This is a genomic window from Klebsiella sp. K5-306 (assembly GCF_051835185.1).
Classification (GTDB): Bacteria; Pseudomonadota; Gammaproteobacteria; order Enterobacterales; family Enterobacteriaceae; genus Klebsiella; species Klebsiella oxytoca.
Window position 1 is genome coordinate 1 of sequence record NZ_JAIFJY010000022.1, and the last position, 56,295, is coordinate 56,295.

Annotated in this window: 65 protein-coding genes and 3 pseudogenes (1 of these 68 only partly in view); 4 read left to right on the plus strand and 64 right to left on the minus strand. The window is 52.6% G+C overall.

Annotation, left to right across the window (positions count from 1 at the left end):
• The 51 genes and pseudogenes from K2184_RS24955 to traM form a co-directional block, all read right to left on the minus strand.
• Positions 1-125: pseudogene (locus K2184_RS24955) on the minus strand (IS6 family transposase); the annotation flags it as partial.
• Between the two features lie 87 nt (positions 126-212).
• On the minus strand, positions 213-1,226 hold the full coding sequence (gene repA / locus K2184_RS24960) for a plasmid replication initiator RepA (RefSeq protein ID WP_015065551.1): 1,014 nt from the start codon (positions 1,224-1,226) through the stop codon (positions 213-215).
• Positions 1,219-1,770 carry a plasmid replication initiator RepA gene (repA, locus tag K2184_RS24965; protein WP_022631532.1) on the minus strand — a complete coding sequence of 184 codons (552 nt, stop codon included), beginning with the start codon at positions 1,768-1,770 and terminating at the stop codon, positions 1,219-1,221. The genes repA (K2184_RS24960) and repA (K2184_RS24965) overlap by 8 nt, the downstream gene beginning before the upstream one ends.
• Complete coding sequence (gene tap / locus K2184_RS24970) at positions 1,763-1,840, minus strand: RepA leader peptide Tap (protein WP_014386216.1); 78 nt, start codon at positions 1,838-1,840, stop codon at positions 1,763-1,765. Before tap ends, repA (K2184_RS24965) begins: the two co-directional genes overlap by 8 nt.
• 211 nt (positions 1,841-2,051) lie before the next feature.
• Entirely contained in the window at positions 2,052-2,321 is a 270-nt protein-coding gene (locus K2184_RS24975; protein ID WP_022631531.1) for a replication regulatory protein RepA, read from the minus strand.
• Between the two features lie 135 nt (positions 2,322-2,456).
• The gene (locus K2184_RS24980) at positions 2,457-3,008 is read right to left on the minus strand and encodes a phospholipase D family protein (RefSeq protein WP_015065550.1); all 552 of its coding nucleotides are present in this window, start codon (positions 3,006-3,008) and stop codon (positions 2,457-2,459) included.
• Positions 3,009-3,111: 103 nt separating this feature from the next.
• Complete coding sequence (locus K2184_RS24985; RefSeq protein ID WP_015065549.1) at positions 3,112-3,420, minus strand: hypothetical protein; 309 nt, start codon at positions 3,418-3,420, stop codon at positions 3,112-3,114.
• Complete coding sequence (locus K2184_RS24990; RefSeq protein ID WP_022631529.1) at positions 3,417-4,067, minus strand: DUF2726 domain-containing protein; 651 nt, start codon at positions 4,065-4,067, stop codon at positions 3,417-3,419. Before K2184_RS24990 ends, K2184_RS24985 begins: the two co-directional genes overlap by 4 nt.
• 55 nt (positions 4,068-4,122) lie before the next feature.
• Positions 4,123-4,767 (minus strand): hypothetical protein, encoded by a 645-nt coding sequence (locus K2184_RS24995; protein ID WP_015065546.1) that lies wholly within the window; start codon positions 4,765-4,767, stop codon positions 4,123-4,125.
• Positions 4,768-4,816: 49 nt separating this feature from the next.
• Positions 4,817-5,419, minus strand: coding sequence for a PIN domain-containing protein (locus K2184_RS25000; RefSeq protein ID WP_015065545.1), 603 nt, complete (start codon positions 5,417-5,419; stop codon positions 4,817-4,819).
• Between the two features lie 160 nt (positions 5,420-5,579).
• Positions 5,580-6,173 carry a fertility inhibition protein FinO gene (locus K2184_RS25005; RefSeq protein WP_015065544.1) on the minus strand — a complete coding sequence of 198 codons (594 nt, stop codon included), beginning with the start codon at positions 6,171-6,173 and terminating at the stop codon, positions 5,580-5,582.
• Between the two features lie 155 nt (positions 6,174-6,328).
• Positions 6,329-7,054 carry a type-F conjugative transfer system pilin acetylase TraX gene (traX, locus tag K2184_RS25010; RefSeq protein WP_015065543.1) on the minus strand — a complete coding sequence of 242 codons (726 nt, stop codon included), beginning with the start codon at positions 7,052-7,054 and terminating at the stop codon, positions 6,329-6,331.
• Positions 7,055-7,133: 79 nt separating this feature from the next.
• Positions 7,134-12,392, minus strand: coding sequence for a conjugative transfer relaxase/helicase TraI (traI, locus tag K2184_RS25015; RefSeq protein WP_015065542.1), 5,259 nt, complete (start codon positions 12,390-12,392; stop codon positions 7,134-7,136).
• On the minus strand, positions 12,392-14,704 hold the full coding sequence (traD, locus tag K2184_RS25020; RefSeq protein WP_015065541.1) for a type IV conjugative transfer system coupling protein TraD: 2,313 nt from the start codon (positions 14,702-14,704) through the stop codon (positions 12,392-12,394). Before traD ends, traI begins: the two co-directional genes overlap by 1 nt.
• Before the next feature lie 128 nt (positions 14,705-14,832).
• The gene (locus tag K2184_RS25025; protein WP_015065540.1) at positions 14,833-15,522 is read right to left on the minus strand and encodes a hypothetical protein; all 690 of its coding nucleotides are present in this window, start codon (positions 15,520-15,522) and stop codon (positions 14,833-14,835) included.
• Between the two features lie 191 nt (positions 15,523-15,713).
• Positions 15,714-16,445: a conjugal transfer complement resistance protein TraT gene (traT, locus tag K2184_RS25030; RefSeq protein WP_032329926.1), complete on the minus strand. Its 732-nt coding sequence runs from the start codon at positions 16,443-16,445 to the stop codon at positions 15,714-15,716.
• Between the two features lie 308 nt (positions 16,446-16,753).
• The gene (locus tag K2184_RS25035) at positions 16,754-17,278 is read right to left on the minus strand and encodes a hypothetical protein (protein WP_015065538.1); all 525 of its coding nucleotides are present in this window, start codon (positions 17,276-17,278) and stop codon (positions 16,754-16,756) included.
• 10 nt (positions 17,279-17,288) lie between these two features.
• Positions 17,289-20,132 carry a conjugal transfer mating-pair stabilization protein TraG gene (gene traG, locus K2184_RS25040; protein WP_023157999.1) on the minus strand — a complete coding sequence of 948 codons (2,844 nt, stop codon included), beginning with the start codon at positions 20,130-20,132 and terminating at the stop codon, positions 17,289-17,291.
• Positions 20,132-21,511: a conjugal transfer pilus assembly protein TraH gene (traH, locus tag K2184_RS25045; protein WP_023158000.1), complete on the minus strand. Its 1,380-nt coding sequence runs from the start codon at positions 21,509-21,511 to the stop codon at positions 20,132-20,134. The genes traG and traH overlap by 1 nt, the downstream gene beginning before the upstream one ends.
• Complete coding sequence (trbF, locus tag K2184_RS25050; protein ID WP_023158001.1) at positions 21,489-21,932, minus strand: F-type conjugal transfer protein TrbF; 444 nt, start codon at positions 21,930-21,932, stop codon at positions 21,489-21,491. Before trbF ends, traH begins: the two co-directional genes overlap by 23 nt.
• A 45-nt stretch (positions 21,933-21,977) precedes the next feature.
• Positions 21,978-22,535 carry a type-F conjugative transfer system pilin assembly thiol-disulfide isomerase TrbB gene (gene trbB / locus K2184_RS25055; RefSeq protein WP_023158002.1) on the minus strand — a complete coding sequence of 186 codons (558 nt, stop codon included), beginning with the start codon at positions 22,533-22,535 and terminating at the stop codon, positions 21,978-21,980.
• Entirely contained in the window at positions 22,507-22,746 is a 240-nt protein-coding gene (gene traQ, locus K2184_RS25060) for a type-F conjugative transfer system pilin chaperone TraQ (protein ID WP_023158003.1), read from the minus strand. The genes trbB and traQ overlap by 29 nt, the downstream gene beginning before the upstream one ends.
• Positions 22,747-22,756: 10 nt before the next feature.
• Positions 22,757-23,509: a type-F conjugative transfer system pilin assembly protein TraF gene (traF, locus tag K2184_RS25065; protein WP_015065535.1), complete on the minus strand. Its 753-nt coding sequence runs from the start codon at positions 23,507-23,509 to the stop codon at positions 22,757-22,759.
• Between the two features lie 20 nt (positions 23,510-23,529).
• Positions 23,530-23,856: a hypothetical protein gene (locus tag K2184_RS25070; RefSeq protein ID WP_015065534.1), complete on the minus strand. Its 327-nt coding sequence runs from the start codon at positions 23,854-23,856 to the stop codon at positions 23,530-23,532.
• A 12-nt stretch (positions 23,857-23,868) separates the two neighbouring features.
• A complete protein-coding gene (locus tag K2184_RS25075) occupies positions 23,869-24,117 on the minus strand; it encodes a hypothetical protein (RefSeq protein WP_004152675.1) in 249 nt (82 codons plus the stop codon).
• Positions 24,095-24,349 (minus strand): conjugal transfer protein TrbE, encoded by a 255-nt coding sequence (locus tag K2184_RS25080; RefSeq protein ID WP_015065558.1) that lies wholly within the window; start codon positions 24,347-24,349, stop codon positions 24,095-24,097. Before K2184_RS25080 ends, K2184_RS25075 begins: the two co-directional genes overlap by 23 nt.
• A gap of 31 nt (positions 24,350-24,380) precedes the next feature.
• Positions 24,381-26,336, minus strand: coding sequence for a type-F conjugative transfer system mating-pair stabilization protein TraN (gene traN / locus K2184_RS25085; protein WP_015065533.1), 1,956 nt, complete (start codon positions 26,334-26,336; stop codon positions 24,381-24,383).
• Positions 26,337-26,394: 58 nt separating this feature from the next.
• Complete coding sequence (trbC, locus tag K2184_RS25090) at positions 26,395-27,042, minus strand: type-F conjugative transfer system pilin assembly protein TrbC (RefSeq protein WP_015632510.1); 648 nt, start codon at positions 27,040-27,042, stop codon at positions 26,395-26,397.
• Between the two features lie 78 nt (positions 27,043-27,120).
• A complete protein-coding gene (locus K2184_RS25095; protein WP_162866177.1) occupies positions 27,121-27,297 on the minus strand; it encodes a hypothetical protein in 177 nt (58 codons plus the stop codon).
• A gap of 20 nt (positions 27,298-27,317) precedes the next feature.
• Positions 27,318-28,307: a conjugal transfer pilus assembly protein TraU gene (gene traU / locus K2184_RS25100; RefSeq protein WP_015632509.1), complete on the minus strand. Its 990-nt coding sequence runs from the start codon at positions 28,305-28,307 to the stop codon at positions 27,318-27,320.
• Positions 28,304-28,705 carry a hypothetical protein gene (locus K2184_RS25105; RefSeq protein ID WP_023158005.1) on the minus strand — a complete coding sequence of 134 codons (402 nt, stop codon included), beginning with the start codon at positions 28,703-28,705 and terminating at the stop codon, positions 28,304-28,306. Before K2184_RS25105 ends, traU begins: the two co-directional genes overlap by 4 nt.
• Before the next feature lie 34 nt (positions 28,706-28,739).
• Positions 28,740-29,375 carry a type-F conjugative transfer system protein TraW gene (gene traW / locus K2184_RS25110; protein WP_023158006.1) on the minus strand — a complete coding sequence of 212 codons (636 nt, stop codon included), beginning with the start codon at positions 29,373-29,375 and terminating at the stop codon, positions 28,740-28,742.
• Positions 29,375-29,764: a type-F conjugative transfer system protein TrbI gene (gene trbI, locus K2184_RS25115; protein ID WP_004167468.1), complete on the minus strand. Its 390-nt coding sequence runs from the start codon at positions 29,762-29,764 to the stop codon at positions 29,375-29,377. Before trbI ends, traW begins: the two co-directional genes overlap by 1 nt.
• Entirely contained in the window at positions 29,764-32,403 is a 2,640-nt protein-coding gene (gene traC / locus K2184_RS25120) for a type IV secretion system protein TraC (RefSeq protein WP_023158007.1), read from the minus strand. Before traC ends, trbI begins: the two co-directional genes overlap by 1 nt.
• Positions 32,404-32,474: 71 nt before the next feature.
• Positions 32,475-32,873, minus strand: a complete 399-nt coding sequence (locus tag K2184_RS25125) for a hypothetical protein (RefSeq protein WP_023158008.1) — start codon at positions 32,871-32,873, stop codon at positions 32,475-32,477.
• Between the two features lie 7 nt (positions 32,874-32,880).
• A complete protein-coding gene (locus K2184_RS25130; RefSeq protein WP_023158009.1) occupies positions 32,881-33,270 on the minus strand; it encodes a hypothetical protein in 390 nt (129 codons plus the stop codon).
• Positions 33,271-33,312: 42 nt separating this feature from the next.
• Complete coding sequence (locus K2184_RS25135; protein ID WP_016831042.1) at positions 33,313-33,717, minus strand: hypothetical protein; 405 nt, start codon at positions 33,715-33,717, stop codon at positions 33,313-33,315.
• Between the two features lie 66 nt (positions 33,718-33,783).
• Entirely contained in the window at positions 33,784-34,095 is a 312-nt protein-coding gene (locus K2184_RS25140) for a hypothetical protein (RefSeq protein ID WP_014386200.1), read from the minus strand.
• A complete protein-coding gene (locus K2184_RS25145) occupies positions 34,096-34,314 on the minus strand; it encodes a hypothetical protein (RefSeq protein WP_014386199.1) in 219 nt (72 codons plus the stop codon).
• Between the two features lie 23 nt (positions 34,315-34,337).
• Positions 34,338-34,627 (minus strand): annotated as a pseudogene (locus K2184_RS25150) (hypothetical protein).
• A 4-nt stretch (positions 34,628-34,631) separates the two neighbouring features.
• Complete coding sequence (locus K2184_RS25155) at positions 34,632-35,042, minus strand: hypothetical protein (protein WP_016831039.1); 411 nt, start codon at positions 35,040-35,042, stop codon at positions 34,632-34,634.
• A gap of 131 nt (positions 35,043-35,173) precedes the next feature.
• On the minus strand, positions 35,174-35,758 hold the full coding sequence (traV, locus tag K2184_RS25160; RefSeq protein ID WP_014386196.1) for a type IV conjugative transfer system lipoprotein TraV: 585 nt from the start codon (positions 35,756-35,758) through the stop codon (positions 35,174-35,176).
• Between the two features lie 22 nt (positions 35,759-35,780).
• Positions 35,781-36,377, minus strand: a pseudogene (gene traP, locus K2184_RS25165) (conjugal transfer pilus-stabilizing protein TraP).
• Positions 36,370-37,794 carry an F-type conjugal transfer pilus assembly protein TraB gene (gene traB, locus K2184_RS25170; protein ID WP_023158013.1) on the minus strand — a complete coding sequence of 475 codons (1,425 nt, stop codon included), beginning with the start codon at positions 37,792-37,794 and terminating at the stop codon, positions 36,370-36,372. Before traB ends, traP begins: the two are co-directional and overlap by 8 nt.
• Entirely contained in the window at positions 37,794-38,534 is a 741-nt protein-coding gene (gene traK, locus K2184_RS25175; RefSeq protein ID WP_014386193.1) for a type-F conjugative transfer system secretin TraK, read from the minus strand. The genes traB and traK overlap by 1 nt, the downstream gene beginning before the upstream one ends.
• Entirely contained in the window at positions 38,521-39,087 is a 567-nt protein-coding gene (gene traE, locus K2184_RS25180) for a type IV conjugative transfer system protein TraE (protein ID WP_016831035.1), read from the minus strand. Before traE ends, traK begins: the two co-directional genes overlap by 14 nt.
• A 19-nt stretch (positions 39,088-39,106) precedes the next feature.
• A complete protein-coding gene (gene traL, locus K2184_RS25185) occupies positions 39,107-39,412 on the minus strand; it encodes a type IV conjugative transfer system protein TraL (RefSeq protein WP_004144424.1) in 306 nt (101 codons plus the stop codon).
• 13 nt (positions 39,413-39,425) lie between these two features.
• Positions 39,426-39,794, minus strand: coding sequence for a type IV conjugative transfer system pilin TraA (gene traA, locus K2184_RS25190; RefSeq protein WP_004194426.1), 369 nt, complete (start codon positions 39,792-39,794; stop codon positions 39,426-39,428).
• A 61-nt stretch (positions 39,795-39,855) separates the two neighbouring features.
• The gene (locus K2184_RS25195; RefSeq protein ID WP_004144426.1) at positions 39,856-40,026 is read right to left on the minus strand and encodes a TraY domain-containing protein; all 171 of its coding nucleotides are present in this window, start codon (positions 40,024-40,026) and stop codon (positions 39,856-39,858) included.
• 168 nt (positions 40,027-40,194) lie between these two features.
• The gene (locus tag K2184_RS25200) at positions 40,195-40,914 is read right to left on the minus strand and encodes a conjugal transfer protein TrbJ (protein ID WP_016831034.1); all 720 of its coding nucleotides are present in this window, start codon (positions 40,912-40,914) and stop codon (positions 40,195-40,197) included.
• 199 nt (positions 40,915-41,113) lie between these two features.
• Positions 41,114-41,530: a conjugal transfer relaxosome DNA-binding protein TraM gene (traM, locus tag K2184_RS25205; RefSeq protein ID WP_072145360.1), complete on the minus strand. Its 417-nt coding sequence runs from the start codon at positions 41,528-41,530 to the stop codon at positions 41,114-41,116.
• A gap of 390 nt (positions 41,531-41,920) precedes the next feature.
• Here traM and K2184_RS25210 point away from each other — a divergent pair, with 390 nt between their 5' ends.
• On the plus strand, positions 41,921-42,406 hold the full coding sequence (locus K2184_RS25210) for a transglycosylase SLT domain-containing protein (protein ID WP_004178063.1): 486 nt from the start codon (positions 41,921-41,923) through the stop codon (positions 42,404-42,406).
• Positions 42,407-42,438: 32 nt separating this feature from the next.
• Here the strand turns inward: K2184_RS25210 and K2184_RS25215 are convergent, their stop codons facing one another.
• The 11 genes from K2184_RS25215 to ltrA all read right to left on the minus strand — a co-directional run bounded on the left by K2184_RS25215 (position 42,439) and on the right by ltrA (position 51,507).
• Positions 42,439-42,768 (minus strand): DUF5983 family protein, encoded by a 330-nt coding sequence (locus K2184_RS25215; RefSeq protein ID WP_011977736.1) that lies wholly within the window; start codon positions 42,766-42,768, stop codon positions 42,439-42,441.
• A 32-nt stretch (positions 42,769-42,800) separates the two neighbouring features.
• Complete coding sequence (locus tag K2184_RS25220; protein WP_004182076.1) at positions 42,801-43,622, minus strand: DUF932 domain-containing protein; 822 nt, start codon at positions 43,620-43,622, stop codon at positions 42,801-42,803.
• An 827-nt stretch (positions 43,623-44,449) separates the two neighbouring features.
• Complete coding sequence (locus tag K2184_RS25225; protein WP_004182054.1) at positions 44,450-45,013, minus strand: methyltransferase; 564 nt, start codon at positions 45,011-45,013, stop codon at positions 44,450-44,452.
• A 47-nt stretch (positions 45,014-45,060) separates the two neighbouring features.
• Complete coding sequence (locus K2184_RS25230; protein WP_004182052.1) at positions 45,061-46,416, minus strand: DUF3560 domain-containing protein; 1,356 nt, start codon at positions 46,414-46,416, stop codon at positions 45,061-45,063.
• Positions 46,417-46,467: 51 nt separating this feature from the next.
• Complete coding sequence (locus K2184_RS25235) at positions 46,468-46,698, minus strand: hypothetical protein (protein WP_001568051.1); 231 nt, start codon at positions 46,696-46,698, stop codon at positions 46,468-46,470.
• 91 nt (positions 46,699-46,789) lie between these two features.
• Positions 46,790-47,017 carry a hypothetical protein gene (locus K2184_RS25240; RefSeq protein ID WP_004182050.1) on the minus strand — a complete coding sequence of 76 codons (228 nt, stop codon included), beginning with the start codon at positions 47,015-47,017 and terminating at the stop codon, positions 46,790-46,792.
• 726 nt (positions 47,018-47,743) lie between these two features.
• Complete coding sequence (locus K2184_RS25245) at positions 47,744-48,061, minus strand: hypothetical protein (RefSeq protein ID WP_004118473.1); 318 nt, start codon at positions 48,059-48,061, stop codon at positions 47,744-47,746.
• Positions 48,062-48,095: 34 nt separating this feature from the next.
• Positions 48,096-48,350 carry a DNA polymerase III subunit theta gene (locus K2184_RS25250; RefSeq protein ID WP_023157779.1) on the minus strand — a complete coding sequence of 85 codons (255 nt, stop codon included), beginning with the start codon at positions 48,348-48,350 and terminating at the stop codon, positions 48,096-48,098.
• 236 nt (positions 48,351-48,586) lie between these two features.
• A complete protein-coding gene (locus K2184_RS25255; protein ID WP_004118478.1) occupies positions 48,587-49,012 on the minus strand; it encodes an antirestriction protein in 426 nt (141 codons plus the stop codon).
• A 519-nt stretch (positions 49,013-49,531) separates the two neighbouring features.
• The gene (locus tag K2184_RS25260; protein ID WP_004118481.1) at positions 49,532-49,762 is read right to left on the minus strand and encodes a hypothetical protein; all 231 of its coding nucleotides are present in this window, start codon (positions 49,760-49,762) and stop codon (positions 49,532-49,534) included.
• 233 nt (positions 49,763-49,995) lie between these two features.
• Complete coding sequence (gene ltrA / locus K2184_RS25265; protein WP_160553108.1) at positions 49,996-51,507, minus strand: group II intron reverse transcriptase/maturase; 1,512 nt, start codon at positions 51,505-51,507, stop codon at positions 49,996-49,998.
• Positions 51,508-51,908: 401 nt separating this feature from the next.
• Between ltrA and umuD the strand changes: the two genes are divergently transcribed.
• The 3 genes from umuD (at position 51,909) to K2184_RS25280 (ending at position 53,935) form a co-directional block, all read left to right on the plus strand.
• Complete coding sequence (gene umuD / locus K2184_RS25270) at positions 51,909-52,334, plus strand: translesion error-prone DNA polymerase V autoproteolytic subunit (protein WP_004182047.1); 426 nt, start codon at positions 51,909-51,911, stop codon at positions 52,332-52,334.
• Entirely contained in the window at positions 52,334-53,605 is a 1,272-nt protein-coding gene (locus K2184_RS25275; protein WP_023157784.1) for a Y-family DNA polymerase, read from the plus strand. The genes umuD and K2184_RS25275 overlap by 1 nt, the downstream gene beginning before the upstream one ends.
• Before the next feature lie 78 nt (positions 53,606-53,683).
• On the plus strand, positions 53,684-53,935 hold the full coding sequence (locus K2184_RS25280) for a type II toxin-antitoxin system Phd/YefM family antitoxin (RefSeq protein WP_004182043.1): 252 nt from the start codon (positions 53,684-53,686) through the stop codon (positions 53,933-53,935).
• A gap of 244 nt (positions 53,936-54,179) precedes the next feature.
• On the opposite strand, the gene K2184_RS25285 is transcribed toward K2184_RS25280, so the two are convergent.
• Both K2184_RS25285 and K2184_RS25290 read right to left on the minus strand, forming a co-directional pair.
• Positions 54,180-56,132: a DUF262 domain-containing protein gene (locus tag K2184_RS25285; RefSeq protein WP_000037308.1), complete on the minus strand. Its 1,953-nt coding sequence runs from the start codon at positions 56,130-56,132 to the stop codon at positions 54,180-54,182.
• A protein-coding gene (locus K2184_RS25290) for a DUF262 domain-containing protein (protein ID WP_004182042.1) crosses the window boundary here: on the minus strand, positions 56,129-56,295 show its 3' portion. It continues 1,114 nt past the right edge of the window; only the last 167 of its 1,281 coding nucleotides appear in the window; the start codon falls outside the window, past its right edge; it ends in the stop codon at positions 56,129-56,131. Before K2184_RS25290 ends, K2184_RS25285 begins: the two co-directional genes overlap by 4 nt.

The window sequence follows — 56,295 nt, forward strand, 5'->3', positions numbered from 1 at the left end:
ACATTCACTCCGCGTTCAGCCAGCATCTCCTGCAGCTCACGGTAACTGATGCCGTATTTGCAGTACCAGCGTACGGCCCACAGAATGATGTCACGCTGAAAATGCCGGCCTTTGAATGGGTTCATGTACAGCTCCATCAGCAAAAGGGGATGATAAGTTTATCACCACCGACTATTTGCAACAGTGCCGAAAAAATAGCTAAATGATATCCGTCAGGACGGCGGAGCCAGGGCCAGCTCCAGCTGATACAGGTTCTGAATGGCCAGCTGCTGCAGCCGCTCCGTTGTACACCAGTAAGCCTCGTCTGCCGGCATTGTCTTCAGGATATGAAGCGACATTTCGTGAATCTGGCGCTCACGAGAATATCTGGCCAGGCGGTTAGCTCGTTTACGTTCGGCGCCACGCTGCCGACGGAACCTCAGTGCATCGAGAGTTTTTTGACGGTACCAGCGCTCACGTGCTGCACACGGGGAGATCTCCTCATCTTCACGCAGAATCCCCTCCTCGATAAGACGACGACGCTCTTCGCTTTGCCGGAGCTTTTTTTGTTGTTCCGCATCAAGTTTTTCCAGATCCACTCCCAGCATCTGAAACCCTAACGCGGTGATATAGACGTATTTAGGAAGCCAGGTACGGGATTCCCTGTCCCAGCTATTTTCTTCAGATACAGCCAGGACACCAAAACGAACCTGTTCGTCAATCAACCGGGACAGACGTGAGACTGTTACCTCTGTTTCCGGAATAACTTTTCCATGACTGTCTTTCTGGCTGAGTTCTTTTGCCAGACGAGAAATACACATACCGACCGTCAGCTTGCCGGCATCACAGAAGCTGATCAGCACTGGCCAGATAGCATCCAGCAGACGTTGCTTTTCCGGCCGGAAGCCATACCGGCGGCCAGCCCGACGACGTTCCCTGACGTACAGCGGATGAAGCGATACGTGCATACGCAGTCGCACCTCACCAGTGGTGCGATCTTTTTGAACAAGACGGTTATAGGCGTGCCCCAGCTGGCCACCCAGTTTTTTGTAATGCTCCGGTCGAAACCAGGTCGGGTTTTCACATTTGGGTTTTGTGGAGTGCTCGCCGCGCCGGCGACGGGTAGATTTCTTCTCCGGGGAAACCAGAAAAGATGCCACATGGCCGTCCTCTACCCCCTGCCAGAAACGGATCTGTTCATCCATATCCAGCTGACTCCAGTGTTGCGGATTGTGCGCATTACTCATCTGCACTCTCCCTGCCGCTGTTTTTGGCGGCCAGACACTTCAGTCTGGCTTCGCTCAGAGAGAGTGGAAATACGCCAAGAAATTCGAACAGCTTAGGGGTGAAAAAAATCTCAGCAGTTGAATAGCAATCCGATGAGCAGGCAACAAATTCAAAATCTTTTTCCAGCGATTCCAGTGCCCTGATTGCTCGTGTAATGGACACTTCGCCAGAAAGAGATTTAGTTGCAAGTCCGCACTCCAGGGCAATCTCCCTGAGTGAGCGCAGAACTTTATTTGACAGGGGATCGTAATAAAAACACATCGCCATGAGCAACGCATTCATCGCTCTGCGGCGCAAAAATGGGGGTTTACGTTTTCGTATTCCGTCCCTACGCGACATCGCTGATGCGATATCGAAACTGAAGCTTTCAGTGAAACCATTGGCTTTTACCATAAGTTTCAGCGAGAAAGGCCAGGGAGTGTAGTCCTGGGGAACCGTGAAAACAGGTTCAGGATTGTTTACCTGAACATACTTGCATGAGCTTTGTTGGTTATGATCAGTCACCGCTTCCTGCGCTTATGTTGCACAGAAGGAGCGAATGACACAGAAACTGAGCTTGAAGTTTTCTGAGCATGTACATATACTCCCTGCATAGAGCAACAGCTTCTATGCAGTTTATGAGGGCCCCGTTAATCTTTTCCTTCCGCCAAGATTGAAGAAGATTATCGGGGTTTTTACTTTCTGGTTCCGGGTAAACATCCACAAAACCAGCTCCCTGCCACCTTATGGTGTGGCCAGCCAAGAATTCTAAACGTTCAGTAATCTAGCACTCATAGCAGGCATGATCAAGAATGTGACGTCGTTACGTCGATTCCTAGTTTCGCAGATTCCCTTTCAATCAGCCTCTCAATCATTGCTGCCTGAGTAATTCCTTCATTCTCACACATGATTTGAAGCTGGTTTTTAAGCTTGTCCCGCACAAATACTCTCACCTCTTTGTGCGTCGCTTTTTTTCGGGCAACAGCTTTCTGCTGACGTTCTGCCGCAGAAACAGGGTTGCCCTTCCTATAGGGACGTTTAGATGAGGAAGTAACTCCGTTAACGACCTGTGACATCTCTGCCTCCTCAAGCATATAACTGAATACTTGAACAAAGATACTACACGTCGCTGGATGCAGCGAGAGTTACGTTATTTTTTGTTATATAACCTGCCCTTGTTGGCGCAATGAGCAGGCTATTGAGCGAGGAGGTTAATACGAGGAACTCCAGTCTTTTCCCATCTCCCACCGAGTTTGCCAGTGCTGGAGATAGCGTTGAGCAACGACTGGTTCATCCCACACGACTAGCACGTTCTCTGAATTGAACCGATCAGCGGCTCGAGTGTAGTTAAAAGACCCCACTTCAACATTACGGCCGTCAGCAATAATGACTTTATCGTGCATGATTTTGTACTGCGACACTGTGCGAACCGGGATACCGGCATTGACCAGAAGATTCATGGCCGCCAGACTCGCCTTGTTTTGCCTGCCTGTATTGGCTTTCCAGTCCAGAACCACTTTCACATCGAGACCACGCTGTTTTGCCCTGACAAGCGCGCCGGCGACTTCGGGTGAGGTGAAGGAATAGCCCATCAGCCGGATTTCCTGCTGTGCAGAATTAATAGTCTTCAGGACCAGCTGCAGAGCCGTTCCTTCCGGCGAATACCCCGTCTCGATGCTGGCGGCATACACGGCCGGAACTGGTGCAAACAAAGACAGGCTGATAAGCCCGGACAGACAACATCTGCGGAGCGTACGGTTCATTTTTTTCACAGTATTTCCTTAACGGGTGTTTAAGAAACGCCGGGAGCGGGGAAACTGGCTTTTCCCCGTTCCCGAGGTTGGACAACGACGCGATGCGGAGGCGTCAGGATTTTGTGGTATGACGAAACCAGTAGCAGACGGGTCCGTCGCCGGTATCGTGGACAGATCCCAGAAACCAGCCATCATCATCCGGTGGCTCCGGTATCCAGCCACGGGCATTCGGGGCTTCATCCGTAAATCCGGCAGCGAAAGCTTCAGGCGCTTCATCGCGCATTGTTATCACAAAGCACTGGAGTTTATGGGTTCTGAGCCAGTAACTTAATTCTGCGGAAGTTTCACAGCCACTTCGTACCAGCGCAGGATGTGTCCAGTACCCCTGTTCATCACGTTTCACTTCGGCGGCGATAATCATTTTTCATTCTCCTTGCGTTCAGTATGCTCTGTCGTTGAATTCATACCGGTTATGGATTTTTCGGCTGCATCGGCTCCGCGGTATTTCAGAAACTCTCCGACCTTTCTTACCAGACTCTCCGAATCCCGATCGCGTAGTAGTGGAATGCCGGCCTGCCTCAGAACCTCTTCCAGCAGAATATCGCGCCGGATACGGTGTTTTTTCTGGTGTGAGGCATCATCCAGTTCAACTGCGCCGATGATAGCGAAGGTATGGATGTCAACGATGACCACATCGCAGTGCCACTGTGATGCCATCCGGAAGAGTTGCCACCAGGTCCGGGATCGTGGCCGGATATGGGGAGAGAGTGTGGCAATATCTGCCACCCGGACCTGAGGACACAACAGCCAGCGTGTTCGGCTGGTATGCCTCAGCAATGCCCGGAAAAAATGTTGTTCCCGTGGCGTCATCAGTGTGTCATTACCCACCCAGACCCGCTGGCGACACAACCGTTGCTCAGCCTCTGAGGGGCGAATACCCAGGGCTTTCAGTGACCTCAGAACCGGGGAAGTCTTCGTTACTGCGCGTCCTTTCAGAAGCAGCACCAGAAATCCCAGCAAACTCAGCACAACAACGGTACTGCCCGCCATCATTAATATCTTTGCCATGTATTTTATTCCCTGATGTTCCTTTCTTTCCCGATGCGTTTTCCTGTCGTCTTCCTCATCTTTCTGTCCCTCTTCTGATAAGGCAGAACTCTGCCGGCAGCCTGTCGAGCAACGCGCGGCGAAATACATTCGGCAGTCCTCTCCCGGCTACAACATCAGCAATCAGAACTGATATGACGCTAATCTGCAGGAAGTGGCACAGGACAAAACCAATCTGATGCACCAGTTCCGCAGCAGGCATATTACGAAGAGCATTAATCAGCCGGATGGCATCCTGTGGGGAACCCCAGGCGAGAATACCGATACCGACCAGCATCACCGCCGGCGTATACAACAGCCCCCGGCTGATAACCCGTCCGGTCAGGCCTGTAAGCTCACACCTTTGCTGGCGAAACATCTCATCATCCCGGAGGATTTCCCATTCCAGCCGGGCCTTTTCATGGCGCGGCACCTCGGCCACCACCTGAATACCGTCGCGAATACTGACCAGCGGTGAGACCTCTGGCTTTCTCATCCGGTCGATGTGCCGGGTGTACAGGGCAAGGCCTGCCCAGAACAGCGCGACAGATAACGCAACCAGATAAAATCCGCTTGCCCGGGATACAGGAGAAAATAAAACCATCTGAACCAGTGCCAGCGCGCAGCCGTATAAATAACAGAATAACTGCTGCTCAGGGCGCAGAATGAAATATCTGAACATATTGATTCCTTTTTAGATAAAAATAACATTCACAGCCGTCTTAATTTCATTATCGCCAGACCACTGTTTTCTCATACACCGCAATCACACCACGCCTGATTAATTCCTCTTTAACGCGACCATAAAGCGCCATGCCTTTTGTATTACCGGACAGGGATTTAATATAATTCATCAGGGATGAAGTATTCGCCGGGCGGTTCCCTGCAGATTTTTTACTTAATGACTGGACTTTATCGGTCAGGTGCAGCACTTCATCGTTACTGATTACCATAGGTGCCGCCTTCGGTTTCTCTGCAGAGCAAGGCGATGATATACGGCAACATCGTCTCCCCGCCCTGCATAGCTCGGCAATGACGCCATCATAGCCTTTATCATTCGAGATAATATGAAATATCATCTCTTCCGGTGCAGTCGCGCTAAGTCTTCCCAGCTCAAACACCAGATGGAAGTCCACATTATTTTTTGACACATTCGCAACCTGGAATACGCTTACCGATATATCACCTGCATACGTTACAGCTGGAAAACGTATAAACTCCTGCTGAGGCCCGGTAAATAAAATAAGGCGTTCATAACGGGACAGACGGACACTTTCAAGTGTACCAATATTTTCATAATCTACGAGAGCAATAATTTTTTCAGTCATCGTCATCCAGAATCTGTCTGCACGGACAGTTATGATGCCGCAGCCTGTAATGCGGCAAATATAAAATGAATACCTGTTGCTATTTCAGGCATACCCTCAGCTAATTTTCGTTACATCTATTAGCTGAGGATTCCCAGGTATAATTATCAGGAATGGGTAAATATAATTAAAGGGTCTGACTCATCTTTCGTTCAGCCCGCAGCAGCTCCTTCATCATGCGCTCACTGGCGTACTGCGCTTCCTCTGCAGTGACGGTCGCGACGGCATTCCCCTGCAGATCATAGCGGGAGGCCCCCACCTTCATCCGGGACAGATAGCCCGCAGACCGGGTCAGACTCTTCAGGCACTTAATGACCTGTTTATGCGACAGCGGCAGGTCGCGGTTCACAATGTCGGCGAACAGCTGTTCGCGCATACCCGTTGCCAGCAGACGGGGTGAGTTTCCGTCGAACAGCTGTGGCCAGAATGCCTTCAGGGTCATGATGGCCTGTTCCGGCGGCAGCAGGCGAAGATAATGCACCGGAGGTGGCGTCTTTACCGCTTTAACCGGCACCGGCGCAGCGTTGCGCGCGGCGGCTTCGGCCGCTTGTTTAACCTTCTCAAGTTTCTCTTTTTTTGCCTTCCAGGCCGGCGGGGACGAGACCACCACGACCTTCTTTCGGCGCACCACACCAGGAGCAGGGGTCGCCTCTGCGGAGGTCGTACTGTTCTCCGCCGGTTTTCGTTTCAGGCTCAGTACAGGGCGTTTTTCTTCACTCATAAGGGGCCATATCAATAAAAGCTACAGGTCTGAGGTATACGATACGCTAACGGTATCATCGTTTCACCTCGCAATGCAGTGGACACAACGATGATGTCCCCTTTGTCACGTTTACGGGCAATGTGCCCGCCCCCGGACCTGTGTCCGGTTTTTTTTTACATCGAGACGACAATACCGAGTACCGCCAGGTGCACGGCATAGAACATCACGAAGAACTGCCGCGGCCAGAAGCGTTTCACACGTTCTCCGGCAGATGAGCACACCATCAGCGTCAGCAGCGCAATCGCCAGCCCGGCCACTGATTCACTCACGTCATGCATATTCATCAGCAACACCATGAGGGCCCACAGCACCCCGTATCCCAGCCGTTCCGGTGCATGCTGTGCGCGACAAAGCAGCCAGCTGGCGGTGAGCATGCCCACTCCGGCCATGCCGTAGCTGCCGGTTGACAGGGGTATCCAGGTGACCAGCAGTCCAGCCGCCGGGAGGGTGTAATACCAGGACGGCTGGCTGACCCACCGCAGGACCTGGCCCGTAACGGCAAAGGCAAACAGAATATTCCCGGTATACCACGGGTATCCAATAAGCATAAACGACACCTGGGCGACCAGCGCCCAGCCCCACAGGCTGTTCAGTTGAGACTGGCGTATTTCCGCGTGCCGGGCCAGATTCATTCCCCATGCCAGACCGAACAGCGGAAAACAACCACGTCCCAGCAGGCGCATCACTTCATTGTTTCCGGCCAGCAGTAAGCCGGTGTGGTCAGTCACCATCAGTACCAGTGCGACCGTTTTAATCATATCCGTTTGTCCCGGTGTCCAGGTCAGCAGGCGCTGAAGCCAGCTGTCTGTCGCGCCTGGAAATGTGTATTGTGCTCTCATATTTTTTTCCTTTTAGCGCACCGGCAGACTGCCCGATTTTAATCGGGGAGGCTGCCGGTGCAGACAAGCCGCAGGCGCGTCAGTCGCCCCCGAGTGTTTTCTCGCGGTTAAGGTCACGAACCATGTCACGCTCCACAGCCTGCAGACGCTCACGCTGCAGACGTTCTGAGGCCACCTGCTGAATCGCCGCCTCCTGGCGCCGGAACTGAGGATCATCCGGTAGCGTCGTTTTCTCCGTACCCGGCCGGTCACGCTCCAGTCCGCGAATGACGTCCCCGATAACCTCTTTCACCCGGTCCGCCGGCTCGCCGGCTTTACGCGCCTCCCCGGCCACTTCCCGGGCAGTCTGTTCCGCCTGTTTTTCCATTTCCCGGCGCTGCTGTTCTTCAGCCGCCCGCTGTGCCAGTACCTCTGGCGGGAGGATAATGTCAGCCCCGGCCTGCGGTACCGGAGCCACCGGCGCAGGTTCAGCCCATACCCGCCCACCGGTCATGGCCCCGGGGTTCCAGGGGCGGTCATCACCGGCCAGCCGCACCACCACCCCCGTATCGGGATTGTCGCGGGCCATTCTGACGCCCTCCCCCATATTCCCGGCCAGCAGGCTTTCTCCGTTGCGGCTGTTCTGCAGCGCCACGAACCGGGCGTCTTCATTGCCCATAATTCGTCCCCCTCCGCCGATAGCCTCCAGCCGTCCGTCCCGATCGGTCAGCGGGCTGAGCCAGATACCGGCGGCTTTCCCGTTTTTATCAAATGCCGGCAGCGCCACATGCGGCTGAGGGTACTTTTTCCCCGGAGAAATGAATTTTCCCGGTGAACTTCCCTGTGCCAGACCGGACTGCTGCAGGGCTGCCCGGCCCGCGGCGGTTTCATCCAGTGGCCTTGCCCGCCCGAACAGCAGATCGGCGGTTTTCACCGCCCGGTCGTTACGGGGTTCAAGAATATCGTGCGCCGTCGCTTTCTCAGGTGAATGCTTGATGGCCTTTATCCAGCCCTCACGGCTGTCGGTGTAGACCTGAACATGCTGTTTCATGCGGGATAAAGCCACATAGGCAGACTCAAAGCTGGCCATCTGTTCCCGGCCACCGGCCACCCCTTCCAGCGCGATGGCATACGGCTCGCTGGCCCCCTGGGCGCCGTGGGCGGTGATGGCGTAGGCGAGGTCGATATGCTGCTGTGCCTGCTCCGCCTTCGGGGTCAGCGTACGGGTGAGTTTGCCATCAGACAGCGTGACACTGTCACCCGAAACAGACTGCACTTCCCAGATACTGTTGGCCACATAGCCGCGCTCCGGGTCACTTTTGCTGAAGCGCATTCGGTCCCCCTGAGACACGGTGATCTTTTCCTGACGATAGAGCGTGACGCCTTCTGCCGATGCCTCCCGGGGTGAGATAAATCGCTCCTTTCCTTCACTGTCTGTCAGGGTGATCAGCTGATTATCCTTATCCACTTTGCTGATACGGTGGTATACGTTATCAACCAGCGCCACCGCCTCCTTGTGAGCCGTCCAGGTCGACAGTTTGCGCAGTTCACCGTCACGGATGTTACTCGTGACCAGCACCGGCAGGGTGATTTCCTCTTTGCCGGTTTCCCCGTTCTCCCGCCGTGCGTCATGGATCAGACTGTTCAGCGCCCGCCGGTCCTTATTCAGATGGGTGATCACCAGCGTCTGCGACTGTGCCTCCGGGGTCCGTCCGGTATAGTCCTTCACCAGCGCCTCGTAGAGTGTCGCGGGCTGACCTTCCGGCAGGGTTTTCCCCTCGCTCAGCGCCTTTTCTATCGCCTTTTCCTGCTTTGGCGTGAATTCCACCACAGAACTGCCCGGCGCCCATGCGCCTTCTTTTCTCGGCACCTGCTCCGGCGTGACCTGCTCGATGGTGGTCAGGGCGCGGTGCACATCCCGCTCAATCAGGCTGTAGACCGCCGGTCGCAGCTCAGGCATCTGGCGTACAATCTCTTTCATGATGGCAACGTCGGCGGCGCTGCGCTGCTGCGTCAGCCTGAACGGCTGGCCCGACGCGATGGGCGGCAGCTGGTCGGTATCCCCGCTGGGCACCGCCCGTCCACCGCCGGCGGCGATGAGGGAGTGGGCTTTTGCCATATCGGCCAGCCCCACCATCGAGCTCTCGTCGAGCAGGAACAGGGTGTTGCTGAAATCGGGTGTCTGCCCATTGCGCTGCAGCAGCTGCGTGTCGTGGAGGAACGACGCCGTCGTGCGCGCATCCACGCCAGCACTCTGCATTTCCCCGACCGCGCGATGCGTCGGCGCCAGACCGATGACGCGCGGGCGGGTCTCTTCCGGCAGCAGACTGATGGCACTCATGACTGCCCGGAACTGGGTGGTTTTCCCCACCCCGGCATACCCCTGAACCACCGTGAACCGGTCCGTGCTCTCCAGAATCATCCGGGTCGCCGCCCGCTGTCCGGCGGTCAGGTCCGTCATCAGACTGGCCGGCACGCGGTCCATCAGGGGGGCCACCGCGCCTTTACCTTCCAGCACGTGGGTCAGGATGCTTTTTTCGGCGTCCCAGGTCTGACGGGAAATCAGCAGGTCATTGCCGTAGCCGTGCGCCACCGGTACATTCAGCAACTGCCCCGACCTGATTTGTGCCTGGATGGTCGTGTCGATGTCCGCCATCGAAACCTTCCCGCCCCCGGTTTCCATTGCCGTCGCCAGCAGCTGGGGCCGGGAGAAGGTCAGGTCCTGGCTCTCAAGCAGCGGGATGGCCAGGTGAATGGCCTGTTCTGCCGGGGTATGCAGCCCGGCCTTCTGCTGCGCAATGGCCGTATCCAGGTCCGTCTCGCCGGATCGGGACTTCAGCTGCTCTGAGACCACGCTGAACGCGGTATGCCGCGACAGCTTCTCCGTCGTGCGCGCCGCATCCTGCGCCGAGTACAGCCGGAGGTGACTTCCGCTCTGTGCCAGCTGGTTGAGGGTGGCGTTATCCAGCTCACGCTGCGTCACCGACGCAAAGACCGTTGCCGTCTCGCTAACCGACCTGCCGGGACTTTCCACCCAGCCGTGGCCGACTTTAATACCGTCAAACACGCCCGCGCCCGCGGCCAGGGTCTGCGTGGTTTTCTGCCCCGGCCGCTGTACCGTCAGCTGCCCCTCCTCCACTTTCATCACCGTGATGCTTTCCCCGCCTTTCAGGCGTGTGTCCGGTATCTTCCCAAGCACCGCCAGACGTTCCCCCTCTGCCACCGGCAGTGTATCTGCCCGGAACAGCGTCCACTGGCTGTCGACCGCGGAAACCTTCAGATCCAGACGACCCCCTTCCCGGTCTTTCAGGGTCAGCATATTGCTGCTCGCGGTCACCCGGTCAATGACAAAGCGATCGTGCGTCCGGTTCTCCGGATCCCAGCGTTCCATCACCATCCCCTCCCGGTAATAATCCCGCACGCCCCGGCTTTTGCTGTCCAGCCACACCGGCGTCAGGGCTGTAATGGTCGTGTCTTTCTCACCCAGCACCCCCTCCTGTCTGAGGGAGTCACGGATGAGGCCGTTGAGTACGCTCTGTTCACGGGTCCCGCTGATTTGGGCCACGCTTTCCTGCCCTTCACGCACGCTGACGGCAAACTCCTGTGCCAGCCGGCTGTAGCGTGCTCCTTTATCCGGTTCACTGATGATGTCGGCTGTGGTCTGATGGCCACCCTGCCAGCGATACGTATTCACGCCGCTGTCCTTCAGCACCGCCAGCGCGCTGCCGGTCCCGCTGCGCTTCCCGCTGTCGGAGAGCAGGACCTGCACGTTATGGCGCATCGCGCCATCGAGCAGGGAAATCGTTTCCTTCAGGCTCAGCTTCTCCGCCTGATCCACGATGAGTGTTCCGCCCGGAATAAACGCCGTCCCGTCCTGCAGGGCGGATTTACCGGTCACCGTTTCCCCGGCCAGACGCACATCACCGGCGAGAAAATCACGTGAGCGGTTATCGGCCGCCAGGATATGGACATCACGCCCCTGCTCCCGGGACATCAGGGTTAACTCGGCCACCCGCTCCCGCTGGCCGGTGGCACCGCCCTGACCGGAAACGATACCCATTACCGGGCGATCCTGCGCCAGCACGCTGACGGCATCGCTGAAAGGAACCTGGCGCACCACAGACGCATCGGGCGTGACGGAGACATGATTCTGGCGCTGCACCTCCTGACTCAGGGCTTTGACGGCGAGTTCATCGAGAACGTGGATGTTTGAGGTGAACAGCCCTTTCTCGCGATCGAGAGGGATAAGCTGCTCCCGTTCAATGGCGGCATCGATGCCCTTTCTCGCCAGCTCAAACACACCGTCCTTCGCCTCCAGCTGGCCGACCGTGCGTGCCAGCAGGTCGGCATACGTGAACTGCACCTTGCGGTCGCTGAGACCGGCAATCGCTTTCGTCACCACATCCGTGATATCCGGACCGTCAGTGTTCACCGGCGCGGCAGGTGCACGGGCCAGCTCTGCGGCTCGCGCATCGGCGGCCTCACGGTACCCCCGGATGTCAAACCCGGTCTCCTTCAGCGTGTTCATCCACTCCACCATCTTCTCTGCCGGATCGATGGCTTCTTTCGACTTGCGGGTATCGAGCGCGGCCACATCCCGTGACTTCAGGGAGGCATCGGGTCCTGCAGCCTCCCGGAGTTCCTGACTGCGCGTGGAAAACGACTCAACCGGCACGCCCTCCATCTCCCACATGCCATTCCGACCCGCATCGACTGTCTTGTAACCCATAGACTCAACATCGGCCCTGAGAGAGTTCTGGTATATCTTTCCGAAAGCGATGCGGTTGGCCAGTATGGTTTCGGAGAACCCGGTTTTACCGACGGTATCGCTGGCCAGCGTCTGCCATTTATCGCCGTTCTGTGTCGCGTTGATAACCACGCTGTGTGTGTGTATCTGTGGATCCTGAGCGCGCGATGTATCATGGTTAAAGCGGGCAATAATCAGATTCCCGGTCAGGACTGTTTCAGACACGCCATCTTTCTTTACCCGTGTGGAAGCAAGGGACTCCACCTGGTTAAGAGCCACTGTTACCGCGCGATTATGAGCATCGATGAGACGCTTATCGCCGCCCAACATAGCCAGCATCGATACACTTTTCGGTGCCGAGAACGTCAGGTCATAACCGGGCCGGTGCTTATTCACGCCATCCTGTATCCGGGTCAGGTCGCTGCCATCAGGTAGTTTTCCCTGCAGAAGCTCCGTGAAGACCTGCTTGTCTACCTTTCCTTCAAGTCCCAGCAATTCTGCGCCTTTACCCTGCCAGCGCTCCTCCATGCTCCCGATGACGTAGTAATTGTCTTTCTCTGTGTAGTAGTTACCGGCACTGCCCGCCGATTTAACCTGGCTGAAACTGAGCATCAGAAATTCCCTCCAATCTCGACATCATCCTGCTCATCGTGACGGTGGCTGTGGTTGATATTGACTTCCTCACGCCGCTGCATATCCCGCTGTGTCTGCTCATCTGCCAGCCAGGCGTCATACGCCTGCATGTCCTCGATGACGCCGTCCTCGTTCATGCCGGCCGGCAGCATGTCCTGTCCCTGTTCCGCTGACTGCTGCGCCAGTTCCTGTTGTGTCCCGCCTGCAGCTGTTGCAGGGGCACCGGAAGAGGATGCTGTTGAGGCAGCAGCGGCCGCTGCGGCTGCTTTTGGTTTGATCAACGGTACGGTCGTGACCCGCAGGACGGAAGGCTCCGTTGTTCTGACGGAAGGTTCCGCTGCCGGACGCTTTATTGTCGGCGGCGCTTTTACCGGTTCCGGAGATACTGTCATGTCTGCTGGCGCAGGCTGACTGACCGGCTCAGGTTGTTCACCGGCGTGACTGTTTGTATCAGCGGGCCCGGATGCCGGCGCATCCGGAGTGAAAAGCGCCCTGGCAAGGCTGCCTTCAGCTTCCCGCGCTTCAAGCAACGCACTGAGCCGCGCATCCACCCGCGCATCGAGAGTGCGAGGAATAAATCCCTCGGCAATTTTCGGACGCGGCTTGTATTTGAGGGCCAGCTTCACGGCCGGATATGGCCCGGGCAGCGTGACGTAACAGGACAGGTCAGGCAGCGTCTGAATATCGGAGTAACTGACCAGCGTTTCCCGCTCTTTTTCTTTCCCGGTCGATACACCATCACGCACCGGGTCAGCACCGTAAGAGTACTGCTCGCTGGCTTTGAGGATTTCCTTCTCGCCAATTTCACCGGCAGCAAACTCCGCGATCTCCCTGCTGGGTGAACGGAAGAAGGCCCGGGTGTTCATTACGTCAAAGAGCGTGGCGGCAGGCTTAACGCCATAGATGTCTTCCAGCTGGGCATAGGACTGAATACCGAAAACATAACAACCACCAAATTTACGCGCCTCAGGGAGGATTTCGACCAGGTCAGGCAGCTTGTGCAGCGTGGGGAGCTCGTCGGCGAATATCCACACGCGCCGGTTACGGTTCTCCCCCATCGCCAGCAGGCCGCGGATGGCAATTGACAGCCACATCGAGATAACCGGCTTCAGGGAAGCATGGGTGTCGGCGTTGGAGGAGATAAACAGCCAGCCATTGGGTCTGTCCTCACGGACACCGCGCATCCAGTCCCGGATAGTGAACGGCTCCCCGTTCTTCTCGATGCCCTGCAGGTAGCGAATAGCCTTGACGTAGTTGGTCAGCACGGCACGAATGGAGATGGCCGTTTTCTCAATTTTCTCTTCAACCAGGTTCGCTGCCGGCGTGTTCTGCAGATAAGCGCGCAGCTTGTCGATTTTAATGGACAGCATGGTATCGACCAGCTTCTCGTAGCTGCGATCGTCGTCTTCGCGCATCAGATACGCGCCTTCGGCAAAGATAGTGCGACCGGAGCCCTGCCAGAACGGGTCTTCTTTGGTACCCATCGGGATAAGGGTGTTGGAGATGTTGTCGAAGTCCGGCAGCGTCAGGCACTCTTTCCACAAATCCCAGGCAGCGCAGCGCGAATCCAGCGGGTTGAGGATTTTATCCAGTGACGGGTCGTAATAGCTTTTGACGAACTCACAGGAGCGATCGTAAATGATGGCCATATCGCCACGTGCACGCACGTAGTTCAGTAGCCGGCGGATCACTTCTGATTTACCGGAACCTACGGTACCGTGGAGGCAAAAGTTCTGGATTTCGGAGTTTTTAAGAATAGGCAGATCGCCAATTTTAATATCGGAGGCCATACCATCACGCTTCATCTGACGGGCCACTTCTTTGGGCTTATCGGAAAGCTGGCGCCCGCCGGTATTCTCATCCTCACTCTGCTGTTTCCCCTGGCGGCCCAGCACCCAGCTGGCGATGAAGAACGTCACGATACAGATAACAAGAGAAACCACGGCTGCAAAGACGAAACTGGTCCACAGCTGCTCTCCGCACCAGATAGTATATTTATCGGCCAGGATTTGTTCTGAGGTATATTCCAGCGACTGGCCGTAATACTGAATGGTGTATACCGGCTGGGAACGAATAATATCGCGCATCGGACCCAGCGTCGTACACCACCAGTATACGCAGCCGTTCACAAAGGTTTGCCAGCTGAGCCGGTACATCAGCATCAGCCCGCACAGCACCCAGAATAAAATAAACAGCACGTAGAAAATAATATTGGCAATCTGACCAAACATGCGAAAGCGCATATTGGCGATCTGACCACCCTGCGTCATATCTTTGGCATTAAAACTCATGGCACTAATCCGTCAGTAAAGTATTAGGGTCGGAAGGACAAATTAATCAGCGGAAATACACCGGCACAGAAAACAGGATTACAGTCATGCCCGGATCCATAGATGACCAGGCCGGATACTTATTGCTATTAAGAGGTTATGCAGAAGGAATAGCCCTCTGAGCCAGGGCAGTGCCCGCCTTTAATATACGACTTCGCCACTTGCCGTCCGGCCTCATCGACCAGGGCATGCAGTGTGGATGGCAATGTTTCAGCCGTGTACTGCAGGCAGACGCAGTAGCATTTCACCGGAGGTTTAATCATATCCGGACGTTCAAACCAGCCGGTCGACGGGAAAATCCGTGTGCCGAAGAGCCTGTCAGAAGGAAACTGAGTCTGCACGGACCAGGCAAACACGTCGTCAGCGCTGTCGCGGCGATTGACGCCGGGGATATACAGATTTTCTGCTTCGCGGACAACACGGGAGGCAAGAGAGGACAAGGCGGAGTCATCCGTGCTGGCCGGGCCTTCCACACATATGGAAAGATGGAAGTATTCCGGTTTGCTCTGTGCTTCTGGCTTTGTATCGGGAATAACTGACGCCGTGTCTCGCTTACGTCCCGTGGAAGACGTCATTAACTTTTGGAAAAAGACACCTGCGATGAAAACAAGCAGAAGAATAACTAACGCGCTGCAGATATACATGATGTGGTCACTGAAGAGAGAACAGACCTCGCAATGTGACAGGGAATAACTTCCCCCCACTGCAGGATGTGGGTAAATATCGCCAGGCATCAGTTCATGTGTATTAAGAGACCTGACAGGCTCAGATATTGTCATAAATAACCTCTGTTCAAATAAAGACGAAAGACTCCGCCGAAGGCGGCAACGCCTCACAGATGCACAAATAAATTGCGCAACTGTTCACCGTTTAGATGTGGAATTAACTGATTATTTGACGAATGAATTCTGACACGCCAGAAAGGTGATGCCAGTCTGGCCCGGAGTACCCGGGCCGTGGAATAGAACGCTTACAGAATATTAGCGATCGATTTTGCCAGCTGGTCTTCAAGAACAGGCTGGGCTTCAGGGAACTTGAGGTTAACTTTATTAGCGTTAGAGACGATGCGAGTCTGGTATTTATGTTGATTACCCGTTTCAGTACTTGTCTGCACTTTTGCGCCAGATGTTCCCTGACGTAATACGGCCACGTTATCAGTCTGAACCTGTGTTTTGGTTCTTTCCGCGATCTGAACATCGGTGATCATGGTGTAGTTCACATCTTCCACCATCGCGTCAGCCGCCATTCCGACCAGACCGGCTGCAAGCCCTACTCCCAGGGTTGCTCCCGCGGAACTGGAGTTGTAAGCGGTAATCCCCGCCCCAAGAGCGGCGCCAGTCACAGCGCCCTCATAACCCCGGCTTAACCAGCCCTGAGACTCACGAAGGTCCATTTTATCGGCCTTGAGCACATTCGCCTGGATCCAGTAGCCCGCCGTATCGGGGTTACTGACGACCTGATATCCCTTTGAAGTGACAGCGCTGGCAATTTTTGCCTGCAGGCCACTCATATCCTTATCGGAGGTATTTTTGATTTGCAGATAAACCGTCTTATTATTTGAAGGTTCCAGCCAGATTGTTTCGCTCATCTGGGTTTTTACTTCCAGATTTCTCTTTTTAATAGCGGTTCCCATTGCACTACATCCAGACAACACCAGAGCAGAGCTGACGACCATCACAGCCATGACTTTATTAAGCTTCATCCTGAATCCTTGTGACATAATCAATACGAGTGAATACACATTCTCTTATGATTTCGGAATGCGCATTCACTATATACGAATTTTAAACGAGATGTGAAAACTAATTACAGTCTAAGAAACCAATAATAACAAAGGAAACTTTTAGCCTGTTAACAAACCACCATAATTGATAGGTTGAGTATGGATGACCAACTCCCAACTTTGACAGATTCATAAATTCCCATAATTAACCCTGACTTAATGTAAATCAAAAGACTCCACCGAAGGCGGCAACACCTCACAGGCGCACAAGTAAACTGCGCACCTGTTCACCGTTCATGATTTCTAACCGATTCAATAACAGACGTCAGGGTCGCCAACTGATAACGACTAAGGTCAATATTCATAACCATAAGTGTTAATAAAAGACTGAAACCGGTAACAACAATAAAAACAACCGCATTAATTCCGTTATATGCAGAAAAAAACGCCAGGCATGGGAATATAGTAAAAATAACTGCTCCATAAGTTCTGCATTTCTTTGCTAAAAAACCAAAGAACAACGACTTTTTCCTGAAAGACTCAGGTAAAGAAAGGAAGAGTGAGCGGGTATTCGCGGTTGCAATGATAGAAAAAATGCCCACAACTGCCGCAAAAACCATTGATGAAATTCTATCAAGACCCGTAGAAAAATCACTTATCCCATATGAAAAATATGATGAAAGTAAAAACCAAAACATAAAAGTCAAGCCAGGCCAGATACAACTCCAGAATGAGGGGATCGTTAAATCCTTCTCAGTCAGAACTAGTTTTAACTCGTCAATTTCACCTTGTATTATTTGATGGGTTAACATTCTTTCCTCCCTATCCCTTTGGTTTCTCGTTTTCTAATTTTGTTGCCTTATCCAGTAGTTCTTTGGTTGAATCCGCGCCAGGCAGTCTGGTTTGATGCTCTTTCTTATCATTATAAGAATTTTTGAAATCATTTCCTTTTGTTTTGTGGTCATTTTCCAGTTCAGCATTCTCTTTTTTCACTTCAACGCCTTGCTGTTGTATGTTTTCACGGGTTTCCTGATGCTGTTGTTTATTCTCTGCAATCATCCCATCCACTTTCTGACCCACATTATCCTTAATACCAGCGTCTTGCGTCATGGCATCGATACGACCAGAATTTTGTCCGTAGTCAGCCATTACCGAACCATTGTCCCCACCACCTGACACCCCAGCCATATTCTGTCCGATGCTTTCACGCCCCTGTTGATACGCGGCATCAACCCTGGGTTCAACCTGCTCTTTGACGAATTCACGCGCCAGTGCTTCACGCTGCGCCGCAATTTCAGGAGAACTGGTATTGGTCAGAATAGCCTCGGCATCCTGTGGAGCGCGACGCTGAACAAAGTTAGCAAACTGCTGAGAGAGATTCTCGCTCATCTGGCCAGTCATGCTCTCTGTGCGTGACGCCATCTCACTGTACTCATGGCTGCGTGTCCGGCTGGTTGTATACTGGTCGTAGCTGTTTTTGGCACTGGAGAGTGACGCGGCAAACTGGTCAACACGCGAGCTGGCATTATTATCGGTGATATTACCCGATGTGGTGGTTTTGCGGCTGGTGAAGTAATCGGATGCTTCCTTAAAGTCTTTCGCCGCCTGGCTGCTGGTATCGTGCCTACTGTCATGAGATTCCCTTCCAGATTCGGTTGTCGAGTCAGTAGAGCCACTTGATGCATTCGCTCCAGCACTAATTTTAGCCCCCCCTTCAGCAGTGAGTCCTGTAGCCCATTTACCCAGTTTCCCGACCAATTGGTCGCCACTACTCCATTTAGCATTACCATACATCTCACCTGATACCGTTCCCTTCCTAGACTCATCCATCAACTGCTGGAAAGACTCCTCATTACTGATGTTGTTGGCTTTCGCATTAGCAACAACCGCATTCCACATCTTGCTTCTGGCCATCGAATCCTGCGAAGACTCAGTAGTATCGGCCCCGGTCGTTGTTGAGGCGCTGTTCCCTTTATTGGTGCCAAATTGCTGCAGACTATTCCAGGCACTTGTCACGCTGCTGTTATAGCCATGCAGCGCGCTTTCGGCCTGGACATCAGCCTCACGGGCCATCTGTTGCTGCGCACTGGCTATCTGACGACCGACGTTGATATCCACCGGCAGTTTTGACATTGCACCACCACTGTCCCAGACCATCGAACCATCCCGCGTCTGCGTGCTCATGCCCCCATTCGCCAGCTGCCGCGACATCTGTCCGAAACTGGTTGTGCTGTTGGTACCCCAGCTGTAGCCGCTGACGTTCTCCATCTGCATGTTGGCGAAAGAGTAATTCCCGTCCACCACGCCGGAGGCAGCCTGCGATGTTGCACTGAGCCCCGATGAAGAAAAATGGCTGTAGGCACTGGAGAAAGCGGCCCCCATGCTCTTCACGATCCCCCACGACAAGGGCGGTATCATCACGGCAATATAACCCGCGGTGGTCGCAATATCCGAGTTTTTGAGCTGAACCTGCGACAACTCAGAGAGAACGACCGGGACGCCATTTTGCTTCGCATAGTAGGCCATTGCGCTGTTCAGGATGGCGAACAGTAATGGCCACGTCTGCAGCCAGATAAGCGCAAACACATACCCCTTTAGCACCTGCAGCGTCATCATGTTAAACATGGCGGCCATCACCATGATCGGGAACATCCCAATCATTATCCCCATGATAACGGTCTGCATCAGCGGAAGTGTGCGAAGCGCCTGGTGCCCCATTGTGGCCTGTGCCAGCCGCTGCTTTTCAAGGGATGATGTGTTAGCCATATTGACCAGACTGGCAGTGTCCCCGCTGCGGGCCGCATAACTCTGGATCCCACTGCGCAGGGCGTTCATCGTGACGTTCTGGCGGATAATCTGCCCGGCGCTCTGTCCCGAGCTGTAGAAGTAATTGTAGCTGTCGCCAATCATCTGGCTGAAAAGCAGATCGGGATTAGGTTTGCCGCCAAACAGCTGACGAACATAGTAGTTCCAGGTTTTACCGCCTGTCTGAGTATCCAGCGCGAGAGCCGATTTCAGATCCCGTGAGGCCTCCTCGCATGTCTGGAACTGGTTGTTTTTGTCAAACACGCCACGCAGTGGACTCGGGTTTGCAAAAATCAGGGTATACGGATCAGGTGAATTCAGTAATTCCTCAAAAGAGTACTTATGATTGAGGAAAATATCGCCCATCACACAGTTTTGTACGTAATCGGAAAACAGCGTCGTAATCTGAGGATTTTGTGACAAAAAATCCGTACTTTTCGCGACCAGATTACTGCCAAATAACATCCCCGTTTTACTGTACGTGACACTGTCCGGCAGCGCGAAGACCATCTCATAACTCTGGATAAGCGCGTTTCCTACCCGCGTTGTCAGCGACGCCGGAATGGCCAGACCAATAGGTACATTATCGACTTCATAGACCTGCGCAACGTTACTGTAATCGATGATCTGCACAGGGGTGCGAATGACAACCAGCATAGAGACCAGGGTGAGGGAAAAGACCCAGCCCAAAAGGTCCATCACGTTGTGTTTTTTTACCCAGTTCCCCGCCACAATGAGTACCGAGATGGCGATACACATCTTTTCTATGGTCGACCATGTGCCGGTCTCCATAAACGCCGCAATCGCGTTCAGGTTGCCCCGTAACCAGTCACCGCCTGCAATGGCATATACCTCAAGCATTACTGATTCCCCCCAAAATGATAGTTATTCTGGTAGCGGGTCATCATGCGGGCAGAGACCTGCTGGCGCATGTAACTCATTTGTCTGTCCACCACGAGCAAGGCGTCCTGCTGAACCTGAACGCGGGACTGGAAAGCGGCAATCTGGACACTCGCCTGGTTGAGGTTTTCCATGATCATATCCATTGTCGACTGGGGATAATTACCGGTTGAGATCATCGCCCGGGCCTGCTGGATAAGTTCCTGAATGTACTGCAGCAGGATGTCGTAGCCGATATAGTCCGTCAGCTGGTAAATAAGTGAGTTAGACACACCGAGCATCTGCGGGTCGACCAGGTATTTGAACACCGGAATGGTGGTGCTGGAGATAAACCCTTTCTCCTGATCCGTCAGTTTTTCATCAGCCACCGCTTTATTCTGGATACTGCTTAACAAAGCGGAAATCTGGCTTTTCAGCGCCTTACTGGAGGTGATGGTCACGGTGGCATCAGCAACGACCTTAAGACACTTATCCGAATCATTGCAGTGATAGATTTTAGCCGTGCCGCCCTCCATCATGGCTTTAATCAGATCCTGGTCAGTGGTGCGTGCCGGCAACGGGGTGATCTCACTGTTCTCACCAAAAATCAGCGTCCCGGTCAGGGTCATCACAAACTCTTTCAGCTCCTTATTGCCGTCAAAGAGCCGGTTTTTGGACAGGGCATCCCACATAATGTTGATGTTCTTCATTACACGCTCCTTGTCCTTATCGCTGGCTTTATCCTGCACTTTGTCCATCTGCCCCCCCACCGAACAGCCCTGACGGGAAGCCGCCCAGTCCGCAAAAATGTTGCTCTCACCGGCGATGTCCTGGCAGACCTTTTGCTGCGCCACCTGGTTGCGGGGGAACAGACCGCCCACAATGCCCTGAGCGGCCTGGCAGGAGCTGAGGTTCATGCTGTTGATGTCGCTGGCCATCTTCTGCAGGAAGTCTTTGGCAGTTTTGATCTCCGGAACCGTGGTCTGCAGGGCAAGGTCAAAGAAGTAGCCCGCGGCGTTGGACATAATTTGTTTGCCGAAGCGCTGCAGCTGCTCGCTGTTGATAAATGAGAACGACCCCAGGTACGCATCGATGCCGCCGCAGCCGGCGTTAATATCCGGCAGGGTCATGCTGACCAGCTGGATCGTTTTCACCTGCGTTCTGGCATACAGCGAACCGCCGGAGGCGTAACCCGCCGCCTGTCCCTGCCAGACCTGCGGCTGGCTGGTATTGGACGCAAAGCCAAGCTTATTGAAGAATTGGTTCATGTCGCCATTCACGTCGGCGGCGGCACTAAATGACAGGCCAAGCGCGGCACCGCAGAAGAGTGACAGAAGTTTAATTCGCATCCTGTCCTCCATTACGCACAGCATTATTTTTAACTCTGTTATTTCTCAGAATAAAAAGGATTTTCAGGTGATGACTGAAAAAATTGAGGATTGCTAATGTCACTCCGGCAACAAAGAACCCCATCCCGACAGCCATCAGCGCATAAGGGATGGCGTACATCATAATATTCCACAGGTCTTTTACTCGCAGGTCACCGCTGGCTATCCAGTCAGCCACGCAGAGATTAAATAAAAATCTCATTATCCATAACAGCAGGGCACCTGCAGTCAGAAACACAATGAATAATTCCAGATAGATTTCCATACGCCTTTCCCGGTGGACAAATTCCGGCTTCAGTTGTTCTATTTTTTCTGCTGCTGTCTGCCCGGGTGCTTTTAAACTGGCTGGAAATAAAAACGCATACAGTCCCGTCGAACGTATATATTTGTTCATGGCTATTTTCCTTAATCACTTGCTAAGACCGGATATAACAGAGACTCAGTGCATCATCTGAAATACCGTATCCACTCTGGCCATAAAGCCCTGTGCATCCGTGGCGCCCTGCAGGATCGGGTACGCTGCCAGCGTGTTCACGTTGACCAGAAACGTGGTCGGGGTGGCCACCGGGATATTGGGGAAAAAGGTCTGCATCACGTCAGGAGGCGCCGGCAGCGCTTCAGGAAACGCGTCATCACCCTGTCCGTCAATGGTGTAAGAGAACACGGAGAAGCCATACTGTCCGGCCAGCTGCTTCAGCACCGGGTCAAATTTATGACAGTATGGACAGTGTCCCTGCATGAACAGCACCACTTTCCAGTCGCGCAGGTCCACCTGCTTTCCGTTGCTGAGTCGTAACCAGCGTGGCTGAGATGCCCCGCTCTCCACCTGGGGAGTGTCGCTCTGCGGGGAAGCCGTTTCAGTACCGGAGATTCCCCGCGGATCCCAGAGCGACTTCACCTCATCGAACGTTCCCGCCTGTGCCAGTCCGGCCAGAGCAAGGGAAAGAGCCAGCGCCGCCAGCGGCGTCTTAGCGATGTTCTTCAGGATGCTTTTCACAGGCTTTCTCCTCTTTTTCGGCTTCAGCAATGAGGGCGTTAAGAATGCGGTATCCCCCGAACACCACCATTCCCAGCCCGAAGATTTCCCCGGCCTGGACGGCCAGCTCAGGCTGCTTTCTGACAAGCCGGGCTATCAGGTGGAAAAACACGCCCACGGCCAGCACCCACATCCCGGTGATATCTAAATCCGGAAAACGAATCTTTCGCATGACACACTCCTTAGAAATTCGGTTTAAAGTCGCTGGAGACATAGAGGAACTGTTTCGCCAGGTCGTCCTGACTGATAAAGCCGTAACTGAGAGGCTTCACCTGGCCACTTTTCGGGTTAACCAGCATCATCGCGGGGAAGAACTTCACGCCAAGCTGCTCAGCCTGGCCCTGGTCCGTCCGGCTGTCGGGCAGCATGGGGTTAATCACGCCGTCAACCGACACCGGTATGACGCTCAGGCCATAGGTTTCGCGGAAGTTTTTAATCACCTGGACCAGCTGGCCATCGATCGCTTCGCGCCCCCGGTAGAAGAACATCACGCCGTAGTGCTGTGCGAGGGTGGAGATAGCCTGACGCTGTTCGGCATAGTCGGCGGCGAGCTGGTTTTTTACCGTGCCGTTGTAGTGGCTGTACTGCAGGTTGTAATCGAGTTCCGGGTTTTCCAGCATCGCTTTCTTCGCACTCATCGAGAACAAACTTGCCTGCTGCGTCCAGTAGTTCTGCAGCCGGAAGTACTTCACGAAGTTTTCAGACGATGGATACAGAATGGCTTCGTACAGCGACCGTTTGGTGGCCGCCTGGAGTGTGGCGAGTTTCTCCAGAATATCCATTTGCGGCGGTGGTGCCGCTGGTGCGGCTGGCCTTTCCTCATCACGGGGCTTCAGTTTCTCGTTGTACCACTGCCAGCCCGCATCTTTGGCGAAAGCCGGCATCAGGGCGCAGTAAAGGCACCCCGCCAGCATGGCGGCATGTATTGTTCGCATGACAAATACCCTTTTATGAATTATTGCGACTGGCGTGACAGATGCTGATAGACACTGTATTTATCGAGCTGGCGCTGTACCTTTCCTGCATCATCACGGGCTTCAAAGCGGTAACCGCTGCAGTACAGAGGCAGATGATTTATCTGAAGGTCCACCCGCTCCCCGTCCCTGACCACCCACGCGGTCTGAGAAACAGTGTCGCACTGGATCCCCCAGGCCCGGTTGGTTGTCATAAATGCGTTAACCTGCCTGTCCCGCCACAGGCTGTACGACATAATGCTGACCAGGAGAAAGACAAACACCCCGACAAACACCATGACCAGCCCGTATGCTTTTTTCTCTTCCATTGACTCTCCTGGTCACATAATAAGGAATAGCGGCATGCTCAGTACTGAAGATATAAAAGCCTGCCGGTCCGCTGGCAGTTTCTGGAAAGCAGGTGAGTACTGAGCGGCCATCTGAACCAGTTCGGACGAGTTAATCAGGAACCTGTCTGTATGCAGAGAGATATCCGCAAGAACAGCCAGCACCATAACATGATGCTCCTGGGGTAAATTCTCTTCATTCAGAATGTCTATAAATTTCTCAATCGTGATATATCGATTCATCTTTGCTTTTCCTTGCATTTATAACTTTCTCCAGGGCTGAGAAAAACAAATAACACACAGACATGGCAAACCCAGCCATAAGAATAAAGACCACACTTTCGACATAATCACTTCCCGACGTCCCTTTGACTGCATCCCAGGAGAAATAAATCACCGGAGAAATAATGATTACTGTCAGTGTTAATCTCAGGACAAAATCAATGGCAGGCTGTTTGTGAAAATTAATTTTCATGATTATCGGTCTCTTTATTAGGCAGCATGGTTTATTGCGCGGATTGCTGACTCATGATTTCCTTAATTCGTTCTTTGGTCTTATTGGTGAGAACATCGTTTTCCGGTATTTTTTGATTTTTCATCAGGTCGTCCATAAAGTTGGTGAAATCAAGCATGTTAAAGTCGATCCTCTGGAGCTCTTCAACCGTAATCCCCCGACAGTCAGGACTGCTGGCTCCGCCAAAACCGATATGCAGCTGACCGTTTCTTCCCTGCTGCTGAACGATCTGCGCCAGTTTTGAGTCGAACTGGCAATAGCTCCTTTTTTTCTCCAGGCAAATCCCCAGAACCTTTTTAGAGCAGAATTCCCCGATACTGACCGTCAGCTTGTCTTTTTTCGCTTTTGCCAGCGCCTTTTCCTCGCTGCTGCAGCGTGCCAGCCCCACATCCTGGCCCCAGCCGCTGTCTTTGCAGCAGTTACTGAAGCCCGCAGCAAACTTCTTACAGAACTTCGCTTTTCCGGTGAAGGCCCGGACATCCACCCCGTTCAGTGCCGCGATGTCCTTCCCCGCGGCAGCCAGTGCCGCCAGCTCAGACACCGCCTGCCCAAAGTCGTTGCTCTTCCCGGACGTGGCTTTGTCACATTCACCATCAAGGCAGAAGACATCACCGCCGCAGATCATTTGTTTGCCACTCGTCCTGGTTTCGCAGGAATACGTTGCATATTCATGCAGGCACGTGCCTTCCTCGCTGGAGAAGGCGCACTGGCGGGATGACAGAGTACAAGCCGTATTTTTCATCAGGCTTTCACAGGAGCCGTTGTCCGCCGGTTGCGTGAGCCAGGTATCCTTATATTTCCAGCAGGCCTCCGTGAACGAGTAATCCCTGCCTCCGAGGGTGATGGTTCGCGTTCCTCCCGGGCTGATACATTCCTCGCCCGTTTTTTTTCCTTCATCCTTACTGAACGGACAGCTTTCAACCCAGACGACTTCAGGTGCATAGACGGTTTCGGTTTCTTCCATCACCAGGGTGACCGTGACCTGTACGGGTTTCTGGCTGGCCGATGATACGGTCCGTGATGTTTTGCTTACTGAAAAGTTCTGCCCAGCAGTGGCCGCTTTGTCCACACCAAACGACTGATGAATCTTCCCCTTCCCGTCATAGGTATATTTCGTACAATGCGTGTTCTGACCGCCTGAACACATCGATTCTGAACGTGGCCAGCTGATCACATCAATGGGGAACGTTCGTTCAAAGAGGGTCAGGCTTTCACTCACTGCACTCTTGCAGCTATCCCGCACCTTCCCTTCGGAATCGCATTCTTCAATCCAGGGGATCACCAGAGGCTCACCATCCACCGAGGCATTCAGCAGACGACCATTGGTCGGGATCGTCAGGTTGCCACTCCATTGCCGGGTACTCCGGGCATAATTCAGCGTCACCACCTGCTGATAGGTTCGGTTAACTTTCTGCGTGGTGGCGTTATCCTTCAGGGTCGCTTCCCGTGTGCAAAAATTTTCCACCTGCAGATCACGTTCGCAGGTATGGTTTGTGAACTCGCTGCGGTTCACAACCTGGGCGGTACAGGACTGTCCGGTATCGCCGACAATGCTGTCGGCACGGGATTCTGTATCCTTTGCGGCCTGAATAAACGGCGCATCCTGAGATATCTGATCCGGTGGCCGGTTTGTGAACGACTCCGTAACCGCTTTGCCTGTGTCCCCCTGGCTGAACTCCAGGGCTGAATCGCTTTTCAGAGAGCTGTCTCCGCTGGCAGTGACGCCGCCGTAGTATTTTGTCTGATTCGGGTTGGCGGTATACCCCGGCAGGTTTTGCTCACCACTGAAATTTTTCAGTGAGTTCAGACCATTGCCCTGCACCTGTTTCGCAAAATCCGAACCAGCTTTATAGTCACTTCCACTGTCAGCGCAGGCGGGAGATGCCAGCCAGATAAAGGCGCTCAGGACTAAAAAATGCGCGGTCAGCACGGAAATAACCGTCTTCATTTCCACCCTCCCTCATCCCTCACCATTTCCGGTAACGCTATGAAGTACGGTCTGTCTTTCATGGCTGGCTCCCGGCGGCATTCGAGTGCGCATCAAGTATTTGCCGGGCCAGCTGTGCGCAGTCACCGGTCTGTGCCACTTTCTCCAGCGCCTGTTTGACGTGAATGTTACCACGTACCACGTCATACCCGGCCTGACACCGTACCACCAGAGACGGCACACTCCGGATGCCGTACTGTGTGTATAGTGTCGGGTCAATCTGCACGCCGTCGGTCACGCCATCCTTCACCAGCTGCAGCACCGCGTCAGTGGTGGTCCTCATGTCGTTATTGACGAGCCCACGCAGTGTCGCCGGAATGCCGTACTGCCGGGTTTCGTGCAGCATCCGCTTCAGCCCCTCTTCAGGTATCGAGAAGGAGACAAAGTACAGCGCTCCTTCTGCCGGCTTTTCCTGATTCGCCGCTTTCTGCTGGCTGACCAGATTATCGATAAACTGGCGGTCTGATTTGGGCAGAGGATTGCGGCTGATTTGCGCCTCAAGCTCCTGCTGCAGCTGTTTATCCGGATGCTGGCGCAGCTGTTCGCTGAGGTTCTCCTGCTGTTTCAGCCACTGCTGGTCCCCGGGAGTATTAATATTGTCAGCGGCTGACGCCGTAGTGCAGAGCAGACTCAGCCCCCAGGCCAGCCCGGTGATTCCTTTATTCATAATTACCTCAATTAGAGAGAGTTATGTGCCTGGCTATTGCTACAGGTCATGACAAATGCATAGCCCTGCATCACATATTCAGTTATTCGACTGCATTTTTTCTCTGAGGGTTGCGCCAATGTATTGCCAGTCTCTGTATTGCTCTGCCGTTAGTACCTTTTTATCCGTGCTGAAAGTGACCCGGGATGTAGTGGGAGATACATCCTGATGCAGGAGGGGTTGCTGGCAACATTGATTCTGTTCTTTTTCCATCATTTATCCTTTTCCTGTCTGACTTACAAAAATACGCAGTTACGTTTACGCCACATCAGGTAGCCATAGTTCTTGCGGGTGTTGGGCGGATTTTTGCCGGCCTCCCAGCGCATCACGCTGCGTCCAAGCGGATGGCACTGACCACTGTCCGGATACATGTTCACCATCTGATAGCGCCAGCGTTCTTTCGGGATGATCGGGGAGGGATATTCGTAACAGACTGCCTTGTCCTTCCCGATACTCTCCATAATTTGTCCCTGCCGGTGGAGCTTGAAGGCCATACGCTCACTGACCAGTACCGACGACTGCAGCGGGCTGGACTCATTACTGACCTGGCCGTTAAACGGGTAAAGTGAGCCATGGCTTCCACCACACCAGAAGAGGACATCCAGAGGCATATGGAATGCACTGGCCAGCGCATCCGCTGCGCAGGCGCCCTGCGCGATGGGGTTGGCAAACAGGATCGCTTCCGGATTCAGAATGGTGGTGAGGCTGCTGTCCACCCAGGTCGGGTCAATCTCGGACAGATAGGCTATATCCATGTCTCCGCCTTCCAGACAGCCTGCCGAAGTGATGATGTTCAGCCAGTACGTCAGCGGGTACTTGTACCAATGAACGTGATAGAAGGCGCCGTTCACCTGCTTGTCGTCCTTTCTCGCGGTCCCCATGCCGGTCTTGCCGAGATTGATACTGAAGCCCCCCAGATTGACCATACAGCCAGGCGAACGGCTAACGTCCGTCATGGCCATCGGCTCCCAGTACCCGATGGCCAGTCCGGGACGAACAAAAAGCGGTGGCGGAGCCGGACACAGCTGCAGGGGACTGCCGGGATTGCTGGTATCAGGCAGGTCGCCTTTACCAACCTGCACGCTGCCGAGCGACAGAGGGAAGATGCAGCGCCAGCACACATCGGTGATCGGGTTAACAAACCGGCCCTCACAGGAGGGGTCTGCGGCGGCGCGGCCACTGAACGTTGAGAACGCGATGCAGATTAAAAAAAACATGGCTTTCATTCGTCAGTTTTCTCCCTGAGAACAAGACGGAGGGCATCGATTTTATTGCGGACCTTTTCCCGTGTAGAGTCTTCGGCGCCCTCCATCCCGGCCCACACCATCAGGGACAGGCAGTCGAAGAGGTAAAGCTGGCGACGGTATGAATCCCTGTTCGTCTGGCGAACGGCGGACAGTGCATCGAGTTCACAAGTCATTTCATCGATAACCTTTTCACTGTTGTATCTCAGCCAGCGGTACAGCTTCTCGTTATCGGTCCTGAGACGCTCAACCTCTCTCTCCAGCCAGCTTTCTCTTGTACTGAGTTCCCGTATGACATTCTCCTGCTTACGGATGGTGGACCACATTAGCGTCAGCAAGAGCATCGTGAGCAGGATTATTAAGGCCAGTATCATCGGCATCGGTTACCTCTTTTGAATAAAACGCAGCCCCAGATCAGGGGTGCGGGACGGGCGGGAAGGTCTCAATATTCAGCCGTTCACCGGAGGGCGCCGGCGTGATCCGCGCCGGGACCGCCGTCAGGCCAAATCGCTTGCTCAGTACACCGTTCTGGTCGAAATAGATCCGGCTGTCCAGCGCTGCGGAGGTGTCCGGGATACTGCCACGCACCAGGATAATTTTGCTCATCAGGGTTTCCGGCACCTGACGCTTCATCCAGGCCAGCTGGTCGGCATCGTCACCATTGATGAAGTACAGGGTCTGGACAAACGGTACGGTTTTAAGCGGGTTTACCACTTCGCCCTTGCGGGCAAACACCCGCCCCTCATTGTCCTTCAGGTCTTCGGTCAGTCGGATGCTGGGATCAAACCAGCGCTGCTCGTATTTCTCCGCACGCTTAATGCCTTCCACCGGCGCCGGACGCTGACTGTTCTCGATAACCCGCTGCTTAAACGCGTCCATCGTCTGGTCCCACTGGCCAGAGGATTGCAGCGACTGCAGACGCTGCGTGATGAGCTGCAGCATGTCCTGCTCACGGAGGGGCCATAAATCCCCCCAGGTACCGAGATCAGCCGCCTGAGTCAGCGGCGATAACAGGCAGGCGGCGAGCAGACAGTCTTTCAGTCGTATCATTACTGTTCTCCTTTCATCCGGCGGGCAATGTCGTGCTGGATGTTGCGGGTCACATCAGGCGCGCCCTGAACCACGGCAGGTGAAACCAGAATGACCACATGATGCTGCTGCTGATACTCCGCCAGACTCTTCTCCAGCGCGTCGTTAAACCGATCAGAGAGCGCTTTGGACTGCGCCTCTGTCAGCTGCTTCTGACTCACACTGTCCATAAAGCTGTCGAGCGTCTTCTTCATATCAAAAGCCACCACCCGCGGCGTGGAGTACTCCAGAACCACGCGTGAGAGAAACGCGCTGGTTGCCAGGGCGAAAAGCACGAGAGCAACGATGACAGGTATCCGGCGAAAGGTATGAGAGGTCGTACTGACCGGTTGTTCGGTGTTGTTTTTCATCACTGTTTATCCTCCATGTCATTCACCGGTATTCGGGATTCAAGCTCTGCCATTTCGTCTTTAAAGTTGCGGCACGCCAGTCCGTATACCGCATCGTGGATATCGACCCCCTCCTGCCGGCGCGCTTGCATGTACTCAAAATCCGGGCCTTTGGAGGAGTACATCGCCCGGCTGAGCGGGTCAACGAACAGGCGGTGCCAGGAGCAGTTCGCTTCCACCTGCAGCATAAAGGAGGAGAACCACTGCTCTTTTGCCGAGCCGAAGCCGTTAATCATGTCTTTCTCCAGCTTGCTGAACTGATCCGGGTACAGCTGGTTATACTTGGCAAATTCCTTCGCTGACTGTTTCAGAATGGCCTTGTACGATGAGTTCCCCCACGCTGCACGTGCGGCGCTGGAGGCGGTCGGGGAGTCGAAGTCGACGATATTTTGCGTGATGGTGATGTATGCGCCGGTATGTCGACGCGCGGTACGGTAGCCTTTCTCGATAAACTGCCCCACTTTTCCATTCTTGAAATCAAGGAGCTTCCAGCCCTCATCGATGACGTTCAGTTTTTTCAGGCCACGCGGTGACTGATACATCCTGTTCTCGATGTAAATAATCAATGAGAACATCACCGCGATAAGCAGAGAGGGCCTCGACTCCAGACCACCGAGCTCCAGTACCACCATCCGGGCGTCATCGTGAAGTGTTGGTTTATCTGAGTTGAAATAGTCCCCGTAGATCCCATTCACCGTGTACTGATCGAGCAGGATTATCATCTCGTCCAGACGGCCCCGGATTGTCGGGGAATCAGCATATTCATCGCTGTCCTTCGCGTCCTGTAAAAACTGCACTACGTCATCAACGCGTGCATGATTACGCTTGCTTAACCAGGCCGCCTGAACTGCCTGCAGAAGCAGACCTTCATGGACTTCATCGAGGTTGCCGTTCGGACTGGCCATCACCGACATCTGATCGCGTATACGTTCTGCTGACATGTCAAAGTGAGCATCATCCAGCACGTTGGCGAACGGGTTAAACTTGAGGGTATCGCCATTGAGGTATACGCCCCCCATGTTTTCACACAGGGACTTATAGCCATCGCCCATGTCGAACACCCAGGCAAACCCGCCGGAGTCGAGCACACTGCGAATGAGGGGCTGAATCAGACCGGTTTTACCCGCCCCGGACGTCCCGCAGACTGCCATGTTGAAATTGGTATTGTTCATTCCCTCGTAGAACAGGTCGATGAACGCCAGCTGATTTCGGTAGGTGGGGGCCAGGAGTCCCGCCGGCGCCAGCGGGCTGTCAGCGACGATCGGCAGGAGGTTGGCCACCTGGAACGTCTCAGCCCGCTTCACCACGCCTGCCGCCTGCAGCTCTTTGAACAGGCCTTCGCCGCATTTGAACGGCATCATGGCCAGAAAATTACGCAGGTGATGGTAGCGGGCCGGGATAAGCTGGAAGCCACCCTTACGGTAACTGTTGAGCACCTGCTGCTCGGTAGCGAGAGAGGCCTCTGCGTTATCGGCGGTATACGTGGTGATATTAAAGAAGTAGGACACCAGGGAGGTCTGGTTGGTCGCCAGTCGCTGGCGGATATCGCCCCACTCCTGCATTTCCTTTATCACGTTCGGAAAGTACTTCGCGTAGGAGGTTTTGCTTTTCTTCTCCACGTCCATGAATTTCAGGTTGGCTTCGTTCTGGGTCTTCACCTGGTCCTCCACCATCAGCGTCAGCGTGATGACAAAGGGGCAGGAGATGGAGAGCTCCGGGTTCAGCAGGTTGGCGTAGTTGTCCGCATTGGACCAGAGGAAGGCCATTTCCGGATCTTTCTCCAGATGGTAGCTCGTCACCCGGGTCACGCACTCTTTCCCGTCGCGCCCCAGGCGGCCAATTTTCAGATGACCGGCCGTGACCTTCATATCAAAGCTGTCATCGACACACTGATAGTTCAGATCCTGATAGGGGTCCAGCTTATACGGTACGCGGTACATCTCGTGCGGGTCCGGGTTAATCAGCTCACGCATCAGTTCGACCAGCCCGGCCGCATCAAGGATACGCGTCGGAATGTAAGCCCCGCCCAGTGACGCCCGCAGGATTTTTATCTGGTTCTCCATCTCCACAATTTGCGTGGCGGAGTTCTTCTTCCGGGGCACGCAGCAGGAGATGTACACGCGGTAGTTACGCAGCGTCAGGGGCAAATCCAGATTGTCCGGCAGGGGAAATTGTGTTTCCGCCGCCCGGAGATAGTAGGCGCGGGTAATGGCGTTAAACTTTTTAGCCTGTTTACCACTCCAGCGGAATTCACGCAGACCGTAGTCGATATCATTGCCGACCAGTTTGCTGGAGACCAGATGAAAACTGACCGGGACGCCCCGGGGAAGTTTGCTGCGCAGTAAATGCTCCAGTGTGGCGACGATACTTTTATCCGCACCGGGTAAAGGACGCGCCTCAAACATAAAACCGACGGTTTTGTTATTAATAAACAGACCGGTCGCGGAATCATAATCCTTATAGGGCAGAATACGGCTGAACTGGGGGAAATTCATGCTGCCCAGCGTGTCATTGGCTTTTGCAGATTCGTCGGGCAGCTTCAGTGCTGATACCAGTGAATTCACAGTCTGGGTGACGGCATCGATGATGTTATTACTCATGCAGGCGTTCCTTTAAGAGCATTTCAAAATAACAAGGGTAATAAATGGCAAGAAGAATATTCACAGCCGCACTAGAAACTCCTCCTTATAATGGAAAGCACAGGAATGAAAAACAATAAACACATGGAGGCGATAATCTGACCCATAAAGATCGAATCCAACAACACCTCCCCTTGCCACAAACAAATAAGCAGAGTGATAAATAATAAAACCACATGAAAGAAAACAATCAGGAACAGAATGTTCGCTGAGAATTCGCCATCACCAACTTCCACCTCTAAGCAGAAAAAATAAAATACACACAAACTACAGATAATATAGACGCCTTCATGTCGAATACCCTGAAGGAAATCAGCAGAAAAGTCTCCTGCCAGTCCATTGTAAGTCAGTCTGGCTCCCAGATAGATGAGCCAGTAGACTGGAGGGGTAAACAAAAATCCATACTTTCGAAGAAACAGCATCATATCCATCCCCTGATTATTTGCTCATATCGTTCAGTGCGTTAAGTTGTTTTTCACGTACTGCTTTAATCTCTTTTTTATCCTTGCATTCTGATGCCATCTTTTTTGCGTCACCAAAAGTTAATGTCGCTGACGAAGTCACATTATTAGTTTGAAGAGCCATCCGAAAAGCCTCACCCGCACAAGGCGCATCATGAATAATACTTTGCAGTTGTTCTGGAGTGGCGGGCTGCATATCGCGAAAATCTTCATACTGAACAAAAAAACATCCAGCTGAAGCAAAAAAAAGAAGAACCCAAAAAATACCATATAGCAGATCAAAACGTTTCAATTCTTGCCTTTCTTTTTCATCGGCCTTTCTTATTAAATCCCGAGAGCGCTCTTCAATTTCTTGTTGTCTTTCCATTGTTCCATCCCTACCGGTCAATCCAGTTTATTAATCAGCATTTCATTTTGAGTTAGCTTTATATAATTCCCACTGATGGATATAGGAATAATACTGCCCACCAGGCACATTAATGATGATGCCATCACAGTCCAGTTTATTAACAGGGCTGGTAAAAGCGCCTGTCGGCATGTTTACCTCAAGTGTCCGGCAGTCATCTTTCCAGTGTCTACCTGCTTCAAGTTCATCCATCGAAAATGAGTGAATGGAGATAACGAACATCCCGGAAAACCCAACCACCGCTATAAGCGCACAGTATATGAATGTATCGCCTCTGTTAACTCGAAGATTGAATTTTTCAGGGATGGCAACCATTGCCAGCGCACCGACCAAACCAATAACAAAAAGAATCAGGCATATACCGTTAAGCCATGCAACGTTATGTCCAAGTATATAGTACGCTTTCACTTTCTTATTCCTTATGCTGCATACTTTCAAATAACGTGAGATTGTTAACACTGACCACCGGTCTTACTATTCACCCGCCCCCATCCGATCAAAGTAATAAATCAAGACATAAAACATATAAAAGATCACTGTGGCTGAAAAAAATCCCGTTATTACTGATAGCGTCAAATCAGGAGAACCGGCCCACATATTTTTATCCATGAATACCATTAAAGAAAATAAAGCACTGAGACCTGTAAGCCCAAACAACATTAAAATATAGGCAAGCGCATCTCTTATAAAAACACCAATAATTACATAGCCGTAACCGCAGATAATGATTGCCATTGCAAAAAAAAGTCGAACAAAACCATCAAAACTTAACTGGTATTCAGCCATTTACCCACCCTCACTCAATGTTTCTATCACGCTGCTCAAAGGCTCGCGGGTTTTAATTTCAATGCACTCTCCTGTATTACTTCCGTAACCTCTGCCACCACGTGCTTCGAGTACCCGTAGCATTTTTATGCAGACATCTGTATTAGGCATGGGAGTAATATCCCAAATTCCACCACCACTACTCGGCGTCATCAGCACCAGAAAAATAAAGGCATGCATACTTTATTGCCTCTGTTTATATATTAACGAATGAATATTTCTTTCATTGCCTCTGCGATAGTTGTTTGCTTATCGCCCCTTATCGCTCTGTCATAATCAGCCTTGCTGACATTTTCAATAACATCACCACACTGAAGTCTATTTTGCGCTGGAGAGAAAACCCTTTATCAATATTAGTCTCAAGCAACCGGCAGTCATTTTTCCAGTGATGAGAAAGAACTTCGGGCACTGTATTACTGTCACTAGAAAAAAGCAGGCGATAACCTGTCAATAAAAACACCAGCGCCATCGTCCATTTGAATAATTCATCCATAACGTTACTTACCTTCCGTACTAAGTTTATTAATCTCTGCCTTATCTCTGTATCTCACATCCATATACCGTGTTACGCCATCCGGGCAAGACCAGGCATCTTTTGCTTTAGCCAGAAACCCTGCCTGCTGCGCTTCAAATGCGGAGACTCTGCAATTTCTAAGCGTATAAATGATATTTTCTTTCCTGTTTATAATTTGTTTATATGTTGACTCAGGATCAAGAACTCCTGTTGCTGTAGTAATCATACTCACCATACACAGTATCACACTGAGGGTTTTACCCCACCAGGATGTGATTACTCTCTGAAAAAAGGAAGACACGATTACGGCAGAACCAACAATAAGAATCAACATAAAAATATATGACGAATCTTCGCGCAAAAGCAGCCATAGATATTTCATTGAGTCAGTCATTTTTCAAATTCTTTCATTTTTCGTTATCGACGTTCATTTCACACGCTACCGCCCATCCCTTTCAACGCAGAGGGCACTCGTTATAATTCAGAAATGGAACACTACTGCAGCGCCAGCAATGGCGCTGTGAATCAATTAAGGCGAGGCTGTCCCCACGCCGATGGTTTTACGACAAAAAGAACCGTTGCCGGCTGGTGATATACATCATCTGAATCCACATACGGCGCTATCCACAATGACGTTGTCTCCTCCCCTTTTCTTAATGGCCGGGGATAATTACCTGGCGGTGTTGACGGTGACGTAAACGTTGACGCCACTACTGGTAAAGACATTTTCACTACCGGCAAAGACTGGAGCCTTTTCTCGGTTTCGAAATATATTGCCTCATTCTTTGCCGTTGGATTATTTAGGTACACTGCACGTGCTCGTTCTCTCTCCGCTGCCACTCTGGCCCGGTTCAGGTTGGGTTGAGGCGGCAACGGGAACGAATTAACTGACGTGGTTCTGAAATTACCCTCAGCCAGTTGTGGCAACCCGGCCGCAGCCGGCTTTGCATCACTGCGTACCTCCTTCAGCTTCGCTTTTTCATTTGCCTGCTCCATCGTCATACAGGTATCCGACGTCGTGGCATTACATTGAAATTCGGTCTCTGTGCCCGCACACCCGGTTAAGAGCAAAGCGCTGCCCAGAGGAATTAACAGCATTAATTCCTTCATGATATTTCTCGCTATTTATCGGTTATTTCTTCAGGTTCATCCTGATTTGGGTATTTTCCTTAATCGCCCGAACAAATTTATCCCCTTCATCCGGACTCATTTCATAGTAAACACGCTTAATCTGGCTGACATCAGATCGGGCTAGAATCAGCCCTGAAGAACCCGAACCAGCCTCTCCGACGACAACACCGTTTTTCCGTATGATCACCCTGCGGACAGGAGTCCGACGGAAAACCACAGCGATCCCGGTAAACACCACCGCCATCAGCAGCCAGAGCCAGAGAATATTATGCGTATAGCTCTGGTCGATATATGCTGCATACCCTGCCGCATCCGTACTGACGGTGGTGCAGTCTTCCTGTAAAACCGGAGGCAGTGGAGCGTTCACCGCATCACCATTAAGTTCTTTCGGCCCCGTGCAGTCCTGAATGACATATCCCTACTGCTGCACAGACTCTACGGTTTTCACCAGCGTCTGGCCGAACGTGTACGGTCCCGTCAGGAACACCAGAACAACCAGTAACATCATCATGGCCAGCGGATACACCACCGCACACTTAACCAGCCAGTGAGCCCAGCGCAGTGCTGACAGAACAGCAGTAATGAGAGACTTAGCCATTATTTTCCCCCTGCGGCGCTGCGCCCGGAGAGAACTCACGCGGATCAAGTTTGCCCAGCTTCTTCAGCATCTCGTCAGTATTGAATCCGTTCATACCGCCGCCTGACTGATGATGTGCATCAGCCTGCGGTGCCGGCTCCGCCTCCTGATTCTGAGCCTGCTGTTGCCCGTTCTTTTCCGCTTCCAGTTCTTCAATCGTTTTCAGCTGGAATCCATCCTGGAACACGACGGTCACTTCGTTGCCGGCACCAATCGGAATGATCGGGTGATACTGCTCGGCCCTTTTGATGTAGTACTCGCTCAGCGTCTGCGCAGCTTTAGATGCACCACCGCCGACCCCCATTTTCAGAACGTCACCGGCGCCAACAGTTGCGGTTGCCCCCAGGCCAACAGCCGGCTGTGAAGCCCGTTCCATGCCCTGACCAATCCCGTCAACAAAACCGGCCCCCCATGCCCAGCCGAGGATTTTTCCGTTACGCATCACCACCTCTCCCTTAACCCCGTTTTTCCCCATAAAGGAAACGTGGCCGTTAATGGGCTGATCGATGGTTTTATCACCTTTGATACAGCTGATATTGCGGGTACGGACAATGGCGCGTTCGCTGGAGACATCTCCCCAGGCCTCAAGGCCCACAAAACACCCTGTCAGGTCGTAGGTTTTGCTGTTTGGCATTTCCACGCGACCGGTGATACGCAACTGCATCGGTACAGTTGATTCATTCCCGGTAACAGACGCGTTGGCATCTGCCCCCTCGATAAGCATACTTTTTGCAAAGCTCCCCGACGGAATGTACGGCAATGACTTCGTTTTTTTTCCTTTGTCGTAACTGAACGTTTTACGCTGTATCTGGTTTGGTACCGGTACAGACTGGTAGCTGACCTGCGGCGGCGGTGTCATACCATTCCCCGGATAGAATGCCGTCGGAGGCGGTACCGCGGCGCCGGTTTGCGGCGGATAACTGGCTGGCTGCGGCTCCCCTTCCGGACCGGGTGGCGGTGACGGAGGAGTCGGCGCGGGCTCGCCACCAGAGACAGCCGGTTTCACGCCCAGCGCCTTCAGCTGATTCTGCATGGCTTCATTGTCACTGCTGAGCTTGTCGATACGTATCTGGTCAGCGGTTCGCGCCTTACTCAGTAGGTCCACTTCCCCCTGCAGGGAGTCAAAACGCTTGTTGAGATCAGCGGCAGTCGCCTGCATTTCTGTTGTCGCGTGCTGCTCCACCTTACTGTTGAAGCTGCTGTCGACCACCCCGGTCATATCCGGTGCGGGTTCGCCCTGAGCCGGGGCTTCCTCATCAGAGCTCATGTTCAGATCTGACAGATACAGCCCGCCTCCGACGGCTGCCGCGCCGCCCGCCAGAATGAGTCCCAGCCAGATATATTGCTTACGTTTGATCAGCGTGTTGAAGTTGGCCATCAGCGCTTCACTCCTTCATCTGACGTCGTGACCCAGATCTGCATGCGACCACCGGCAGTCAGCAGGCCCGCCGGGGTACTGAACATGACGGCACGTGTTCCGGGCTGCCAGAAATCGCTTTCACGCACCATACGGGCCGACAGGGAGACATTGTCCAGACTGTAACGGACAACTTTCAGGTGATGACCGACCCAGACCCGATCGGCAGTGGCGCGCAGACCAGCCGGCACCTGCAGTACTTCAGAAGTGACGGGGACAGACTGATACTCACCGGGTACGCTGCCCTGACGCACGGCGCGATTCAGCGAAACCAGTAACGATTCATAGGGGTTCGACTCTTCCCAGGCTTTTGCCGGACCGGGGGTACCCGCCAGCTCGCTGACCAGCTGAATTGTCCGGCCTGAGCCCGCACGGGGCACGGCACGAATGGAGAAGTTCAGCCCGCGTTCGGTTTCCACAATGAAGGTGAATGGTTTTTTACTGACGGTCGCCAGAATGGCGCCGCCGCTGTCGGTCTGCTCCTGATTTGTCAGGCCGCCGTCCAGGCTGTTTATCGCCGTGATGCGATCGCCAGGTACTGTGAACAGATTCGGATCGGTGTTACTCACGGCAATATTTGCCTGACCGCCATTGGTCAGGGGAACCACTGTCGGCTCCAGCGTACCGCTGAGGGTCGCGGACATCGCAGGGGCGACCAACAGCAGACAGCCTGAAATAAATAACGGGTTAATTTTTTTCATTATTTATTTCTCCAAAACGCGCCAGCCAGCTGACACCATCGACACGACTGAACTGAATGACATAACTTTTAATTTCACTGTAGGGTTTGGAATCCCCAATCCACGTTTTCAGCTCACCCCGGATATCCACGCGGTTCTCTGCCGGCCAGGCACGCATCGACGTCATATAAAAGGTGGAATTAACGTTATTGTCTTTAATGCGTTTCGCATCTTCAGCCAGATGGACCTTGAGGCTGTTCTGCGAGGCAGGTAATACATACCGGAGTAGCTGCTGATGCTGGGCATCAACCGTTTCCGGCGTGACATTCAGACGCAGGGCAACAAAGGACAGGCCCAGCTGCTCAATATAAGAGGCGTCAGCCTGGTTCTGAGACACCGCAAAGGGTGCACGGAATAACATCGGTGTCACCGCCACTTTCTGTTCCGTCTGCAGACGGTAATTATTTATGCCTTGGATAATATTGGTTGCAAGACTGAGGGTCAGGAGTGTCCCCAGACTGATAAATCCCACAGCGATAACGCGGGTGGTATTTTGTCTGGCACCATGTTCCATATGTTATTTCCCCGTTGATTTATTTAATCCACTGCCGGAAACAGGAGTCCGGAACATCATGAAAGAAACCTTTAAGAAGGGAGGTTGGCAGATACCAGTAAATCAGGTCGCGTAGCCAGGAACTGCCCCGCCCTTTTTTCAGTTTCTTGATACCCCAGAAAACCAGTACCGCTGAAGCTATGCCAAAAATGAACTTGCTGGTCCAGAAACCCCAGCCGAGACAAATCACGGCCGGGATAAGTTCATCGAGATATAAGCCAAACCAGCGGGACTGGTTAGTCAGTGTTTCCGGGAAACGGTATCGCTTTAATTCGTCTCCCGTCATCACGTGCTTCCTGTCAGTAACCGGCGACCGACATACCGATGGTTATAAAGGTGGAAATAATCGCGAAGCCAAACAGGAACTTCACGTTTTTGGTCATCATGTACATGATGCCACCGGCGACGACTTCTGCCAGAACAACCCATTTGACTACGCTGGATTGCTTACCAAACGTGCCTTTAACGGTCGCATCCCCGGACTTCATCAGGTCGGTTGCCGTGGTGGTGGCCATCGCAGCATCCGGGAAGAACGCCGCCACAGCAGCAACCGGCAGCGCAACTTTAGCGACTTTCAGGGCTTTCTTTTTATTGAAAACGCGGGACATAAAAGACGGTTTGGTTTTTTCAGAGACAGCAGAGCCCTGAACACTTAATACAGCATTCATATTTATTTCCTTTAAAAAGAATGGTTGATATATAAAACAGATTTTTGACTATGATGTTAAATCACTCTTCCTTTTCACCTCCTGGTACGGCTAGTTCCGAGTTATAAAAGTCCGGAAAACGTTCTAGATGATCTTTCAGTCTCAAATAAGCTTCAGCTGTTTTACTTCTTCTGCTTCTGTCTTTTGCTTTGATGAGTCGACGATTAGTTTCTTCATCTAATTTTAAAAGCACATTTTTTCCAGGCGCAGGTCGTGCGTTGCTCCTAATCGCTCTTTCCAATCGACCTCCAAAGTAAGATTACCAACCTTTAATAAATCTTACATTGGAGGATTTAAAAGTAAACAAACTAAGGAGAAATCTTGAGTAAATTATTTTCACAAATCAAAAGTACCGACGGTACTATTGATTTAACAAAAAATTAACACCATCGTTTAATATCGAAACCACATTCGATATAAACTTTCCATAACTTAGAGTATAGATCGATGACATTATGATATAGTCACGATTATCAAAGCTCAGTTCCTTTTTTATTTTACTAACTGTATTTTTTGAGGTTTGCACCCCAACACCTGTAATCTTCGAAATAGATGCATGAGAAAACCCAACCGCATACAGATTAAAGATAGCCCAGTCAGACTTTGCTGAACGCTGAATTCTTTCGATATATCTTTGCATCTTTATAGAAAAGTCATTGTATTCCATTGAAGGATGAGGCATCGGTTCATCTTCATTTATAAAAACCCATTTACTGTATGTATCTTCATTAATCGAGAACGTTTCAATAAAAACAGTCCAAAGTGAACCTGCCAACCAAATATTTTTAACAAGTACAGCAGAACCTTCTGAAAACGATTTCAGTTCTGACTGCATCAGTTCCAGTTTGATCTCCAGGGAGAGATCCAGAAACCAGCTTCCAGGTGCTCTGGGTGTATCAAATGCTCCAGTTCCACCAGATGTTAAGAAAATTTTGTCAAAGGTTGGGCTGGTGTGAATTACTTCGCCCCGGGAATCACGAATAAAAGCAGGGCAAGATGAAATATTAAGCATCTCGCGCATAGAATGAATGGAATCTGTTTGACTGCGCACAGCAATATGACTACGATCCTTCGCACACATAGGCGCCTCCTGGAAAGGACACTATGGATAGTTGACGTTCGGGGGGACTAGCCCCGGACGTCAACGCTTCAACAAATTTTATTACAACCCTGTAAGTATTCTATATTCCTTATTCTTCCATGTCACTTTTTAAAGCTAGATCATTATTCTTTTTTTACTACTGAATTAATTACAAACCACCATAAACACACACCAGTTCTTACTCTTCTTCCTGCTCGGGGAAGAAGTGAGAAATAACATCTTTTGCATCTTCTCGAATGTTACTCACCATGCTGCGGAACTCGAATCGTTCATCACCTGTAACATGAGGGCTTAGAGAGCCAATAGCCAAAAGTTTGGATACGGTAAACTGAGTCTTCATGACATTCTCAAGCAAAATCTTATTAAACTCAGTTTGGTTAAACCCTGAATCTTTTCTTTCCATTTGAGCCTCATAAACCCTAAGCCCTAATTCAAGGAGCATCGAAGCGACACTTGAAAAACTGACATCCTTTTCCTTTGCCCCTTCAGCCCTTCGCTTTTCCACTATTGCATTAATTTTCTCTGCAACTTCATCACTAGCATAAGCTTGTACCCTGGCCATATCGGTTCCTTTATTAAAAACAGCATCAAGCAAGTTATTATGGCGAGAAGATAACGCGAGTTTACCTTCTTTACAACTCTAAACTTAAGTCTAGAGTCTAAGAAAGTTGCATTACGAGTCACATGGCGACTTAAGTCTAGAGTTAAGTCGCTTTAAATATATGATTATAAAAGAGTGAGTCATAAACGAGTCGCTATAGACTTACCGACGACTTACTACTGACTCGCCGGCAACTCACATATATATAAAGAAAAATAACATAATGTAATATAACTACAGTTAAGCCACTGAAGCTAAAGTGAAATCTGCAAAATTTTAATTTTGCGTAGTGTGTGGTCATTTTGTGGTGAGGAGTGCATATATGTTGAGTCTCGGTCTTGGATGGGTTAAGGTTATTCCGGGATTTGGCACGGAGGGGAATTCATGAAGGGAGCAGCGTTTGGTATCATCCTGTCTTTAATACCATTGTCATCAATGGCAGCAGACTGCTTTGATATGGCTGGCAGGGATTACAAAATTGATCCGGATCTCCTGCGTGCTATATCATGGCAAGAATCACGATTTAAAATTGATGCGATTGGTCGTAATCCTGTTACGGGTTATGGATCAGGCTTGATGCAAATTGACTCGCAGCATTTCAACGAACTGTCGCGATATGGAATAAAACCGGATCATCTTCTTAGCGATGCTTGTCTTAACATCTACACCGGAGCCTATTATCTGGCTCAGGCGTTTAAAAAGTGGGGCGTTTCGTGGGATGCAGTCGGGGCATACAATGCAGGCTTCAAAAAGACCCCGCGCCAGGCAGCAAGACGTTACGAGTATGCGAAGAAGATCCATTACTACTACACGGCTATCAAAGCAAGCAAACGAACTTCTTCTAAAGATCAGAAAATCGCCATGAACTAAAAAGCCTTCTGATATAAGAAGGCTTGAATTTCTTAAAAATCTACGGCATCTATACCTGGATAATAATCGGCATCACTATCAAAATGAAAAAGCAGATACCCGCCCTCCCGGTGCATTAGTATGAGATTTTTGCGTAAAAATTTTGACACCCCACCTCTTTTTAGCGCCAGAAGATGGCGTTTGAAATCATACATCCTTATAACACAACCATAAGGTGTATCATGTATCCACTCTAAGTAACTATCGCAAGTTAGATAATTGGTTGTTGATGAAAGCACCTGAAGAACTCTGATATCACCTTCTTCCATATGTGAAATACTGATACAGACAGCTTTAAATTCAAACATAAGTATTCCCACCATCAAAACGCCGGACAGCTGCCCGGCGCTTATAATTAGCCTTTAAGAGTGCGGAATTTCTCCGCAATTAACCACAATGCCTTATTGAGTTTGACATCACCATCAATTGCTTTTACTGGCCGGGTTGTTGTTCTTTTCCCTTTTTCAGTTCGGCCAGGCAAACCGCCTTTAATCAGATTTTCCTGGACCCTTTGATATGTAGTCCAGATGTCATCTTTTTTATCTTCATAACGGCGCGGATGAATTATCTGTTCAATACTGACCGGAGATTTATTTTCATCTTCATATCGGTAGGTTAATGCAGCTTGTCCAAACAGACGCTGTTCTTCCTTGGTTAAGGTAATAGACTTCATGACATCAACGCCTTCAGTTATTTTATCGAAAATTCCCAAAACTTCGTAAGCACCTTCGATAACCCTTCCCACAATATCACCTTTATGAGGTACACGAATCTCACCAAACGACGTACCGCACACAAGGCCATTTGTGCATACAAAACGGAACATACCCGGGATCATTTGATAACTGGACGATCCATCATGCGAGTTAAGAAGAATGATTTCGGGTACTTCTGTTCCTTTATTGGCCCCTTCACGGCGAAGTCTTACCATATGCTTAGTATGCCCCCGTTTATCCTCATCCCTTACTCGTGACTGACAGGCAAAAAATGGCTGGAAACCTTCTTCACGTAATTTATCCAGCAGTGTAATGGTTGGAATATAGGTATAGCGATCACTACGTGAATTATGCTTTTCTTCTGAAAACACAGAAGGTACAACCTTGACCAATTCATCGTTAGTCAGTGGGCGTTCCTGACGAATGGAATGAGTAAGTCCAAATCGGGATGCTAAACGCATATTATTCTCCTTCACCTGTTTAATTTTTTAACCATCACCCGTTGAGTTGCCGGGGCCGCGGTTTTGACTTTGTGCGGGGACCTGCTGAACCTGCCCCTGGATATAACCTTCACCCGTTTGAGAGCCGTTCGCCGCAAGGGCGTAAACGAGCACGGCCCGGTGCAGATGTCCGGGGGTGAGCGGGAAATTTTTTTCGGTCTAATGAAGCGCAGCGGAATGGCCGGGAAAAATTTATTGCGAAAGGCTCTGCCGTCCCCTGGACAGCAAGACGGGTTGTGCTTGTCTCAGCCCCGGCGAATGGACTCAAACGGGTGATACGGGTACCAGGGGAAAGGAGCAGGCACCCGCCGCAACGACGAAGAGCGCGGGCGCGAAACGGCGTTGCCCCGCAGAGTGCCGGCAGTCCTTCGCCGGCACGGTGAAAGCGGCGCGGCCGGAACGGCCGCAGCAAGCGCTGCCGTTGACTTTGACCTCAGACATCAGACACTAGCCGTCAGGCCCGAAAGCGCGTAGCGGGTTCGGCGGAGCCCGGCGGGTGCGAAGCAGCTGCCCTGGCGGAGTGTGGCTCGACGACCGGACAGCGCAGCTGGCCGGGAGCCGAAGGTGTCCAGTGTGGGTATGCTTTTAAAGCCTTTAAGGTTTAAAAAGAGGCATCACAGCAGGGAGAAGGAGAGGAAGCAGGCAAACAGCAGGCAGCAAACAGGGAAGACGCGGAAAGGAAATGCGGGCGGCGCGTCAGCGCGGCCCGGTTTTCCCGGCGCCGCAGGCGCGCGGTCTTTCGAGGCGCGGCCAGACGGGGACAGGTGCCCCGCCGGCTTAACGTGTCATCAGACGGTTATTCTGAGAATGGCGGTCGCTACCTGGGTATACGTGAATGTTCCCCGTGGCAACGGCTCCCAGACGTCCGCCAGGGACTCCAGCGCCTTTTGCTGACGCGGCCCGTCCAGACATATGCCCGTCAGAATCCCGCCAGGCTCAAGCAGAGTTAATGCCCGCCGGATATGCCGGATATCATCACCGCGATTAAACGGCGGATTCATGATAATTCGTGTATACCGGCGCTCCGGATGATATTCGAGAAAATCTCCGCACCAGATCCGGACCTCCGGGAAATGAGCCTGCAGGTGACGGGCTAACCCGGCGTGCAGCTCCACGGCGTCACACTTCGCCCGGGGGACTGCATCCCTGATCGCCTGCAGTATGGCGCCCGTTCCGGCACTGGGTTCCAGAATGCGATCGGTTTCCCGGACATCAGCCAGCTCAACTAACCGGCGACATTCCGGGGAGGGGGTGACAAAAAGTTGCGAGCTACCCCGAATTTCAGCGACAGGGGCGCGCCCTTCCAGTTTGACCCGCATCGCCTGAATACGGTGTTTAAGGTCATGATGCATGAATGTACTCCCTGACCTCCCCGGCAAGATGCCGGGGAGCCTTCCTGCTATTTTTTCGGAATTTCAACGGTTTTCATGTCTGTGATATACACATTCACGAGCGTACAACCGTGCGTCATGCACCGGCGGAAGCGGTAGGCGCCGTGTGTTTCGGTTTCTGCAGCACCCCGCACGCCTTTATAATCAGCGGGTAATTTCGCCCACTCGGCTTTTGTCATTTCCCGGAACCCTTCCCCCGGATAATTGACGATCGGTGGGCGCTTCGCCGCTTTCTTCGCGTCGCTGGCTTCCTCCGCTGTCGGGGCTTTGTAGTCCGTGATACGGTCGGGCGTGAGTTTCATCGTGCCGCTGTAGCCCAGAAAGCGATAACCGGGCGTTTCGACTGAACTCACCTCCCCCTTACTCCGGTTAACCCGGAGAATGGTTAACCATTCTCCCCGGCTCAGTACCTGCCCGCCTGGTTCAAATTCCTGTGTTCGGGTGACAACGCCACCGTTTTCATTGAGCATCGCGCGTTCGTAGGCCAGGCGGTTCTGGTAATGATTAACCCAGCGCTGTTGGTGGTTAATCGTGCGCTCATGACAGCGGATCGCAATATCACGCGCCTGTTCAAAAGTAATGATCTCCTCCGACAGGGCAGAATGGAGAGACATCGAGCCCTCATACTGGCTTTTCTCTGCCGGGCGGGGGTATTTGTCGAGCGTGAAGCAGGCATGAATATGATCATAATTACTGACCAGTAACGCCATTTTCAGATCGAGCGTCTGCGCACGCCACATCGTCATATACTTTTCAGACCGGGCAATGTGCTTTTGGGACTTGCGTAATTCCGCCTCGATTTTTTTGATACGGCGGTAACGCACATCCGGACGCTCCTTGTATTTTGCGTGCCGCAGAGAGGCCTGCGCGCGCTGTTCCCAGTATTCCGCACGCTCGAACAGCATCACGGCACGTTTCATGCCGCTCTCAATTTTCTGCGCATGCCGGCGCGCGCGGCGCTCGCTGTGGTGGCCTACCAGGATCGGCTGTCCCAGCGGGACAGCCGATGCCAGCGAATCAACATGCGCAAGCGCCTGCTCCGATTCAACCGCCCGCCGGTCACTGTAGTCACTGAACCGCCCGGCGCGCTGCTCCTGGCGATCAAACAGGGTGCTGTCCTCGTCCTCGATATCACCGGCGAGCGAAAGCAGGACATCCTCCCGCCCCGGCGTCCAGGCTGGCGCCACAAAGAGTTTCTGTTTGGGCGCCCAGCGAAAGCCTGCTTTGTTGATCAGGGAATACGTTTCTTCATCGAGCCGTAATGATGCGTAAAGTCGCAATTTATTATCATCGGGTGAATAGGTTGCCCGGTAAGTCTGGCTGACGGTATTTTCCGTCATGATCTGTGCGGTAGTCGGTGTCATTGTGTTTTCTCCTTCCTGCAGTTGCCGCCCCTCGCGGGGCGGCTCACCTCATCAGTTAAATGCGCGTTTCAGTTCCAGCGTGCGGAGTACCTGCCCGAGGGCGGTATTTTTCATCGCGGGGATGTGGACACCGCGCCCTTTGCGGTGACTTCTGGCGATATGACGCCCGAAAGCTCTGAGAGCGGGATCAATCTCCGGTGCGGTGATATCTGCGCGCAGAATGCGCGAATGACGACGGGGCTTTACAGCGCCTGCGGAAGGTGAAAAAATAGAAACGATCATAAAGTTGACTCCTTATGGTAGTTAACGAAGCCGGAAAAACCGTTCGTGCGATTTTTACGGCGTGGGAGAAGCAGGGTTTACCCTGCTTTTTTCATACCTGCGGTTTGCTTCCCGCCTCTTCTTCCTCCTTCTGAACCTGATCGGTAATGTCTTCCGGTGCGCCCAGAAACCAGCCTTTGACGGGTTCACAGCGTTCAATAAACGCTTTTATCGCCCGTTTTCCGGTCGTGGCCTGCACCCGGGTAAACATCGGCAGATTGCCGCTGGCATTGCTTCCCAGAAATGCGATCCGATACGTTCGCAATGAAGGATCCTGCATTTTTCTTTTTCCCGATTTTTAAAGAACATCACCCGTTGAGTTGCCGGGGCCGCGGTTTTGACTTTGTGCGGGGACCTGCTGAACCTGCCCCCTGGTATTAACTTCACCCGTTTGAGAGCCGTTCGCCGCAAGGGCGTAAACGAGCACGGGCGACGGCAGCTGTCCAGGGCGCGGTTTACCGCGTGCCATTTACCCTGGACGGATGATGGCGACTGTGCTTGTCTCAGCCCCGGCGAATGGACTCAAACGGGTGATACGGCGCCAGGGGGAAGGAGCAGGCACCCGCCGCAACGACGAAGAGCGCGGGCGCGAAACGGCGTTGCCCTGCAGAGTGCCGGCAGCTTTATCGCCGGCACGGTGAAAGCGGCGCGGCCGGAACGGTCGCAGCAAGCGCTGCCGTTGACCTTGACTTCAGACATCAGACACTAGCCGCCAGGCCCGAAACCGCGTAGCGGGTTCGGCGGAGTTTACCGCGTCTTTTCGCGGTTAGCGGAGTGTGGCTCGACGACTGGACAGCGCAGCTGGCCGGGAGCCGAAGGTGTCCAGTGCGGGTGTGCTTTTAAAGCCTTTAAGGGTTAAAAAGAGACATCACAGCAGGAAGAAGAAGAGAAAGCAGACAGACAGCAGGGAGCAAGCCGGAAACGTAAAGATGCAGGCTGGAGAGAATATGTTTTTCATGCCGCCGGAAAGAAGCCATGATAAACCGGCGGCATACCAGACGGGGCGTCAGGAACGGAGCTTATTTTCCTTCCTGAACTGCGCAACGCTATACCAGATTGAAGCCAGGAAAGCGAAAACGGTGATCAGGACACGAAATTCGTCACCCGGCTCTTTCCCCTTCAGCATCAGCGTTATGATGATGCCGGCAACGATAATCCACGCAATACCACTCCAGAGGCGCAGCTTATCCGCCACGACATTAATCAGAACAAAAGCAACGGCCAGGATAGCCCCCCACAGAGCCGGAACAGGCTGAAACGGAATAAAAAACAGGTTAATACCGGTTAAAAGCGTCACGGCAGCAAACATCAGAGACATACGCACAGATTACCCTCCCTGGACACACTGAGTAAGAAAATCAATTCTGCTGATCATCGCCCGGTTTATTATATTCGGGTGCATTTGCGCGCGGCAGCTGCTGACTGTTCAGTCGATGTACGCGGAACCGTTCATGGAAATATTCGCGCAGGTGTTCAGGCTGTTCCCGTTCAACAAGTTCCGGCATGACGGGCTTGTTCATGCGCTCCTGCCAGGCAACATCAGCAGCCACCCTATCGACGGCAACTTTGTCCTGCTCCTCCTTTGAAAAAGAGGCAATATTCCACTGCGACATACGCAAAATCAGCAAAAGAAGAAAAGGTACGCAGATATTACGCTCTTAATCCTTAACTGGCGACCTGTTGAGGTGAGGCCAGTACGCAGCGCCGCAGGTGTGGCGAACCGCCTCACTGGCAGGCGAAGCCTGCCAGGATTTTCGCGCGGCCGCACCGATCTGCGAAGCCGGGTAAGCTCCTCACAGATCGTGCCGTCTCTGACCTTAAACGGGGCGTCGGGCGCCCCGATATAGTATCAGTCCAGAGCCGCGTAAATAGCAGCGCATTCGTCATGAGAGTCAATGAAATTCCACAGCTGCGATTCCCGCAGCATCAGGTGGCGTGTCAGGGCAGCATCACCGCGTTCATGGTGCAGCCAGATACGGCGGTTGATCGCCAGCGCCGTAATGATAACTCCGGCCGCATCCGCGCTGACGGACCGATCAAACCAGTTATCCGGGTTAGTCAGATGGAAACGGTCACCGTCAGGCATCATGTAGCCGCCGCCCTCCGGAATACGGATGAAATGCCAGAAGCCTCCGCAGTAATCGGTGATGTGTTTCTCAGCGAGCGCATAGACCTGCATCTCTCCGGCCAGAAAATCGTTACCAAACAGATCCGGCAGGAACGAGAGACGGTCGGACTCCTCTACATTCAGCATGGTTTGACGGGCATGATACATAGCAACCTCCACAGGTTCATAAGATTGCGGCACCGGGTTGTGCCGTGCCGACACGACAGCCCGGCGGAAAGCGGAAGATGCAAGGGCGACACCGGAGGCCGCAGCGCAGATAAAGCACGAAGCTGGTCTGGACGGTTTTAGAGCGAACCTGAGCGAGAAAACGACGGGAAGAACGGCGAGCTTCCTAAAAAAACTGCGACCGGGCGAGGATGGCGGCGCCAGCGAACCCTTGCATCTGCAGCGGCCGGGCTAAAGTGAAGGCACGGCACTACCCGAAGCGATGCAGGAGATACAACATGAGGTCCCCTGTCGCGGTTTACGAGCGCAGGGAGAAAAGCAGAAGCTGGCATCGCGACGCGATGGCTGCGTATAAAGGCCGCAGACCGGAGGGAGGGGGCCGGACAAAGCGGAGCCGGCGGCAAAGACAAGCCGGCGACGTCCTTATCCGGTGTTGATGGCATGGCGCCAGTTTATCAGCTGCCCGTCACCAGGCGGCCCGGGAGACCTCTCGTTCTGAGCTTATCGGCGATCTGGTTTATCACTGGCCACGGAGATACCAATGTACATACCGCTTCCCCAGATAATCTGAGAGAGCACAAATAGCCACTGAGGGACGTCAACAATCAACAGCGGAAGAAGAGCAACCGTCACGATTAAAATCAGGCGGCTACCGAATTGCCGGCGCACCGGTTCAGCGGCGTCAACCGGGACGCCTGCATATCGCAGAACCTGCCTTAAACCCGTATTCATAATCACTCCACTCAGAATAAATGCACTGTACGTCAGTATATTACATTTTATTAGATAACGATTCTCCGGACTGGCAGCGATCCTTCTGAAATTTCCCTGTTTTTGCAGGAACAGCAAATGGTTACAGACAACGGCAACAAGATGACTTAAAAAAAAACGGCCTCCGCAAAATAATGTCGCGGTAGGGATACCCGTTACCGGGTACCCCCCGCACAGATCCCGGCGTGCGCTATTCACGCACCGGGCTCCTGCCTTGGGTGTCTGGCGGTGAACCGCTCCACAGGCCATGGATGCAGAACCCGAACCTTCGGCAGCCATACGGCTGCCAGTCTGTTTGCTTTCGTCCATGTCGTATCATCCTGCTGGCTCCTGCGCCTCAGCGCCCGTCGCCAGAGGTCTGTTACGTATATCCTGAACTTCCGCATCATGGGATAGTTGCCCGGGACTGAGTGGTAGTTCAGGTATCCCTGAACCACTCTCCTGAGCCATTTTCCCTGTTCGGGGATTGAGTAATGCCAGCGCTTTCGTAGTCCGTCCTTGATCGCTTTCAGTGTCGCCGTCATCCTGCCCCGGCGTGTCTTTCGTATCAGCATGAACCTGCCACTACGATCTTTCCCACTGATATGCGTGAACCCGAGGAAGTTGAACGTTTCTGGTTTACCTTTTCCCCTGCTGGCGCGGTTTTCGGCTGCGAAGCGGCCGAACTCCGTCAGTCGGGTTTTCTTCGGATGTACCGTGAGTCCGAACTCCTTCAGTCTGCGCTGCATGGCTATACGAAAGCATTGAGCGTCGATTCGCTTGTCGAACCCGATGACTATGTCATCTGCGTATCTGACCATGACCACATTGCCTGTGGCATGGCGGCGTCGCCACTGATGCGCCCACAGATCGAAGACATAGTGGAGGTAGATGTTTGCCAGCAGCGGCGAGATAACCGCACCCTGTGGGGTGCCTTCCTCCGATGCCCGCCATTCTCCTTCCTCCGATGCCCGCCATTCTCCTTCCTCTGAGGTCCCGGCTGTGAGCCACTTTCGTATGAGCCTGATTACCCTCTGGTCGCCGATTCTGTGTTCTATGAACCTGATTAGCCATTCATGGCTTACCTTGTCGAAGAACTGACTGATATCGGCATCCAGTACCCAGTTTACATTGGTCCGAACCAGCCCTGTGGCCAGTGCGTCCAGCGCATTGTGCTGGCTTCGCCCGGGTCTGAACCCGTATGAAAACCCCATAAAGTCATTTTCGTAGACTGCATTCAGGATCTTAACCAGCGCATACTGGACGATTTTGTCCTCCAGTGAGGCGATGCCGAGCGGGCGCTGTTTTCCATCCGCTTTCGGGATGTAGTGCCGCCTGCCGGGCTGAGCCCTGTAACTACCCTGATGAAGCCTCCGGTGCAGATCTGCTATGTTGACCTTCAGGTTTTCGGCGTAGTCCTTCCACCTGACACCATCAACTCCGGCAGCCGCTTTCCTGCTCAGGGAGAGGAATGCGTTCTCCAGTGCCTCTGCTGTCAGGAGGTGGAACAATGCGGTAAACCGTTCTTTCTTCCGCTGCTTCGCAGCTTCCCGCACGCGTGACAGCCTCTGTGACATACTTTCCCGGCTCTGCGTCCGGCGCATGTGTGGCTGTTCCGCGTTTCCCTTGGCCCCGCTCCTTCGCTCCACTGACTCCGCTCCTTGCGGATTGTTCGCCAGATTCGCAGCTACTATGAGCGAGTCCGACTTCTCCTCTCCGTACATCACCGGCTTCGGCTCCTCGCCTTCCCGGTGCGGGCCATCTCCGGCACTGGCAGATGGTCAGAGGGGAGATCTCCCGGTTCCCGCGTAAAGATCGTATTGACATGCCAGGGTCTCAGACCCCGCCGGGTCCATATGGCACTCGCAGTAACGCACCCTATGATGTTGCCTTCCGTAAACAGTACAACGTCGGCACCCGGGAATTTAATATACATTTCGTGGCTCAATGGCTGGCCTGTCAACACCCCTGTCAACGCTTCGCCCCATACCTCACGGTATACAACGCATGACTCGGGGACCCTGTGGATTGCTGGTCCTTCAATGGTCGGGGACTTTCACCCCTTGATCTTTACCGGTCTCCCGGCGCACACTGTATATATATACAGCCTTAAGCGAGGGAAAAAACGATGAAGTTCATTCCTGCAGTATCAGAAGCCAGCATAGTAAAAATTCCTTTGTTCACAGAGCGATGCCCTGCGGGTTTTCCGTCACCGGCAGCAGACTACACTGAGTCTGAACTGGATCTGAATGAGTACTGCATTCACCGGCGCCACTCCACCTATTTTGTCAGGGCGATTGGCAACTCAATGACTGATATTGGCCTCTATTCCGGCGATCTGTTGGTCGTGGATAAAGCAGAACAGCCGCGGCACGGGGATATTGTTATCGCGGAAATTGAGGGTGAATTTACGGTAAAACGCCTGCTTCTGACGCCGCGGCCAGCCCTGCAGGCGATGAACCCGGACTTCCCTTCCCTGTACCCGGATCCGGAAACGCTGCAAATTTTCGGCGTGGTGACAGCCTTCATTCATAAAACCCGGAGGGCAGACTGATGTTCGCCCTGGCTGACGTCAACTCCTTCTACGCCAGTTGCGAGAAGGTTTTCAGGCCGGATTTGCGCGGCAAACCTGTCGTCGTTCTCAGTAACAACGATGGCTGCGTTATTGCCCGGAGTGCTGAAGCCAAACTGCTGGGTATAAAGATGGGAACCCCCTGGTTCCAGCTCAAAGAGGCGCAGTTTCCTGAAAAATTGTACGTTTTTTCCAGCAACTACGAGCTCTACGCGAGCCTGAGTAACCGTGTGGTCGCCCTGCTGGAAGAGCTGTCGCCCCGCGTCGAACAATACTCAATTGACGAATGTTTCCTGGATGCCCGGGGAATTGGCCACTGTATGGATCTGGAGGATTTTGGCAGGCAGCTGCGTGGGCATGTTCTCAGTGGAACCGGACTGACGATCGGTGTCGGCTTCGGCGCCACAAAAACACTGGCCAAATCGGCGCAGTGGGCGTCAAAGGAATGGCCACAATTCAGGGGGGTGCTGGCGCTGTCGCCCGATAATCCACGCAGAACGGCAAAATTACTCAGCCTGCAGCCGGTGGAAGAAATCTGGGGCGTGGGGAACCGGATAGCGAAAAAGCTGCACGTTATGGGGATCACCACCGCCCTACAGCTGTCGCTGACGAACCCTACATTTATCCGGAAAAACTTCAACGTAGTGCTGGAGCGCACGGTACGTGAGCTGAACGGCGAGAGTTGCATTTCACTGGAGGAAGCGCCGCCGCCGAAACAGCAGATTGTCTGCAGTCGCAGCTTCGGGCAGCGGATCACCACCTACGAAGAAATGCGCCAGGCCGTCTGCCAGTATGCCGAGCGCGCGGCGGAAAAGTTGCGCGGTGAGCGACAGTACTGCCGGCATATCAGCACCTTCATCAAGACATCCCCTTTTGCGGTTAATGAGCCGTATTACGGTAACGTGGCCACGGAAAAACTGCACACCCCTACCCGTGACACCCGGGACATTATCGCGGCTGCGGTCAGGTCTCTGGACAGGATCTGGCTCGATGGCCACCGCTACGCAAAAGCGGGGATAATGCTCAATGATTTCAGTCCGAACGGCGTCGCGCAGCTGAATCTGTTCGATGACGTGCAGCCACGGCCGCACAGCGATGCGCTGATGAAGGTACTCGACGGCATTAATCATTCCGGACTCGGGAAAGTCTGGTTTGCCGGACGGGGTATTGCGCCGGACTGGCAGATGAAACGGGAGATGCTGTCACCGGCATATACCACCCGCTGGAAGGAGCTGCCGGTTGCCCGTTTCTGACCGTCGAAATGACAGACGGGACTTGCCGCAAGAGCTTACTTTACCGATCATACAGATGACTTGTCTCAGGGGGGGACCATGACAAATATCATTCTGTGTGATGTGACTGCCAGCATCAGCGAACTTAAAAACGATCCGGTGGCCACCGCCAGTGCCGGCGGCGGCTACCCGGTCGCGATTATTGACCGCAACCGCCCTGTTTTTTATTGTGTGCCCGCGGCTCTGTATGAACAAATGCTCGATGAGCTGGACGAAAAAGACCTAGTGCAAATGATAACAGAACGTCAAAACCAGCCGCTGCGTGAAGTGGATCTCAATCAGTATCTGTGATGTGCTCCGGTGCGAGGAGCAAGGAATGTATTAAGCCTATGTTACCCACTCGATGATCAATGCTGTCTTAAAACACTATAAAATCAATAAAATAGAATTATATCTGCATGTCGATACCATACAAAATACCATGGTAAGAAAACTTGGAGACTGTACTGATCGTGTCGCCCGACGCAAAACGCTTTTAGACTGACAACTTGTACACCACAAAGGATATTCATCCAAAAGCAGTTATTCAAAGAAGTCAACGCCCTGGGTTGGATCTTCCGCTTGCCTCCACCAGACTTACATCATCACGAAGCAATGTCACCATCGCTTCATGATGTGCTGTTATCTGCTGATCGTCCCAGTTTGTATTTCGGGTGATTTCCGCCATTCTCTTGAGCTTGGGACTTTGAAGTTCAATTGTATCCTTGAAGTTTTCGGCCTTTGCTCTGGGGAGGCTATTGCTGAATTTTGAGTTCGCGCTGACGCTTACGAGCGCGAGGTTGCCAAGCAGGTTAAGGCTAGAACCTGAAACAACCGCGCCCGACTGTTCTTTGTCAGGATGCTGTGGATAGAAGTGCTCAATGGAAGTTCTGAACTGAAATTTGAAATCTCGTTTTGAGGAGTCACTCAACAGAAGATAGTCGAGATACGAAAAGACGATACGGCTGATACCAAACCCTTGTGGTTGCTGATCTTTCTCAAAGGAGAATGTCTCTTTAACCTTGCTGCGGGCATATCCCTTCAACAAATCGGCAAGATCCGCATGTTTCACGTCTCGAGGGGCTTTAACGGAGAGCCAGCGAAGAACTTTGGTAATCCAGTGCATCGTTCGCGGAGAAGTGTAGGTAATCCGAAGCATGGACTGAAGCAGCAATACATCTCGGGTATGTGGGTCAGCACTCCCGTCCTCCTCTAAGCTTCCATTGCTGGCCGAGAAAACATGGATGTACGTCGGGGTTGGCTTCTTGTCCCCGCCTCCTTTTTTCAGTCGCTGGAGAGACCAATCGCCATCGTCACCGATGTTTGCCGTGAATTGACGCTTCAAGATGAAGCCATCGAAGAGGTTGCGGCACTTGAGAAGCATAAATGCAAAACTACGCACCCAATCGGCTTTAGCATCGGGTACATTATTTACGGCGTCGTCAAATGACTTGATGAGGCGCTTGTCGTCAAGCAGGCCTTCGTCTTCGACCTCATCGCCTTTCATAATTCTTAGAACGTGTAGCAGAAAGGCCGGAAACTCAATAGTCGAACGAAACCGCTCGTTGCCCTCGTCTTCAGTGGAATTTGACTCGAGCTCTTTAGCGTATTTTGACAACGCCTCATCCAAGGACAACGATACCCCTTCGGAGGATTGCCTTGATGAATTGATGCCGGATTGCGGACGACTTTCCATTAGCGAAGAGAAGCTGGTCACCTCCAGCCAGGACCATTCATCACCAAATACTTTGTTTCGCAAACTTGTGTCACCACGGGTCAGAGACATCTGGACATAAGAATCCATGTCAGCACAGGAATCCCAAACCCACGCAAAGCATTCGCGTTCATATTGATTGGGCAGTTTGCTCATCAGGCGAGCCTTAACAATATCAACCTGCTTGAGTTGCTGCCCACGAGTGTTCATGATCTCGAAGTAGCGATTGAGGTCGGTATTGGGTGGCAGCGAGGCACGGACGACAGTCACCTTCGTTAGCAAGAAATCGGAGAATTTTTCGCGTGAGCGATTAAGGTTTTCATTTTGTTTGAAGAACTGATTGATGATGCTGTAGCCTTCATGAATGCCAGCATCTGCATTACTCGTGGAGCCCTGCGGTCGAACGTGCTCCTTAGCCGCCTCCTGTGCTACTCGCAGCAGGGCCTCAGTTGCCCGTGCGCGCGACTCATATTGCAAGTGGCCTGCATGGCCAACCGACGGCTTCTCACCCTCACCGTCTTGCTCCAGGAAGGTAAGAAGCAGATAGAGGGTTGTAAGTCGTTGTTGTCCATCTATGACCTCGAACTCATCCTCTCTACCCCGCTTGATTACAACAAGGTTCCCAAGAAAATAGTTGTCCTGGCCCCCTACCACCGAGTCTTGAATATCGCTAATAAGTTGCTCAATCTGTTCGGCCCGCCAAGCATAGTTCCGTTGATAAATAGGAATCAGATAATTGTCAGTGAATAACTTGCCTACTGTTAACAGTTCAGGTTTCAACTCCTTCTTGCTCATTGCAGCCCCTTGATAAAAGCAACGAGTTCCTTTTCGTGGTTATCGCTGTATGGCTTACTTGTTATTGGAAGTTTGCGGACAACACTTCCAGTCATCGCATTACGTAGCAAAACAAAAGGCGATTTATTTGCATCGTTTTTACCTCGCGCTCGGTTGTCAGCAG

Bases quoted from the DNA above. Each gene is read 5' to 3' on its own strand.
- traG (WP_023157999.1), bottom strand. From the start codon at position 20,132: ATGCTTGAGGTATATGCCATTGCAGGCGGTGACTGGTTACGGGGCAAC.
- K2184_RS25230 (WP_004182052.1), bottom strand. From the start codon at position 46,416: ATGACACCGACTACCGCACAGATCATGACGGAAAATACCGTCAGCCAG.
- K2184_RS25285 (WP_000037308.1), bottom strand. From the start codon at position 56,132: ATGAGCAAGAAGGAGTTGAAACCTGAACTGTTAACAGTAGGCAAGTTA.
- K2184_RS25275 (WP_023157784.1), top strand. From the start codon at position 52,334: ATGTTCGCCCTGGCTGACGTCAACTCCTTCTACGCCAGTTGCGAGAAG.
- traL (WP_004144424.1), bottom strand. From the start codon at position 39,412: ATGACGGGAGACGAATTAAAGCGATACCGTTTCCCGGAAACACTGACT.
- traV (WP_014386196.1), bottom strand. From the start codon at position 35,758: ATGAAGGAATTAATGCTGTTAATTCCTCTGGGCAGCGCTTTGCTCTTA.
- repA (WP_015065551.1), bottom strand. From the start codon at position 1,226: ATGAGTAATGCGCACAATCCGCAACACTGGAGTCAGCTGGATATGGAT.
- K2184_RS25145 (WP_014386199.1), bottom strand. From the start codon at position 34,314: ATGCATGCCTTTATTTTTCTGGTGCTGATGACGCCGAGTAGTGGTGGT.
- K2184_RS25240 (WP_004182050.1), bottom strand. From the start codon at position 47,017: ATGCAGGATCCTTCATTGCGAACGTATCGGATCGCATTTCTGGGAAGC.
- K2184_RS25155 (WP_016831039.1), bottom strand. From the start codon at position 35,042: ATGACTGACTCAATGAAATATCTATGGCTGCTTTTGCGCGAAGATTCG.
- K2184_RS24980 (WP_015065550.1), bottom strand. From the start codon at position 3,008: ATGAACCGTACGCTCCGCAGATGTTGTCTGTCCGGGCTTATCAGCCTG.
- trbF (WP_023158001.1), bottom strand. From the start codon at position 21,932: ATGAACAAATATATACGTTCGACGGGACTGTATGCGTTTTTATTTCCA.
- traU (WP_015632509.1), bottom strand. From the start codon at position 28,307: ATGAAAGCCATGTTTTTTTTAATCTGCATCGCGTTCTCAACGTTCAGT.
- traW (WP_023158006.1), bottom strand. From the start codon at position 29,375: ATGATACGACTGAAAGACTGTCTGCTCGCCGCCTGCCTGTTATCGCCG.
- K2184_RS25215 (WP_011977736.1), bottom strand. From the start codon at position 42,768: ATGGTGGGAATACTTATGTTTGAATTTAAAGCTGTCTGTATCAGTATT.
- K2184_RS25250 (WP_023157779.1), bottom strand. From the start codon at position 48,350: ATGTCGCAGTGGAATATTGCCTCTTTTTCAAAGGAGGAGCAGGACAAA.
- K2184_RS25000 (WP_015065545.1), bottom strand. From the start codon at position 5,419: ATGACGATGACTGAAAAAATTATTGCTCTCGTAGATTATGAAAATATT.
- traI (WP_015065542.1), bottom strand. From the start codon at position 12,392: ATGCTCAGTTTCAGCCAGGTTAAATCGGCGGGCAGTGCCGGTAACTAC.
- K2184_RS25075 (WP_004152675.1), bottom strand. From the start codon at position 24,117: ATGAATCGATATATCACGATTGAGAAATTTATAGACATTCTGAATGAA.
- K2184_RS25105 (WP_023158005.1), bottom strand. From the start codon at position 28,705: ATGCCGATGATACTGGCCTTAATAATCCTGCTCACGATGCTCTTGCTG.
- K2184_RS24975 (WP_022631531.1), bottom strand. From the start codon at position 2,321: ATGTCACAGGTCGTTAACGGAGTTACTTCCTCATCTAAACGTCCCTAT.
- K2184_RS25235 (WP_001568051.1), bottom strand. From the start codon at position 46,698: ATGATCGTTTCTATTTTTTCACCTTCCGCAGGCGCTGTAAAGCCCCGT.
- K2184_RS25095 (WP_162866177.1), bottom strand. From the start codon at position 27,297: ATGATGGAAAAAGAACAGAATCAATGTTGCCAGCAACCCCTCCTGCAT.
- K2184_RS24995 (WP_015065546.1), bottom strand. From the start codon at position 4,767: ATGTTCAGATATTTCATTCTGCGCCCTGAGCAGCAGTTATTCTGTTAT.
- K2184_RS25130 (WP_023158009.1), bottom strand. From the start codon at position 33,270: ATGGAAAGACAACAAGAAATTGAAGAGCGCTCTCGGGATTTAATAAGA.
- K2184_RS25125 (WP_023158008.1), bottom strand. From the start codon at position 32,873: ATGGATATGATGCTGTTTCTTCGAAAGTATGGATTTTTGTTTACCCCT.
- traK (WP_014386193.1), bottom strand. From the start codon at position 38,534: ATGAAAAAAATTAACCCGTTATTTATTTCAGGCTGTCTGCTGTTGGTC.
- tap (WP_014386216.1), bottom strand. From the start codon at position 1,840: ATGCTCAGAAAACTTCAAGCTCAGTTTCTGTGTCATTCGCTCCTTCTG.
- K2184_RS25070 (WP_015065534.1), bottom strand. From the start codon at position 23,856: ATGGAAGAGAAAAAAGCATACGGGCTGGTCATGGTGTTTGTCGGGGTG.
- trbC (WP_015632510.1), bottom strand. From the start codon at position 27,042: ATGAATAAAGGAATCACCGGGCTGGCCTGGGGGCTGAGTCTGCTCTGC.
- traD (WP_015065541.1), bottom strand. From the start codon at position 14,704: ATGAGTTTTAATGCCAAAGATATGACGCAGGGTGGTCAGATCGCCAAT.
- K2184_RS25005 (WP_015065544.1), bottom strand. From the start codon at position 6,173: ATGAGTGAAGAAAAACGCCCTGTACTGAGCCTGAAACGAAAACCGGCG.
- traE (WP_016831035.1), bottom strand. From the start codon at position 39,087: ATGGAACATGGTGCCAGACAAAATACCACCCGCGTTATCGCTGTGGGA.
- K2184_RS25210 (WP_004178063.1), top strand. From the start codon at position 41,921: ATGAAGGGAGCAGCGTTTGGTATCATCCTGTCTTTAATACCATTGTCA.
- traX (WP_015065543.1), bottom strand. From the start codon at position 7,054: ATGAGAGCACAATACACATTTCCAGGCGCGACAGACAGCTGGCTTCAG.
- traB (WP_023158013.1), bottom strand. From the start codon at position 37,794: ATGGCCAACTTCAACACGCTGATCAAACGTAAGCAATATATCTGGCTG.
- K2184_RS24990 (WP_022631529.1), bottom strand. From the start codon at position 4,067: ATGGCAAAGATATTAATGATGGCGGGCAGTACCGTTGTTGTGCTGAGT.
- K2184_RS25220 (WP_004182076.1), bottom strand. From the start codon at position 43,622: ATGCGTTTAGCATCCCGATTTGGACTTACTCATTCCATTCGTCAGGAA.
- K2184_RS25025 (WP_015065540.1), bottom strand. From the start codon at position 15,522: ATGACAATATCTGAGCCTGTCAGGTCTCTTAATACACATGAACTGATG.
- K2184_RS25280 (WP_004182043.1), top strand. From the start codon at position 53,684: ATGACAAATATCATTCTGTGTGATGTGACTGCCAGCATCAGCGAACTT.
- umuD (WP_004182047.1), top strand. From the start codon at position 51,909: ATGAAGTTCATTCCTGCAGTATCAGAAGCCAGCATAGTAAAAATTCCT.
- K2184_RS25035 (WP_015065538.1), bottom strand. From the start codon at position 17,278: ATGTTAACCCATCAAATAATACAAGGTGAAATTGACGAGTTAAAACTA.
- traF (WP_015065535.1), bottom strand. From the start codon at position 23,509: ATGCGAACAATACATGCCGCCATGCTGGCGGGGTGCCTTTACTGCGCC.
- trbI (WP_004167468.1), bottom strand. From the start codon at position 29,764: ATGAAAAACAACACCGAACAACCGGTCAGTACGACCTCTCATACCTTT.
- traC (WP_023158007.1), bottom strand. From the start codon at position 32,403: ATGAGTAATAACATCATCGATGCCGTCACCCAGACTGTGAATTCACTG.
- traH (WP_023158000.1), bottom strand. From the start codon at position 21,511: ATGGAGGACAGGATGCGAATTAAACTTCTGTCACTCTTCTGCGGTGCC.
- K2184_RS25200 (WP_016831034.1), bottom strand. From the start codon at position 40,914: ATGTGTGCGAAGGATCGTAGTCATATTGCTGTGCGCAGTCAAACAGAT.
- K2184_RS25140 (WP_014386200.1), bottom strand. From the start codon at position 34,095: ATGGCTGAATACCAGTTAAGTTTTGATGGTTTTGTTCGACTTTTTTTT.
- traN (WP_015065533.1), bottom strand. From the start codon at position 26,336: ATGAAGACGGTTATTTCCGTGCTGACCGCGCATTTTTTAGTCCTGAGC.
- K2184_RS24985 (WP_015065549.1), bottom strand. From the start codon at position 3,420: ATGATTATCGCCGCCGAAGTGAAACGTGATGAACAGGGGTACTGGACA.
- K2184_RS25080 (WP_015065558.1), bottom strand. From the start codon at position 24,349: ATGAAAATTAATTTTCACAAACAGCCTGCCATTGATTTTGTCCTGAGA.
- K2184_RS25225 (WP_004182054.1), bottom strand. From the start codon at position 45,013: ATGCATCATGACCTTAAACACCGTATTCAGGCGATGCGGGTCAAACTG.
- traQ (WP_023158003.1), bottom strand. From the start codon at position 22,746: ATGCGAAAGATTCGTTTTCCGGATTTAGATATCACCGGGATGTGGGTG.
- K2184_RS25255 (WP_004118478.1), bottom strand. From the start codon at position 49,012: ATGTATCATGCCCGTCAAACCATGCTGAATGTAGAGGAGTCCGACCGT.
- traA (WP_004194426.1), bottom strand. From the start codon at position 39,794: ATGAATGCTGTATTAAGTGTTCAGGGCTCTGCTGTCTCTGAAAAAACC.
- K2184_RS25260 (WP_004118481.1), bottom strand. From the start codon at position 49,762: ATGAATACGGGTTTAAGGCAGGTTCTGCGATATGCAGGCGTCCCGGTT.
- traT (WP_032329926.1), bottom strand. From the start codon at position 16,445: ATGAAGCTTAATAAAGTCATGGCTGTGATGGTCGTCAGCTCTGCTCTG.